Annotated in this window: 61 protein-coding genes; 18 read left to right on the top strand and 43 right to left on the bottom strand. The window is 49.7% G+C overall.

From position 1 onward, the window contains the following. Window positions 1–300: 300 nt before the first annotated feature. On the top strand, window positions 301–855 hold the full coding sequence (locus tag OGV69_RS11255; protein ID WP_038634622.1) for a gamma carbonic anhydrase family protein: 555 nt from the start codon (window positions 301–303) through the stop codon (window positions 853–855). Here the strand turns inward: OGV69_RS11255 and OGV69_RS11260 are convergent. From OGV69_RS11260 to dprA, 6 genes are read right to left on the bottom strand one after another with little or no spacing between them, the layout of a single operon-like run. Then, complete coding sequence (locus OGV69_RS11260; protein WP_038634625.1) at window positions 831–1088, bottom strand: DUF1488 family protein; 258 nt, start codon at window positions 1086–1088, stop codon at window positions 831–833. The two genes, OGV69_RS11255 and OGV69_RS11260, sit on opposite strands and share 25 nt — an antisense overlap. Beyond that, a complete protein-coding gene (gene aroE, locus OGV69_RS11265) occupies window positions 1085–1906 on the bottom strand; it encodes a shikimate dehydrogenase (RefSeq protein ID WP_069325292.1) in 822 nt (273 codons plus the stop codon). Before aroE ends, OGV69_RS11260 begins: the two co-directional genes overlap by 4 nt. Before the next feature lies 1 nt (window position 1907). Then, window positions 1908–2480 (bottom strand): L-threonylcarbamoyladenylate synthase type 1 TsaC, encoded by a 573-nt coding sequence (gene tsaC, locus OGV69_RS11270; RefSeq protein ID WP_069325293.1) that lies wholly within the window; start codon window positions 2478–2480, stop codon window positions 1908–1910. A 4-nt stretch (window positions 2481–2484) separates the two neighbouring features. Next, on the bottom strand, window positions 2485–3027 hold the full coding sequence (locus OGV69_RS11275; RefSeq protein ID WP_069325294.1) for a DNA topoisomerase family protein: 543 nt from the start codon (window positions 3025–3027) through the stop codon (window positions 2485–2487). Between the two features lie 26 nt (window positions 3028–3053). Continuing rightward, window positions 3054–3527, bottom strand: a complete 474-nt coding sequence (smg, locus tag OGV69_RS11280) for a DUF494 family protein Smg (RefSeq protein WP_038634635.1) — start codon at window positions 3525–3527, stop codon at window positions 3054–3056. Continuing rightward, a complete protein-coding gene (gene dprA, locus OGV69_RS11285) occupies window positions 3499–4623 on the bottom strand; it encodes a DNA-protecting protein DprA (protein WP_069325295.1) in 1125 nt (374 codons plus the stop codon). Before dprA ends, smg begins: the two co-directional genes overlap by 29 nt. Window positions 4624–4752: 129 nt before the next feature. On the opposite strand from dprA, the gene def reads away from it, so the two are divergent. From def to mscL, 5 genes are all read left to right on the top strand, one after another. Further along, window positions 4753–5262, top strand: coding sequence for a peptide deformylase (gene def, locus OGV69_RS11290; RefSeq protein ID WP_038634641.1), 510 nt, complete (start codon window positions 4753–4755; stop codon window positions 5260–5262). Between the two features lie 14 nt (window positions 5263–5276). Then, complete coding sequence (gene fmt / locus OGV69_RS11295) at window positions 5277–6224, top strand: methionyl-tRNA formyltransferase (protein WP_069325296.1); 948 nt, start codon at window positions 5277–5279, stop codon at window positions 6222–6224. A 51-nt stretch (window positions 6225–6275) separates the two neighbouring features. Further along, window positions 6276–7565, top strand: coding sequence for a 16S rRNA (cytosine(967)-C(5))-methyltransferase RsmB (rsmB, locus tag OGV69_RS11300; RefSeq protein WP_069325297.1), 1290 nt, complete (start codon window positions 6276–6278; stop codon window positions 7563–7565). Between the two features lie 21 nt (window positions 7566–7586). Further along, window positions 7587–8963: a Trk system potassium transporter TrkA gene (gene trkA, locus OGV69_RS11305; RefSeq protein WP_006687350.1), complete on the top strand. Its 1377-nt coding sequence runs from the start codon at window positions 7587–7589 to the stop codon at window positions 8961–8963. 141 nt (window positions 8964–9104) lie between these two features. Continuing rightward, window positions 9105–9518: a large-conductance mechanosensitive channel protein MscL gene (mscL, locus tag OGV69_RS11310; protein ID WP_003031152.1), complete on the top strand. Its 414-nt coding sequence runs from the start codon at window positions 9105–9107 to the stop codon at window positions 9516–9518. On the opposite strand, the gene arfA is transcribed toward mscL, so the two are convergent. The 33 genes from arfA to OGV69_RS11475 all read right to left on the bottom strand — a co-directional run bounded on the left by arfA (window position 9515) and on the right by OGV69_RS11475 (window position 26449). Then, window positions 9515–9733: an alternative ribosome-rescue factor ArfA gene (arfA, locus tag OGV69_RS11315; RefSeq protein WP_038634656.1), complete on the bottom strand. Its 219-nt coding sequence runs from the start codon at window positions 9731–9733 to the stop codon at window positions 9515–9517. The genes mscL and arfA overlap by 4 nt on opposite strands. 59 nt (window positions 9734–9792) lie before the next feature. Then, a complete protein-coding gene (gene zntR / locus OGV69_RS11320; RefSeq protein ID WP_038634659.1) occupies window positions 9793–10218 on the bottom strand; it encodes a Zn(2+)-responsive transcriptional regulator in 426 nt (141 codons plus the stop codon). 10 nt (window positions 10219–10228) lie between these two features. Next, window positions 10229–10597, bottom strand: a complete 369-nt coding sequence (locus tag OGV69_RS11325; protein WP_038634662.1) for a DnaJ family domain-containing protein — start codon at window positions 10595–10597, stop codon at window positions 10229–10231. Window positions 10598–10704: 107 nt separating this feature from the next. Further along, entirely contained in the window at window positions 10705–11088 is a 384-nt protein-coding gene (gene rplQ, locus OGV69_RS11330; RefSeq protein WP_001216370.1) for a 50S ribosomal protein L17, read from the bottom strand. A gap of 40 nt (window positions 11089–11128) precedes the next feature. Then, a complete protein-coding gene (locus OGV69_RS11335; protein ID WP_003031139.1) occupies window positions 11129–12118 on the bottom strand; it encodes a DNA-directed RNA polymerase subunit alpha in 990 nt (329 codons plus the stop codon). Between the two features lie 25 nt (window positions 12119–12143). After that, window positions 12144–12764: a 30S ribosomal protein S4 gene (gene rpsD / locus OGV69_RS11340; RefSeq protein WP_003031138.1), complete on the bottom strand. Its 621-nt coding sequence runs from the start codon at window positions 12762–12764 to the stop codon at window positions 12144–12146. A gap of 33 nt (window positions 12765–12797) precedes the next feature. Continuing rightward, window positions 12798–13187 (bottom strand): 30S ribosomal protein S11, encoded by a 390-nt coding sequence (rpsK, locus tag OGV69_RS11345; RefSeq protein ID WP_003031137.1) that lies wholly within the window; start codon window positions 13185–13187, stop codon window positions 12798–12800. Between the two features lie 16 nt (window positions 13188–13203). Then, a complete protein-coding gene (rpsM, locus tag OGV69_RS11350; protein ID WP_003031135.1) occupies window positions 13204–13560 on the bottom strand; it encodes a 30S ribosomal protein S13 in 357 nt (118 codons plus the stop codon). A 146-nt stretch (window positions 13561–13706) separates the two neighbouring features. Further along, complete coding sequence (gene rpmJ, locus OGV69_RS11355) at window positions 13707–13823, bottom strand: 50S ribosomal protein L36 (protein WP_000868187.1); 117 nt, start codon at window positions 13821–13823, stop codon at window positions 13707–13709. Window positions 13824–13853: 30 nt separating this feature from the next. Beyond that, on the bottom strand, window positions 13854–15185 hold the full coding sequence (gene secY, locus OGV69_RS11360) for a preprotein translocase subunit SecY (protein ID WP_001118864.1): 1332 nt from the start codon (window positions 15183–15185) through the stop codon (window positions 13854–13856). Window positions 15186–15192: 7 nt separating this feature from the next. Beyond that, window positions 15193–15627 (bottom strand): 50S ribosomal protein L15, encoded by a 435-nt coding sequence (gene rplO, locus OGV69_RS11365; RefSeq protein WP_001238917.1) that lies wholly within the window; start codon window positions 15625–15627, stop codon window positions 15193–15195. A 3-nt stretch (window positions 15628–15630) separates the two neighbouring features. Further along, complete coding sequence (gene rpmD / locus OGV69_RS11370) at window positions 15631–15810, bottom strand: 50S ribosomal protein L30 (RefSeq protein ID WP_001140434.1); 180 nt, start codon at window positions 15808–15810, stop codon at window positions 15631–15633. 3 nt (window positions 15811–15813) lie between these two features. After that, the gene (rpsE, locus tag OGV69_RS11375; RefSeq protein ID WP_003031131.1) at window positions 15814–16317 is read right to left on the bottom strand and encodes a 30S ribosomal protein S5; all 504 of its coding nucleotides are present in this window, start codon (window positions 16315–16317) and stop codon (window positions 15814–15816) included. Window positions 16318–16331: 14 nt separating this feature from the next. Then, a complete protein-coding gene (gene rplR, locus OGV69_RS11380) occupies window positions 16332–16685 on the bottom strand; it encodes a 50S ribosomal protein L18 (protein WP_000358956.1) in 354 nt (117 codons plus the stop codon). 9 nt (window positions 16686–16694) lie between these two features. Then, window positions 16695–17228, bottom strand: coding sequence for a 50S ribosomal protein L6 (gene rplF, locus OGV69_RS11385; protein WP_006687355.1), 534 nt, complete (start codon window positions 17226–17228; stop codon window positions 16695–16697). Window positions 17229–17240: 12 nt separating this feature from the next. Continuing rightward, complete coding sequence (rpsH, locus tag OGV69_RS11390) at window positions 17241–17633, bottom strand: 30S ribosomal protein S8 (protein WP_003031127.1); 393 nt, start codon at window positions 17631–17633, stop codon at window positions 17241–17243. A gap of 30 nt (window positions 17634–17663) precedes the next feature. Beyond that, window positions 17664–17969, bottom strand: a complete 306-nt coding sequence (rpsN, locus tag OGV69_RS11395; protein ID WP_003031125.1) for a 30S ribosomal protein S14 — start codon at window positions 17967–17969, stop codon at window positions 17664–17666. Between the two features lie 14 nt (window positions 17970–17983). Next, window positions 17984–18523, bottom strand: coding sequence for a 50S ribosomal protein L5 (rplE, locus tag OGV69_RS11400; protein WP_003031123.1), 540 nt, complete (start codon window positions 18521–18523; stop codon window positions 17984–17986). 14 nt (window positions 18524–18537) lie between these two features. Then, entirely contained in the window at window positions 18538–18852 is a 315-nt protein-coding gene (rplX, locus tag OGV69_RS11405) for a 50S ribosomal protein L24 (protein ID WP_004106345.1), read from the bottom strand. Window positions 18853–18862: 10 nt separating this feature from the next. Then, window positions 18863–19234, bottom strand: coding sequence for a 50S ribosomal protein L14 (gene rplN / locus OGV69_RS11410; protein ID WP_000613954.1), 372 nt, complete (start codon window positions 19232–19234; stop codon window positions 18863–18865). Between the two features lie 163 nt (window positions 19235–19397). After that, window positions 19398–19652 (bottom strand): 30S ribosomal protein S17, encoded by a 255-nt coding sequence (gene rpsQ, locus OGV69_RS11415; protein WP_003031120.1) that lies wholly within the window; start codon window positions 19650–19652, stop codon window positions 19398–19400. Continuing rightward, complete coding sequence (rpmC, locus tag OGV69_RS11420; RefSeq protein WP_000644742.1) at window positions 19652–19843, bottom strand: 50S ribosomal protein L29; 192 nt, start codon at window positions 19841–19843, stop codon at window positions 19652–19654. The genes rpsQ and rpmC overlap by 1 nt, the downstream gene beginning before the upstream one ends. Beyond that, window positions 19843–20253, bottom strand: a complete 411-nt coding sequence (rplP, locus tag OGV69_RS11425; protein WP_000941208.1) for a 50S ribosomal protein L16 — start codon at window positions 20251–20253, stop codon at window positions 19843–19845. The genes rpmC and rplP overlap by 1 nt, the downstream gene beginning before the upstream one ends. A 12-nt stretch (window positions 20254–20265) precedes the next feature. Continuing rightward, window positions 20266–20967 (bottom strand): 30S ribosomal protein S3, encoded by a 702-nt coding sequence (rpsC, locus tag OGV69_RS11430; RefSeq protein ID WP_000529945.1) that lies wholly within the window; start codon window positions 20965–20967, stop codon window positions 20266–20268. Between the two features lie 17 nt (window positions 20968–20984). Further along, window positions 20985–21317, bottom strand: coding sequence for a 50S ribosomal protein L22 (gene rplV, locus OGV69_RS11435; RefSeq protein WP_000448832.1), 333 nt, complete (start codon window positions 21315–21317; stop codon window positions 20985–20987). 14 nt (window positions 21318–21331) lie between these two features. Continuing rightward, window positions 21332–21610, bottom strand: a complete 279-nt coding sequence (rpsS, locus tag OGV69_RS11440) for a 30S ribosomal protein S19 (protein ID WP_001138115.1) — start codon at window positions 21608–21610, stop codon at window positions 21332–21334. A gap of 16 nt (window positions 21611–21626) precedes the next feature. Beyond that, on the bottom strand, window positions 21627–22448 hold the full coding sequence (gene rplB, locus OGV69_RS11445) for a 50S ribosomal protein L2 (protein WP_038634702.1): 822 nt from the start codon (window positions 22446–22448) through the stop codon (window positions 21627–21629). Between the two features lie 17 nt (window positions 22449–22465). Then, entirely contained in the window at window positions 22466–22768 is a 303-nt protein-coding gene (rplW, locus tag OGV69_RS11450) for a 50S ribosomal protein L23 (protein WP_000617546.1), read from the bottom strand. Further along, window positions 22765–23370, bottom strand: a complete 606-nt coding sequence (gene rplD / locus OGV69_RS11455) for a 50S ribosomal protein L4 (protein ID WP_000424395.1) — start codon at window positions 23368–23370, stop codon at window positions 22765–22767. The genes rplW and rplD overlap by 4 nt, the downstream gene beginning before the upstream one ends. Before the next feature lie 10 nt (window positions 23371–23380). Further along, a complete protein-coding gene (gene rplC / locus OGV69_RS11460; RefSeq protein WP_003031117.1) occupies window positions 23381–24010 on the bottom strand; it encodes a 50S ribosomal protein L3 in 630 nt (209 codons plus the stop codon). 32 nt (window positions 24011–24042) lie between these two features. Further along, complete coding sequence (rpsJ, locus tag OGV69_RS11465; protein WP_001181005.1) at window positions 24043–24354, bottom strand: 30S ribosomal protein S10; 312 nt, start codon at window positions 24352–24354, stop codon at window positions 24043–24045. 245 nt (window positions 24355–24599) lie between these two features. Further along, window positions 24600–24977, bottom strand: coding sequence for a type II secretion system protein GspB, cryptic system variant (locus tag OGV69_RS11470; RefSeq protein WP_069325298.1), 378 nt, complete (start codon window positions 24975–24977; stop codon window positions 24600–24602). After that, window positions 24974–26449 carry a peptidoglycan-binding domain-containing protein gene (locus OGV69_RS11475; RefSeq protein ID WP_069325299.1) on the bottom strand — a complete coding sequence of 492 codons (1476 nt, stop codon included), beginning with the start codon at window positions 26447–26449 and terminating at the stop codon, window positions 24974–24976. The genes OGV69_RS11470 and OGV69_RS11475 overlap by 4 nt, the downstream gene beginning before the upstream one ends. Window positions 26450–26496: 47 nt before the next feature. Here OGV69_RS11475 and gspC point away from each other — a divergent pair, with 47 nt between their 5' ends. From gspC to OGV69_RS11535, 12 genes are read left to right on the top strand one after another with little or no spacing between them, the layout of a single operon-like run. Further along, window positions 26497–27423, top strand: a complete 927-nt coding sequence (gene gspC / locus OGV69_RS11480; protein WP_069325300.1) for a type II secretion system protein GspC — start codon at window positions 26497–26499, stop codon at window positions 27421–27423. After that, window positions 27424–29418 (top strand): type II secretion system secretin GspD, encoded by a 1995-nt coding sequence (gspD, locus tag OGV69_RS11485; RefSeq protein WP_038634719.1) that lies wholly within the window; start codon window positions 27424–27426, stop codon window positions 29416–29418. After that, window positions 29415–30890 carry a type II secretion system ATPase GspE gene (gspE, locus tag OGV69_RS11490; protein ID WP_069325301.1) on the top strand — a complete coding sequence of 492 codons (1476 nt, stop codon included), beginning with the start codon at window positions 29415–29417 and terminating at the stop codon, window positions 30888–30890. Before gspD ends, gspE begins: the two co-directional genes overlap by 4 nt. Then, window positions 30887–32086: a type II secretion system inner membrane protein GspF gene (gene gspF / locus OGV69_RS11495; protein WP_069325302.1), complete on the top strand. Its 1200-nt coding sequence runs from the start codon at window positions 30887–30889 to the stop codon at window positions 32084–32086. The genes gspE and gspF overlap by 4 nt, the downstream gene beginning before the upstream one ends. A gap of 9 nt (window positions 32087–32095) precedes the next feature. Beyond that, window positions 32096–32539 (top strand): type II secretion system major pseudopilin GspG, encoded by a 444-nt coding sequence (gene gspG / locus OGV69_RS11500; RefSeq protein WP_038634727.1) that lies wholly within the window; start codon window positions 32096–32098, stop codon window positions 32537–32539. A 2-nt stretch (window positions 32540–32541) separates the two neighbouring features. Next, window positions 32542–33042, top strand: a complete 501-nt coding sequence (gene gspH, locus OGV69_RS11505) for a type II secretion system minor pseudopilin GspH (protein ID WP_038634730.1) — start codon at window positions 32542–32544, stop codon at window positions 33040–33042. Beyond that, on the top strand, window positions 33039–33395 hold the full coding sequence (gene gspI / locus OGV69_RS11510; RefSeq protein ID WP_038634734.1) for a type II secretion system minor pseudopilin GspI: 357 nt from the start codon (window positions 33039–33041) through the stop codon (window positions 33393–33395). The genes gspH and gspI overlap by 4 nt, the downstream gene beginning before the upstream one ends. After that, window positions 33392–33985, top strand: coding sequence for a PulJ/GspJ family protein (locus tag OGV69_RS11515; RefSeq protein ID WP_069325303.1), 594 nt, complete (start codon window positions 33392–33394; stop codon window positions 33983–33985). The genes gspI and OGV69_RS11515 overlap by 4 nt, the downstream gene beginning before the upstream one ends. Beyond that, window positions 33982–34959 carry a type II secretion system minor pseudopilin GspK gene (gene gspK / locus OGV69_RS11520; RefSeq protein WP_069325304.1) on the top strand — a complete coding sequence of 326 codons (978 nt, stop codon included), beginning with the start codon at window positions 33982–33984 and terminating at the stop codon, window positions 34957–34959. Before OGV69_RS11515 ends, gspK begins: the two co-directional genes overlap by 4 nt. 10 nt (window positions 34960–34969) lie before the next feature. Further along, window positions 34970–36100 (top strand): type II secretion system protein GspL, encoded by a 1131-nt coding sequence (gspL, locus tag OGV69_RS11525; protein ID WP_069325305.1) that lies wholly within the window; start codon window positions 34970–34972, stop codon window positions 36098–36100. Then, complete coding sequence (locus OGV69_RS11530) at window positions 36093–36575, top strand: type II secretion system protein M (protein ID WP_069325306.1); 483 nt, start codon at window positions 36093–36095, stop codon at window positions 36573–36575. Before gspL ends, OGV69_RS11530 begins: the two co-directional genes overlap by 8 nt. Further along, window positions 36568–37347 carry a prepilin peptidase gene (locus OGV69_RS11535; RefSeq protein ID WP_071888048.1) on the top strand — a complete coding sequence of 260 codons (780 nt, stop codon included), beginning with the start codon at window positions 36568–36570 and terminating at the stop codon, window positions 37345–37347. The genes OGV69_RS11530 and OGV69_RS11535 overlap by 8 nt, the downstream gene beginning before the upstream one ends. Window positions 37348–37393: 46 nt before the next feature. Here OGV69_RS11535 and bfr read toward each other — a convergent pair whose 3' ends face one another. The 4 genes from bfr to tuf all read right to left on the bottom strand — a co-directional run. Continuing rightward, a complete protein-coding gene (gene bfr, locus OGV69_RS11540; protein WP_038634748.1) occupies window positions 37394–37870 on the bottom strand; it encodes a bacterioferritin in 477 nt (158 codons plus the stop codon). 71 nt (window positions 37871–37941) lie between these two features. Continuing rightward, on the bottom strand, window positions 37942–38136 hold the full coding sequence (gene bfd, locus OGV69_RS11545) for a bacterioferritin-associated ferredoxin (RefSeq protein WP_038634750.1): 195 nt from the start codon (window positions 38134–38136) through the stop codon (window positions 37942–37944). An 892-nt stretch (window positions 38137–39028) separates the two neighbouring features. Beyond that, on the bottom strand, window positions 39029–41119 hold the full coding sequence (locus tag OGV69_RS11550) for a glycosyl hydrolase family 18 protein (RefSeq protein ID WP_312037060.1): 2091 nt from the start codon (window positions 41117–41119) through the stop codon (window positions 39029–39031). Window positions 41120–41382: 263 nt separating this feature from the next. After that, window positions 41383–42468 (bottom strand): elongation factor Tu (gene tuf / locus OGV69_RS11555; RefSeq protein WP_131348470.1); only part of this gene is annotated, 1086 nt, incomplete at its 5' end.

Here is a 42468-nt window from a genome sequence, read left to right on the forward strand (position 1 = left end):
AGGTGGCGTATATTACGCTTTCCTCTTTCAGAGTCAACCCTCATTTTCAGGTTTTTCTCTTCAACCGACCGGGCTGTTTGCGTGAAGTGATTCACATCCGCCGTGTCGATGGAGGCGCATTATAGGGATCCCATTTTTTAGCACAAGTGTTTTTTGGATCTTTTTTGCTGAATGCTTGTTTTTCACCCCTTTCGCTATATTCCTGCGCAATTTGGCTGATTTTTGATAGATAAATCACTTGCACAGTCTCGATAATCCAACCAAAGTCTTCATTACCGCTCTATTTTCGCTGAGGTAAACATGTCTGATGTACTGCGCCCTTATAAGGATCTTTTCCCACAGATCGGAAAACGCGTGATGATCGACACCAGTAGTGTCGTCATTGGCGATGCTCGTTTGGCTGATGATGTCGGAATTTGGCCACTGGTCGCGATCCGTGGCGACGTGAACTACGTGCAAATCGGTGCGCGTACAAACATTCAGGACGGCAGCGTTCTACATGTCACACATAAATCTACATCCAATCCGCAGGGTAATCCGCTGATCGTAGGTGAAGATGTCACAGTTGGTCATAAAGTCATGCTGCACGGTTGTACCATTGGTAACCGCGTATTAGTCGGCATGGGATCGATTCTGTTGGACGGTGTCGTTGTTGAAGACGACGTTATGATTGGGGCGGGAAGCCTGGTTCCGCAAAACAAACGCCTGGAGAGTGGATATCTGTACCTGGGAAGCCCGGTTAAGCAGATTCGTCCATTAAGCGATGAAGAGAAAGCAGGCTTGCAATACTCAGCTAACAACTATGTTAAGTGGAAAGATGAGTATTTAAGTCAGAGTAACCACACCCAACCCTGAGCGTCTTCCTGCTGGTCCTGGATCAATGCTTCGGCCTCTTCTTCCAGGTCCCAGCGATGTAATCGAAAGGTTTCCAGCCACTGTTCAGGCGTGTCGCCGCCAAAGCGGGACGCCAACATCTTTCCCGATATGGCACATGTTAACTGCATACCATGAACCATTGCAGGGAAAACAATGGCATTTACATCCGTCCGCCATTCTTCTCGATCGGGAAACTGGATCGCCTGATTCATGCCGACAATTCCTGTTGCATGCTTTTAATGACCGGCTCAATCTGGGGTAAAACACCATGCCAGAGTAAAACAGCATGTGCAGCTTGCCCCACCAGCATCCCCAGACCATCGGCATACTGTTTCGCCCCATGCTTTTCACACCAGGAAAGGAACGGCGTATTCCCTTTCTGATAAAACATGTCGTAGCAGTAGACGGAGGGATGGATAAGAGATGCAGGAATAGACGGGACCTCACCGCTAATACCGCTGGACGTCGCGTTAATAATCAGATCAAAGCTGCGATTATCAAGTTCGTCCATTCCCACCGCCTGCACGCTACCGGTATGAGAGAAGAGCTGTGCCAGTTCTTCAGCGCGGTAGGCCGTACGATTAACAATGGTTACCGCACAATCCATAGAAAGAAGAGGTAGCAATACCCCACGGGATGCACCGCCCGCACCAATCAGCAGAATTCGCGATCCGGGACGAATGAAAGATAAACGCTCAAGATCGCTTAATAAACCGATACCATCCGTGTTATCTCCCAGCAAACGTCCATCCTCCAGCCGTTTAAGGGTGTTAACTGCTCCAGCTAGCGATGCCCGCTCTGTTAATTCATCGGCACGCGCAAACGCCTCTTCTTTAAAAGGAACGGTGACATTTGCCCCCTTCCCCCCCTCAGCAAAAAAGGCGTTCAGCGAATTCACAAAGTCATTGATCGGCGCCAGTACGCGTCCATAGGAGTAATCAATCTTCAGCTGCTCTGCAAATTGCTGATGAATAAAAGGCGATTTACTGTGCGCTATCGGATTACCAAAAACAGCATAGGCTTCTTTCATATTACCCCTGTCGAAACTGTTCACCCGTCAGTGCATCACGGATCTCCGAAGGATTCAATCGCCCTCCGGTCTCTCCTTCAACAACGGGAAAGTCTATACCGAACTGCGCGCGGACTTCCTCTACCGTTCGGCAAGGCGGTAAGCCACTCAAATTAGCACTGGTGGAAACTATAGGTTTGCCATAAGCCTGGCACAGTGCAACCACCAGCGGATGATCGGTGACACGCACGGCCAGCGAATCAAAACGACCGGTCAACCAACGAGGTGTAGTCGCAAGCGCCGGGAAAACAAAGGTGACGGGACCAGGCCAGCGAGCGAAGATAGCCTCACGTTGAGTATCAGTAAGCGAGCTATCGTCAATATAGGGCTTAAGTTGCTCAAAGTTGGCCGCAATCAAAATTAAGCCTTTCTCGACCGGACGTTGTTTTAATTCCAACAAACGACTTACTGCCGTTTCGCTGTCGGGATCGCAGCCGACACCAAATACAGCTTCTGTTGGATAGGCGATGACTTTCTCTTGGTTCAGTACCTCTATTGCAGCAGCGATAGGGCCTGTGGGCAGGTTATTATTCACTTTTTTATTCCGCCGAAATCGGCTTTCCACATTGTTTACTGGCACAGAAATGCTTCACACCCTGCGCGGTTTTCTTTTCGATGAGTAGCGGATAATGACACTCTGGACATTCTCCAGCTAACGGTTTGAAGTTAATAACAAACTGGCACTCCGGATAGCGATCGCAGGAGTAAAAAGTTTTGCCATAACGGGAACGCCGCTGGACCAGGTGACCGGTCTGGCATTGAGGACAGACTATTGCTGTTTCATCAGGCTTGTCGATAAGCTCGGTGTGCTCGCATGCAGGATAGTCACTGCATCCGATAAACATACCGAATCGCCCCTGTCGCAATACCAACTCAGCGCCACATGCAGGGCAAAACTTACCCTCCAGAACTTTGACAATATGCCCGTCTGCAGATGATTTCAGCGGACGGATATAATCGCATTCTGGATAGTGTGAACAACCGAGAAACGGACCGTGTTTCCCGGAGCGAATAACCAGTTCAGCCCCGCATTGTGGGCAGGGCTCGTTTTTACGCACCGTAAACAGTGCTGATTTAGCCATAACAACTCATACTGAATGAAGATTGATTAATGCAGCATACCTTCATTCACTTCAAAGAGTAATTCTTCCATTTGCTGATAGGCATTTTCACAACCTGGAATGTTGAATAGCACCATCAGGATCACCCACTTCAGGTCTTCCAGATCAAACTCTGCCGTATCCAGCGCGAGTACGCGCTCAATTACCATTTCTCGCGTTTCGAGGTTTAGCACCTGAATCTGCTCCAGGAATAGCAAGAATCCGCGACAACTCGCATCCAGCCGTTCACATTCTTCTGCCGTATAAATACGCAGAGAAAGAGGATCAGATGCTAGCTGCATAGGTTCGGCAAGGCCATCCTGATAATCAGCAAGCTTTTCCAGCCACAGTAACGCGTTGTAGATGTCTTCACGATCAAAACCAGCGTCGGTAAGATCCCGTTCCAGTTTGTCCTGATCCACTCGCAGCTCAGCTTCGTTATGGATATATGTCTCAAACAAATACATTAGTACGTCGAACATGGCATGCCCTCCTCAATCGGACATAGCCGCCGGGTACAGCTGCGATCCATCCTGCTAACTCCAGTTCGAGTAGTTGAGCCACTACCTCTGGCACAGGTTGGCCGGCACGTTCAGCGACGACGTCAACAGGTGTTACCTCATCTCCTACGTTAGCCAGGAGCTCAGGAAATGGCAATGCCACCTCTTCGTGATCTGGCGAATAAATTGATTTTTCAGGTTCATCTGGCAACCATTGCAGCCCATATTGCAAATTTTCCAGAATTTCCTCTGGTGCGGTCACAAGCGTGGCTCCCTGCTGAATAAGCCAATGTGGGCCTTCACTTCCCGGACTCCCAATCGGCCCAGGCAAAGCAAAAACCTCCCGCCCCTGCTCCAGCGCACAGCGTGCCGTGACCAATGAACCGCTACGTTGCGCGGCCTCAACGACCAGGACACCTTTACTTAGACCACTGATAATGCGATTTCGTCGGGGAAAATTGCGCGGCAGCGGGATCGTATCTAATGGGAACTCAGACACCAATGCGCCTCCGGAATCGATCAGACGTTCGGCGAGACGGACATGCTGTCGTGGATGAATGGTCTCAAGCCCATTTCCCAGCACCGCAATACTCGTGCCTTGTCGGTTTATCGCCGCATGATGCGCCACGCCATCAATTCCCCGGGCCAGCCCACTGGTTATCGTCACCCCAAACGCGGCAAGCTTTTCGCAAAATAATCGCCCCCAACGTTCGCCATACCATGAATGCTGGCGACTACCGACGACGGCCACCTGAAATGAATGCAGGCATGCGGGAGTACCGGCAACGAAAAGTACCCCAGGATAATCTTCAATCGCGCGCAGCTGGGGCGGATAATGCTCGCTGTCGGCAACCACTAAATGGTGATTCGACTGCTCCAACCAGCGCAGCGTTTTTTCCAGTAACTGCTCTGAAAAGGTTAAAAAGCGCATTGCCTGGCGGGAAGATAATCCTGCGTGCTGGAGTATCGTGTTGTTAATACAAGGTTGGGCATTGAGCCAGTGGGCAAGACGCACCATCTCATCACCATACAGTTCATTCACTTGCGCTAAACGTAGCCAAATTTCAATTTGGGTCATCCCTGCTCCCCTGCCACAAGCAGTCCTGGCAATCTTTGCGATTGGTCACTGATGCTGTCAATCAGAGGGGGTTTTGTCTAGAATAGAGGTAATAATCTTTTCAACTCCTGAACACAACTCTGGATAACTATGTCAGTTTTGCAAGTGTTACATATTCCGGACGAGCGCCTTCGCAAAGTCGCAAAACCGGTTGAAGAAGTGAATGCAGAAATTCAGCGTATCGTTGATGATATGTTCGAAACGATGTACGCAGAAGAGGGTATCGGTCTGGCGGCAACACAGGTCGATATCCATCAGCGCATCATTGTTATTGATGTCTCTGAAAATCGCGACGAGCAGTTGGTTTTAATCAACCCAGAGCTGCTGGAGAAAGATGGCGAAACCGGCATTGAAGAAGGTTGCCTGTCTATCCCCGAACAGCGTGCGTTAGTACCACGCGCTGAGAAAGTAAAAATTCGTGCGCTCAATCGCGACGGTAAATCTTTTGAACTGGAAGCCGATGGCCTGCTCGCTATCTGCATTCAACATGAAATGGATCACCTGGTCGGTAAACTGTTTATCGATTATCTGTCTCCGTTGAAGCAACAACGTATTCGTCAGAAAGTTGAAAAACTCGACCGCCTGAACGCCCGAGCTTAAGGACAAGAATCAACGTGTCAGACTCACTACGTATTATTTTTGCGGGTACACCTGACTTTGCAGCGCGTCACCTTGACGCGCTGTTGTCTTCTGGACATAACGTCGTTGGCGTGTTTACCCAACCGGACCGCCCTGCGGGACGCGGTAAAAAGCTGATGCCCAGCCCGGTAAAAGTGTTGGCAGAAGAAAAAGGGATACCGGTATTCCAGCCCGTCTCTCTTCGCCCTCAGGAAAACCAACAATTGGTTGCTGATTTACACGCAGACGTGATGGTGGTAGTGGCATATGGACTGATTCTGCCAAAAGCCGTGCTGGAAATGCCGCGCCTGGGTTGTATCAACGTTCACGGTTCCCTGCTTCCACGCTGGCGTGGCGCAGCACCGATTCAACGTTCACTGTGGGCTGGCGATAGCGAAACGGGCGTTACCATCATGCAAATGGATGTTGGTCTCGACACCGGTGATATGTTGCTTAAGCTCTCCTGCCCGATTACGGCAGAAGATACCAGCGGTTCTTTATACGACAAGCTGGCGGACCTGGGGCCTCAGGGGCTGATTGAAACGCTAAAACAGTTGGCTGCTGGCACGATAAACCCCGTGGTACAAGATGAATCACTGGTTACGCATGCAGAGAAACTCAGTAAAGAAGAGGCCCGTATCGACTGGTCACTTTCGGCCGCTCAGTTGGAGCGCTGCATCCGCGCCTTTAACCCGTGGCCAATGAGCTATATCGTCATCGACGAGCAACCAGTAAAAATTTGGCAGGCGACGGTTATCGATACGCCCGTTAACGCTGAACCAGGCACAATTCTGGAAGCGAACCGTCAGGGTATCCAGGTTGCAACAGGCGACGGCATCCTGAATCTCGTCTCTTTGCAGCCTGCAGGCAAAAAAGCCATGAGTGCGCAGGATCTGCTTAATTCGCGCCGGGAGTGGTTTGTGCCCGGAAACCGTCTGGCCTGACGGTTCATCTCTTTAAGCCCGGTGTGACCGGGCATTTTTATTTTTGCACTTATGAAAAAACATCTTAATTTACGCAGTATGGCAGCCCAGGCCGTCGAGCAGGTTGTCGAAAAGGGGCAATCATTAAGCAACGTGCTGCCCGCCATGCAGCAAAAAGTTGCCGATAAAGATAAAGCGCTGTTGCAAGAGCTTTGCTTCGGCGTATTGCGCACACTCTCGCAACTGGAGTGGATGATCCAGCAACTGATGGAACGTCCGATGACGGGCAAACAGCGTACCGTTCACTACCTGATCATGGTGGGCTTCTACCAACTGCTGCATACCCGTATCCCACCCCATGCTGCGCTGGCCGAAACCGTAGAAGGCGCGGTAGTGATTAAGCGTCCGCAGTTGAAAGGGCTGATCAATGGTGTATTACGCCAGTTCCAGCGCCGTCAGGAAGAACTACTGACCGAGTTCGCACAAAGCGATCTACGTTTCTTACACCCCTCCTGGCTGGTAAAACGTATTAAAGCCGCTTATCCACAGCAATGGGAAGCCATCCTTGAGGCTAATAATCAACGCCCGCCAATGTGGCTCCGTGTTAATCGCAACCACCATACGCGCGACGCCTGGCTGGAACTACTCGCCGAAGCAGGATTGACCGGTTTCCCTCATCCGGATTACCCGGATGCGGTCCGTCTGGAAACACCAGCCCCCGTGCTCGCCCTGCCAGGTTTTGAGCAAGGTTGGGTCACCGTTCAGGATGCCTCTGCCCAGGGTTGCGTCAGCTATCTGCAGCCACAAAACGGAGAGCAGATCCTTGATTTATGTTGCGCTCCCGGCGGCAAGACCACCCATATTCTGGAGGTCGCGCCAAATGCGAACGTGATGGCAGTCGATGTCGACGATAAACGCCTGTCTCGCGTGTATGACAACCTGAAACGCCTGGGTATGAAAGCAACCGTGAAGCAGGGTGATGGTCGCTATCCGCAGCAGTGGTGCGGTAAGCAACAGTTTGACCGTATTTTGCTGGACGCTCCATGTTCTGCCACTGGTGTGATCCGTCGCCATCCGGATATCAAATGGCTGCGTCGCGATCGTGATATTGCCGAACTCGCTCAGTTGCAGGCCGAGATCCTCAACGCGACCTGGACACACCTTAAGCCGGGCGGCACGCTGGTCTATGCAACCTGTTCTATTCTGCCAGAAGAAAACCAACAGCAGATCGCCGCGTTCCTTGCACGCACACCGGATGCGGTGTTAAGCGAAACCGGTACGCCAGCGCAGCCGGGACGTCAGAATTTACCGGGTGCAGAAGATGGCGATGGCTTCTTTTACGCTAAGCTAATCAAAAAGTGATGAGATAACGGGTCGCGACTGATGAAAATTATCATTCTTGGCGCAGGGCAAGTTGGCGGTACGCTGGCTGAAAACCTGGTCGGAGAGAACAACGATATCACGGTAGTCGATACCAATGGTGAGCGCCTGCGCAGCTTGCAGGACAAGTTTGATCTCCGCGTCGTGCAAGGACATGGTTCACATCCCCGTGTATTGCGTGAAGCTGGTGCCGACGATGCCGATATGCTGGTTGCCGTAACCAGCTCAGATGAAACAAATATGGTTGCCTGCCAGGTAGCTTATTCCCTGTTTAATACTCCTAACCGTATCGCCCGTATTCGTTCACCGGATTACGTTCGCGATGCAGACAAGCTATTTCAATCCGATGCCGTCCCAATCGATCATCTGATTGCGCCTGAGCAACTGGTTATCGATAGCATTTATCGCCTGATTGAATATCCGGGCGCATTGCAGGTCGTGAATTTTGCCGAGGGCAAAGTCAGTCTGGCGGTCGTGAAAGCTTATTACGGCGGACCGCTAATCGGTAATGCGTTGTCGACCATGCGCGATCACATGCCGCATATCGATACCCGCGTTGCGGCGATATTCCGTCATGACAGGCCAATTCGCCCGCAGGGTTCTACCATCGTTGAAGCGGGTGATGAAGTCTTCTTTATCGCGGCATCACAGCACATTCGCGCCGTCATGAGCGAGCTACAGCGTCTGGAAAAGCCGTACAAACGCATTATGTTAGTCGGTGGCGGTAATATCGGTGCAGGGCTCGCGCGGCGTCTGGAAAAAGATTACAGCGTCAAACTGATCGAGCGTAATCAGCAGCGCGCATCGGAGCTTGCAGAGAAACTGCAAAATACGATCGTCTTTTTTGGCGATGCTTCGGATCAAGAGCTTCTGGCGGAAGAACACATCGATCAGGTTGATCTGTTCATCGCGGTGACCAATGACGATGAAGCTAACATCATGTCGGCGATGCTGGCTAAACGAATGGGCGCCAAGAAAGTGATGGTGCTGATCCAACGCAGAGCGTACGTCGATCTGGTGCAGGGCAGCGTGATCGATATTGCGATTTCACCGCAGCAGGCGACCATCTCCGCACTCCTGAGCCATGTTCGTAAAGCTGATATTGTTGGTGTTTCATCACTACGCCGCGGCGTAGCGGAAGCCATTGAAGCCGTCGCACACGGTGATGAGACAACATCACGGGTAGTAGGTCGCTCGATTGATGAAATTAAACTTCCGCCCGGCACCATTATTGGCGCTGTTGTACGGGGTAATGATGTGATGATTGCCAATGACAACCTGCGTATTGAACAAGGCGATCACGTTATTATGTTCCTGACAGATAAAAAGTTTATTACCGACGTCGAGCGCTTATTCCAGCCAAGCCCCTTCTTCCTGTAATAATTTAGGCGCTAATATAGCGCCTTTTTTATTTCCCTTTATTTATCAGGGCCTAATAATTTTTCCTTTCAGCAATACATAAATGGAAATTGCCTAAACATTTGTTAAACTTATAAACGTCAGCTGCATAGGGAGAATAAAATGAGCATTATTAAAGAGTTTCGCGAATTCGCGATGCGCGGGAATGTTGTCGATTTGGCAGTGGGTGTCATTATTGGTGCGGCATTCGGTAAGATCGTTTCATCACTGGTTGCCGATATCATCATGCCGCCACTGGGGTTGTTAATTGGTGGGATTGATTTTAAACAGTTTGCTTTAACGTTACGTGATGCGCAGGGAGACATCCCGGCGGTGGTCATGCATTACGGCGTATTCATTCAGAATGTCTTCGATTTCATTATTGTTGCGTTTGCTATCTTTATGGCAATCAAACTGATCAATAAATTGAATCGTAAAAAAGCTGAAGAGCCAGCGGCGCCCCCAGCACCATCTAAAGAAGAAGTATTACTAAGTGAAATTCGTGACCTGCTGAAAGAACAGAATAACCGCTCTTAAGCGTTCACTGAAACAAAAAGGCCAGTGGTAAAAAAGTGCTTCACTTTCTTGCCACTGGCCTCCCAGTTTCCCCGATTGCCATGTTTACCTTTACGTAGATAACTTCCTTTCCCTTTCTTATTTTTCTCAACGCGCTGCCTGAACAGTGGATCATGCAGAAGCGCCTCAATGGCGTTGTCCTTTATCTGTCCTTTGGTATGCTGATAACGGCTCATACTCTCTCCAGTTTGTGGGGTAATTTACGCCGGGAGTGTAGACCTGACCGTGCAAAAAATCAACGGTCTGATAGTGTCCCGCTGGCGCCTTGTTCAAGTGCTTCAAGAATAGAACAGTACACACTGCTGTGTGCTTTACCACAGCACGCATCATTTAATCGCTGTAACGATCGTTGCATCGCCTGAAGCTCCGCTATGCGCGCTTCGACCTCTTGTAATCTTTCCTGAACGATCCCTTTTGATTCCTGGCAGGTATGGTGCTCTGGATCTATGCGGATCGAAAGCAGTTCGCGAATCGACTCCAGTGTAAAACCAAGCTGACGGGCATAACGAATAAACTTAAGACGCTGAAGATCACTTTCCGTGTAGAGGCGAAACCCGCCTTCGGTACGTACTTCATGTTCCATCATCTGCTGCTTTTCATAGTAACGGATAGTATCCGGCGTCACGTCAGCCAGCTTCGCTAATTCACCAATTCGGTACATGCTCTCTCCGCTATTTGTCGTTGATCTTCTGTAGCAGCTTATCTGCGTATTCGCCGTGTAAAAATTCGGTGCTAAGTCCAGCCTGGCGAAGTTTTAGCTCCAGTAGCGACAACCTTCGACTGACTTCCTGATAACTGGGATCATCTTTGCGGATCCCCGCGAGTATTTCAAGCAGCTGGATCGCCTCTCTGCGCTGCTCAAGCTCAGGTGGAAGGCAGCCTGCATTTTTTAATAAACGGTATCCGGCCCGAAGTTCAGGCGGAATATGGGAATCATCGTCAAGAGTAAGCGGTTCGCCTGTACCAGGTAAATCATCAAACTCGCCTTTAGACTGTGCAGCAATAATATGGCGCTCCGCCCACTGGTCCAGTAACCACATATGACGCTCCAGGGGATGAACAAAAAGAGTACAGATATTGTAGATAAGTGGGGATATGGCGGATATAAAAAAACCCGCCGAGGCGGGTTTTTTTACGTTACTACAGATTACTCTGCAGCAGCTTCTGTTTTCTCTGAACGATCAACCAGCTCGATGTATGCCATCGGCGCGTTGTCGCCTGCACGGAAACCACACTTCAGAATGCGAGTGTAACCACCGGCGCGGCTCGCGAAACGCGGGCCCAGTTCGTTAAACAGTTTTGCCACGATCTCGTTATCACGAGTACGGGCGAATGCCAGACGACGATTAGCTACGCTATCAGTCTTGGCAAGAGTAATCAGCGGCTCAACTACGCGACGCAGCTCTTTCGCTTTCGGCAGAGTCGTCTTGATGATTTCATGACGAACCAGTGAACCTGCCATATTGCGGAACATAGCCTGGCGATGGCTGCTGTTGCGGTTCAGTTGACGACCACTCTTACGATGGCGCATGACCTTATCCTTCTCAGTAAAACCTTAACCTGTGATCCGGTTACTCGTCAGCGATGCTTGCCGGTGGCCAGTTTTCCAGGCGCATGCCCAGAGACAGTCCACGGGAAGCCAGCACGTCTTTAATCTCAGTAAGAGATTTTTTACCAAGGTTAGGCGTCTTAAGAAGCTCAACCTCAGTACGCTGTACCAGATCACCGATATAGTGGATAGCTTCTGCTTTGAGGCAGTTAGCAGAGCGGACAGTCAATTCCAGATCGTCAACAGGGCGCAGCAGGATCGGATCGAATTCTGGTTTCTCTTCTTTAACTTCCGGCTGACGTACATCACGTAAGTCAACAAAAGCTTCCAGTTGTTCAGCCAGAATGGTTGCCGCACGACGAATCGCCTCTTCAGGATCGATTGTGCCGTTGGTTTCCATTTCGATGACCAGCTTGTCCAGGTCGGTACGCTGTTCTACACGCGCTGCTTCAACATTGTAGGCAATACGCTCTACAGGGCTGTAGCATGCGTCGACCAGCAGACGGCCGATTGGGCGCTCATCTTCTTCCGAATGAATTCGGGTAGAAGCCGGCACATAACCACGACCGCGCTGAACTTTGATGCGCATACTAATAGATGCGTTCTCATCGGTCAGGTGGCAGATCACGTGCTGTGGCTTGACGATTTCGACATCACCATCATGGGTAATGTCGGCTGCAGTCACAGGGCCAATGCCAGATTTATTCAAGGTAAGAATAACGTCATCTTTACCCTGAACTCTCACCGCCAGCCCTTTCAGGTTGAGCAGGATTTCCAGGATATCTTCCTGAACGCCTTCTTTGGTGCTGTACTCATGTAGTACACCATCAATCTCAACCTCGGTCACCGCGCAACCCGGCATCGATGAGAGCAGAATACGGCGCAGTGCGTTACCCAAAGTATGGCCAAAGCCACGCTCTAAAGGCTCAAGGGTCACCTTGGCGTGCGTCGAACTCACTTGCTCGATATCTACCAGGCGCGGTTTTAGAAACTCTGTCACAGAACCCTGCATTGTGTCCTCTCTTTGGTACTAAGCTTTACTTGGAGTAAAGCTCGACGATCAGGTGTTCGTTAATGTCCGCAGACAGATCAGAACGCTCCGGCTTACGCTTGAACGTACCTTCCATCTTGCCAGCATCAACTTCCAGCCAGGTTGGCTTTTCACGCTGCTCAGCCAGCTCCAGAGCGGCTTTCACGCGAGACTGCTTCTTCGCTTTCTCACGAATGCTAACAACGTCATTCGGACTAACCTGATAAGAAGCGATGTTAACAACACGACCGTTTACCATAATTGCTTTATGGCTGACCAGCTGACGTGCTTCTGCACGAGTGGCACCGAAGCCCATACGGTATACAACGTTGTCCAGACGACCTTCCAGCAGACCCAACAGGTTTTCACCGGTGTTGCCTTTCAGACGTGCTGCTTCTTTGTAGTAGTTACGGAACTGACGCTCCAGCACACCATAGATACGGCGAACTTTTTGCTTTTCACGCAACTGCACACCATAGTCAGACAGACGCGGTTTACGCGCACCGTGCTGGCCAGGAGCTTGTTCAATTTTACACTTGGTATCGATCGCGCGAACGCCAGACTTAAGGAATAAGTCAGTGCCCTCACGACGGCTCAGCTTGAGCTTAGGACCCAAATATCTTGCCATTTTCTTTCTCCAACAATCCTAGAAACGACAGCGTTATACGCGACGTTTTTTCGGCGGACGACAACCGTTATGAGGGATCGGAGTCACATCAGTAATATTAGTGATGCGGAAACCAGCGGCGTTCAGAGCACGAACAGTAGATTCGCGACCTGGACCCGGTCCTTTGACCATAACTTCCAGATTCTTGATACCGTATTCTTTTACGGCTTCAGCGCAACGCTCTGCTGCAACCTGAGCTGCAAACGGAGTGGATTTGCGAGAACCACGGAAACCGGAACCACCGGCTGTTGCCCAACCCAGTGCGTTACCCTGACGATCAGTAATGGTAACGATGGTGTTGTTAAAAGAAGCATGGATATGAGCCACGCCGTCAGAGACTTGTTTTCTTACACGTTTACGTGCACGAATTGGTGCCTTTGCCATTATTCAATCACCCCGATTATTTCTTGATCGGTTTGCGCGGACCCTTACGGGTACGTGCGTTGGTCTTGGTACGCTGACCGCGAACCGGGAGACCACGACGATGACGCAAACCGCGATAGCAACCAAGGTCCATAAGGCGCTTGATGCTCATGCTAACTTCACGGCGCAGATCACCTTCAACGACAAATTTGGCAACTTCGTCACGCAGCGTGTCGATTTGTTCTTCAGACAGCTCACTGATCTTAACATCTTCAGCGATACCCGCTGCAGCCAGAATGGCTTTAGAACGGGTCTTGCCGACGCCGTAGATCGAAGTTAATGCGATCACAGCATGTTTCTGATCAGGAATGTTAATGCCTGCTATACGGGCCACTATGCACTCCTACTATTTAATATGTACGCACCATGCTGAAAAGCCCGTTTTCAGGATACTCAAATGGAAACGCACAGACATACAAAAGATTGGCTGGCTAATCTAGCCAGCTCAACCCAACTTTGCAAGAAAAATATGCGAATAAATCAGCCTTGGCGCTGTTTATGCTTCGGCTCGGCACTGCAAATCACACGGATGACACCATCACGCTTAACGATTTTGCAGTTACGGCATAATTTCTTGACGGAAGCACGAACTTTCATTTTTACTCTCCGTAACTTCTCGGGCGACTGTTAACGGCCGTAGCCTTTCAGATTCGCCTTCTTCAATGCAGACTCGTACTGACTTGACATCATCAGAGTTTGCACTTGAGCCATAAAGTCCATAATCACGACAACAACGATAAGCAGTGAGGTCCCACCAAAGTAGAACGGTACTTTCATTGCATCACGCATGAACTCCGGGATCAGGCAGATAAAGGTAATGTAGAGCGCACCAACCAAAGTCAGGCGGGTCATTACTTTATCGATATACTTCGCCGTTTGCTCTCCCGGACGAATTCCTGGTACAAATGCACCGGACTTCTTCAGGTTATCTGCTGTTTCACGCGGGTTGAAAACCAACGCCGTGTAGAAGAAACAGAAGAATATGATTGCAGACGCATAGAGTAACACATAAAGCGGTTGCCCAGGCTGCAAATACAGCGAAATTGTTGTCAGCCAGTTCCAACCAGTCCCGCCCCCGAACCATGACGCGATGGTCGCCGGGAACAGAATAATACTGGAAGCGAAGATTGCCGGGATTACCCCCGCCATATTCACTTTCAGCGGTAAATGTGTGCTCTGTGCAGCATAGACACGACGACCTTGCTGACGTTTCGCGTAGTTTACCACAATACGGCGTTGACCACGCTCAACAAATACAACAAAGAACGTCACTGCAAATACTAATACTGCAACCAACAGCAACACGAGGAAGTGCAGGTCGCCTTGACGCGCTTGCTCGATAGTATGGGCAATGGCTGGCGGGAGTCCCGCAACAATACCGGCGAAGATAATGATTGAGATACCGTTGCCGATACCACGTTCAGTAATCTGTTCGCCCAACCACATCAGGAACATAGTCCCTGTAACCAGACTTACAACAGCGGTGAAATAGAATGCAAAGCCTGGATTCATTACCAGGCCCTGCATACCAGGCATATTCGGCAGACCGGTAGCAATACCGATCGACTGGAATATCGCCAGCACCAGAGTACCGTAGCGGGTGTACTGGCTGATCTTACGACGACCAGACTCCCCTTCTTTCTTAATTTCTGCCAACGTTGGATGAACCACCGTCAGCAGCTGGATAATGATCGACGCCGAAATATACGGCATGATCCCCAGAGCAAAGATAGAAGCACGGCTGAGAGCACCACCAGAGAACATGTTAAACATTTCAATGATGGTGCCTCGCTGTTGCTCAAGCAGTTTGGCAAGTACAGCGGCATCAATACCAGGGATCGGAATGAAAGAGCCAATACGGAACACAATAAGCGCACCGATTACAAACAGCAGTCTGCGTTTCAGCTCGCCTAAGCCACCTTTGGCACTTTGAAAATCTAATCCCGGTTGTTTAGCCATCTGCTACTTATTCCTCGATTTTACCGCCAGCAGCTTCGATAGCAGCACGAGCGCCTTTAGTAACACGCAGGCCACGAACAGTTACCGGAGTAGTGACTTCACCAGCCAGGATCACTTTCGCGAACTCGATCTGGATACCGATAATGTTAGCTGCTTTCAGCGTGTTCAGGTCTACAACACCGCCTTCAACTTTAGCCAGGTCAGACAGACGAACTTCGGCTGTAATCGCTGCTTTACGTGAAGTGAAGCCGAATTTCGGCAGACGACGGTACAGAGGCATCTGACCACCCTCGAAACCGCGACGTACGCCACCGCCAGAACGAGACTTCTGACCTTTGTGACCACGACCACCGGTTTTACCGAGGCCAGAACCGATACCACGACCCAGGCGTTTACCCGCCTTTTTGGAGCCTTCGGCCGGAGACAGAGTATTTAAACGCATCTCTTACTCCTCAACTTTAACCATGAAGGAAACCGCGTTGACCATACCACGAACTGCAGGAGTATCCTCGCGTTCTACGGTGTGACCAATACGACGCAGACCCAGGCCAAGCAGCGTTGCCTTGTGTTTCGGCAGACGACCGATTGCACTGCGGGTTTGAGTAATTTTAATAGTCTTTGCCATGGTTTATTTCCCCAGAATTTCTTCAACGGATTTACCACGCTTGGCAGCGACCATTTCCGGAGATTTCATATTTTCCAGACCGTCGATAGTTGCACGAACCACGTTAATCGGGTTGGTGGAACCATACGCTTTAGCCAGAACGTTACGAACTCCAGCGACTTCCAGAACGGCGCGCATTGCACCACCGGCGATGATACCGGTACCTTCGGAAGCCGGCTGCATGAATACACGAGAACCCGTGTGAGTACCCTTAACCGGGTGCTGCAGGGTGCCGTGGTTCAGCGCGACGTTAATCATATTGCGACGGGCTTTTTCCATCGCTTTCTGGATCGCTGCTGGAACTTCACGCGCTTTACCGTAACCAAAACCAACGCGACCGTTACCATCGCCAACTACAGTCAGAGCTGTGAAGGAGAAAATACGACCACCTTTAACGGTTTTAGATACGCGGTTTACCGCGATCAGCTTTTCCTGCAGTTCGCCAGCTTGTTTTTCGATGTGAGCCATCTTACACCTCTACCTTAGAACTGAAGGCCAGCTTCACGGGCAGCATCTGCCAGTGCCTGGACACGACCATGATATTGGAACCCGGAACGGTCAAAGGACACATCTTTGATGCCTTTTTCCAGAGCGCGTTCGGCGACAGCTTTACCCACAGCTGCTGCAGCGTCTTTGTTACCGGTGTACTTCAGTTGTTCAGCGATAGCTTTTTCTACAGTAGAAGCAGCTACCAGAACTTCAGAACCGTTCGGTGCAATTACCTGTGCGTAAATATGACGCGGGGTACGATGTACCACCAGGCGAGTTGCGCCCAGCTCTTTGAGCTTGCGGCGTGCGCGGGTCGCACGACGGATACGAGCAGATTTCTTATCCATAGTGTTACCTTACTTCTTCTTAGCCTCTTTGGTACGCACGACTTCGTCGGCGTAACGAACACCCTTGCCTTTGTAAGGCTCAGGACGACGGTAGGCGCGCAGATCTGCCGCAACCTGACCGATCAGCTGTTTATCAGCGCCTTTCAGCACGATTTCAGTCTGAGTCGGACATTCTGCAGTGATACCTGCCGGCAGCTGATGATCAACTGGATGAGAGAAACCTAAAGCCAGGTTTACTACATTCCCTTTGACCGCTGCACGATAACCTACACCAACCAGCTGCAGCTTCTTAGTGAAGCCTTCGGTAACACCGACAACCATTGCATTCAGCAGGGCACGCGCGGTACCAGCCTGAGCCCATCCATCTGCGTAACCATCACGCGGACCGAAGGTCAGTGCATTATCTGCATGATTTACTGCAACAGCATCGTTGAGAGTACGAGTCAGCTCGCCGTTTTTACCTTTGATCGTAATAACCTGACCGTTGATTTTTACATCAACGCCGGCAGGAATAACGACCGGTGCTTTAGCAACACGAGACATTTTTTCCTCCGATTAGGCTACGTAGCAGATAATTTCGCCACCAAGACCAGCCTGGCGCGCTGCACGATCAGTCATAACACCTTTAGAGGTAGAAACAACTGCGATACCCATGCCAGCCATAACCTTCGGCAGCTCGTCTTTACGCTTATAAATGCGCAGACCTGGGCGACTGACACGCTGAATGCTTTCTACAACAGCTTTACCCTGGAAATACTTAAGAGTAAGTTCCAGTTCCGGCTTGGTGTCGCCTTCAACTTTAAAATCTTCAATAAAACCTTCTTCCTTCAGCACGTTGGCAATTGCCACTTTCAGCTTGGAGGAAGGCATGGTGACCGCAGCTTTATTCGCGGCCTGACCGTTACGGATACGGGTCAGCATATCCGCGATCGGATCTTGCATGCTCATCTGTCTTTACTCCCGTGATTCAATTGGTAATTACCAGCTAGCCTTTTTCAAGCCTGGTACTTCACCGCGCATAGCGGCTTCACGCAGTTTGATACGGCTCAACCCGAACTTGCCCACATAGCCATGCGGACGACCTGTTTGACGGCAGCGGTTACGCTGACGGGACGGGCTGGAATCACGCGGCAGAGACTGCAGCTTCAGAACTGCGTTCCAACGATCTTCGTCGGTCGCGTTCACATCAGAGATAATAGCTTTCAGTTCAGCGCGTTTTGCGAAGTACTTATCAGCTAAAGCTACGCGCTTTACTTCGCGTGCTTTCATTGATTGCTTAGCCATTCAGTAACCCTACCTTACTTGCGGAACGGGAAGTCAAAGGCAGCCAGCAGAGCACGGCCTTCTTCGTCAGATTTCGCAGTAGTGGTAATGGTAATATCCAAACCACGCACGCGGTCGACTTTATCGTAGTCGATTTCTGGGAAGATGATCTGCTCACGGACACCCATGCTGTAGTTACCACGACCATCGAATGACTTAGCGGACAGGCCACGGAAGTCACGGATACGTGGAACAGCAATAGTGATCAGACGCTCAAAGAACTCCCACATGCGTTCGCCACGCAGAGTTACTTTACAGCCGATCGGATAGCCCTGACGGATTTTGAAGCCTGCAACTGATTTGCGTGCTTTGGTGATCAGCGGTTTTTGACCGGAGATTGCTGTCAGGTCAGCTGCTGCGTTATCCAGCAGTTTCTTGTCAGCGATCGCTTCACCAACACCCATGTTCAGGGTGATCTTCTCGACCCGAGGGACTTGCATGACAGAATTGTAGTTAAACTCAGTCATGAGTTTAGCGACTACTTCGTCTTTGTAGTAATCATGCAGTTTCGCCATCGTACTACTCCAAATTACTTGATAGTTTCGCTGTTAGATTTGAAGAAACGGACTTTTTTGCCGTCTTCGAATCTAAAGCCTACACGGTCAGCCTTGCCGGTTGCCGCGTTGAAGATTGCAACGTTAGAAACCTGAATAGCAGCTTCTTTTTCAACGATGCCGCCTGGTTGGTTCAGAGCCGGAACCGGCTTCTGGTGTTTCTTAACCAGGTTGATACCTTCAACAATGAGCTTGCCGGAAGACAAGACATTCTTAACTTTACCGCGTTTACCTTTATCTTTACCGGTTAACACGATAACTTCGTCATCACGACGGATCTTCGCTGCCATGATTCGCTCCTTAGAGTACTTCTGGTGCCAGAGAGATAATTTTCATGAACTTCTCGTTACGAAGTTCACGAGTTACCGGCCCAAAAATACGCGTACCGATAGGTTGCTCGCTGTTATTGTTTAAAATAACGCATGCATTACCATCGAAGCGAATGACAGAACCGTCCGGGCGACGAACACCCTTCTTGGTGCGCACCACTACCGCCTTCAGCACATCACCTTTTTTGACCTTACCACGCGGAATTGCTTCCTTGATGGTGATCTTGATGATATCGCCGACGCCTGCGTAGCGACGGTGCGAGCCACCCAGAACCTTGATACACATTACGCGACGTGCACCGGAGTTGTCGGCGACGTTCAGCATAGTCTGTTCTTGGATCATTTTAGTGCTCCGCTAATGTCAACTACTACTGAGACCCGAAAATCAGGTCGTTAAAAAAGCCCCATATCGGGGGCGCGGCATTATAACACCGCTCAAACGATATGGGTAGAAAAAATAAACGGCTCATCGCTGAGCCGTTTATTCGTTGAGAATGCCTACTGTATTACAGAACAGCTTTCTCTACAACGCGAACCAGCGTCCAGGACTTGGTCTTGGACAGCGGACGGCATTCGCGGATTTCAACCACGTCACCAGTACCGCATTCGTTGTTCTCGTCATGTACGTGCAGTTTGGTCGTACGCTTAATGAATTTACCGTAGATCGGGTGTTTCACAAAACGTTCGATAGCAACAACGATGGATTTCTCCATTTTATCGCTAACAACGCGACCTTGCAGAGTACGGATTTTATCGGTCATTACGCACCCGCCTTCTCAGTCAGTAAAGTCTTAACGCGTGCGACATCACGACGCACTTGCTTCAACAGGTGAGACTGTTGCAGCTGGCCACTTGCAGCCTGCATACGCAGGTTGAACTGCTCACGCAGCAGATTCAGCAGCTCGGTGTTCAGCTCTTCAACACTCTTCTCACGCAGCTCTTTTGCTTTCATTACATCACCGTCTTAGTTACAAAGGTGGTTTTAATCGGCAGTTTCGCTGCTGCCAGCTTGAATGCTTCACGGGCCAGCTCTTCCGGTACGCCGTCCATTTCATACAGGACTTTACCCGGCTGAATCAAGGCAACCCAATACTCCACGTTACCTTTACCTTTACCCATACGCACTGCCAGCGGCTTTTCAGTGATCGGTTTGTCCGGGAATACACGGATCCAGATCTTACCTTGACGCTTAACTGCACGGGTCATAGCACGACGTGCTGCTTCGATCTGACGGGCAGTCAGACGACCACGGCCAACAGCTTTCAGACCGAAGCTGCCGAAGCTAACATCCGCGCCAGCAGCCAGACCGCGGTTACGGCCTTTGTGCATTTTACGGAATTTTGTACGCTTTGGTTGTAACATCAGCGACGCTCCTTATTTACGGCCTTTACGCTGCTGCTTTTTAGGTTGCGCAGCCGGTTTTTCCGGTTGTTCAACAGCAGCCATACCACCCAGGATCTCGCCTTTGAAGATCCACACTTTAACGCCGATTACACCGTAAGTGGTGTGCGCTTCAGAGGTGTTGTAGTCGATGTCAGCACGCAGAGTGTGCAGCGGTACGCGACCTTCGCGGTACCATTCGGTACGTGCGATTTCCGCGCCGCCCAGACGGCCGCTAACTTCAACTTTAATACCTTTAGCGCCCAGACGCATTGCGTTCTGTACAGCACGCTTCATAGCACGACGGAACATAACGCGACGTTCCAGCTGAGAAGTGATGCTGTCAGCAACCAATTTTGCGTCCAGTTCAGGTTTACGCACTTCGGCGATATTGATCTGGGCAGGAACGCCAGCAATATCAGCTACGACTTTGCGCAGTTTTTCTACGTCTTCGCCTTTCTTACCGATAACGATACCCGGGCGAGCGGTGTGAATGGTCACACGGATGCTCTTAGCCGGACGCTCGATAACGATACGAGATACAGACGCTTTAGCCAGTTCCTTAGTCAGGTACTGACGTACTTTAAAATCGCTGTCCAGGTTGTCAGCGAATTCTTTGGTGTTCGCAAACCAGGTTGAGTTCCATGGTTTTACAATACCCAGGCGAATACCATTAGGATGTACTTTCTGACCCATTGCTAGTCTCCAGAGTCTCAGCGATCGGACACAACCACAGTAATGTGGCTGGTGCGCTTCAGGATGCGATCTGCACGACCTTTTGCACGCGGCATAATGCGCTTCATGCTCGGGCCTTCGTCTACGAAAATTTTCGTAACTTTCAGATCGTCAATGTCAGCGCCATCGTTGTGTTCAGCGTTAGCAATGGCAGATTCCAGGACTTTCTTAACCAGTACAGCCGCTTTCTTATTGGTGTAGGTCAGAATATCCAGAGCCTGCGACACTTTCTTACCGCGAATCAGGTCTGCAACAAGGCGAACCTTCTGAGCAGAAGAACGAGCATGGCGATGTTGAGCTAAAGTTTCCATCTCTTCCTCCTACCTTATTTCTTCTTCGCTTTTTTATCAGCAGCGTGGCCGCGATAAGTACGAGTCGGTGCGAATTCACCCAGTTTGTGACCGACCATTTCGTCGGAAACAAATACCGGAACGTGCTGACGACCATTATGGACAGCGATGGTCAAACCGATCATGTTAGGAAAGATCGTTGAACGACGGGACCAAGTGCGCAGGGGCTTCTTGTCTCCGCTTTCCACCGCTTTCTCTACCTTCTTCAGCAAGTGCAGGTCAATAAAAGGACCTTTCTTGAGAGAACGTGGCATGGCTTATCCTCTAAAATTATTTGCTACGGCGACGTACGATGAATTTATCAGTACGCTTGTTGCTGCGGGTCTTCTTACCTTTGGTCTGAACGCCCCACGGAGTTACCGGGTGCTTACCAAAGTTACGACCTTCACCACCACCATGTGGGTGATCGACTGGGTTCATCGCAGTACCGCGAACGGTAGGACGAACACCACGCCAGCGTGCAGCACCTGCTTTACCCAGAACGCGCAGCATATGCTCAGCATTGCCAACTTCGCCCAGAGTTGCACGGCAGTCTGCTTCGACTTTACGCATTTCACCAGAACGCAGACGCAGGGTGACATAAGCACCATCACGAGCAACGATCTGAACGTAAGTACCAGCGGAACGTGCCAGCTGACCGCCTTTACCTGGTTTCATTTCTACGTTATGAACGGTAGAACCAACCGGGATATTGCGCATCGGCAGGGTGTTACCTGCTTTGATTGCAGCATCAACGCCAGATTGAACCTGGTCGCCAGCTTTCAGGCCTTTAGGGGCCAGAATGTAACGGCGTTCACCGTCTTTGTACAGAACCAGCGCGATGTTCGCGGAGCGGTTCGGATCGTACTCAAGACGTTCAACAATTGCTGGGATACCGTCTTTGTTGCGTTTGAAGTCAACAATACGATAAGCCTGCTTGTGACCACCACCGATGTGACGAGTGGTGATACGGCCATTGTTGTTACGACCACCGGATTTGCTGTTTTTTTCAACCAGCGGAGCAAAAGGTTTGCCCTTGTGCAGCTCTGGGTTGACCACTTTAACAACGTGGCGACGACCCGGAGATGTCGGTTTACATTTAACAACTGCCATTGTATTACTCCTCCGACTTACTCAGCGCCGCCGACGAAGTCCAGATTCTGGCCTTCCTTCAGGGTGACGTAAGCTTTTTTCCAGTCGCTACGACGACCGATACGCTGTCCGTGACGTTTAACTTTCCCTTTAACTACCAGGGTGTTAACGACTTCGACTTCGACTTCAAACAGTTTCTGCACAGCAGCTTTGATCTCTGCTTTGGTCGCGTCTTTAGCAACTTTGAGAACGATGGTGTTAGTTTTTTCCATCGCAGTAGACGCTTTTTCAGAAACGTGCGGTGCACGCAGCACCTTCAGCAGACGTTCTTCACGAATCATGCCAGCATCTCCTCAACTTGCTTAACAGCATCAGCAGTCATTACGACTTTGTCGAAGGCGATCAGGCTAACCGGGTCGATACCAGTTGCATCGCGTACGTCAACCTTGTGCAGGTTGCGCGCAGCCAGGAACAGGTTTTCGTCCAGCTCACCGGTGATGATCAGCACATCTTCCAGAGCCATGTCTTTCAGTTTCTGTGCCAGCAGCTTAGTTTTAGGCGCTTCTACAGAGAACTTCTCGACAACGATCAGACGATCCTGACGTACCAGTTCGGACAGGATGCTTTTCAGCGCGCCGCGGTACATCTTTTTGTTAACTTTTTGACTGTGGTCCTGCGGGCGAGCAGCGAAGGTCACGCCACCTGAACGCCAGATCGGGCTCTTGATAGAACCTGAACGCGCACGGCCGGTACCTTTCTGGCGCCACGGCTTTTTGCCTGAACCAGTTACTTCAGCACGAGTCTTCTGAGCACGAGTACCCTGACGAGCACCAGCTGCATAAGCAACAACAACCTGGTGAACCAGCGCTTCGTTGAAATCACGACCGAAGGTAGTTTCGGAAACAGTCAGCGCGCTCTGCGCGTCTTTCAATACTAATTCCATTGCTATCCCCTTACGCCTTCACAGCTGGTTTAACGATCAGGTCGCAACCGGTCGCACCCGGAACACCACCTTTAACCAGCAGCAGGTTGCGCTCAGCGTCAACACGTACTACGTCCAGGCTCTGAACGGTTACACGTTCGTTGCCCAGCTGACCTGCCATTTTCTTGCCTTTGAACACTTTGCCCGGAGTCTGGTTCTGACCGATAGAACCCGGAACGCGGTGAGACAAGGAGTTACCGTGAGTAGCGTCCTGGGTACGGAAGTTCCAGCGCTTAACGGTACCAGCGAAACCTTTACCTTTAGAGGTACCGGTTACGTCAACTTTTTTAACGTCAGCAAACAGTTCAACGCTAATGTTCTGACCAACGGTGTATTCTTCACCATCTGCCAGACGGAACTCCCACAGGCCGCGGCCAGCTTCTACGCCAGCTTTAGCAAAGTGGCCAGCTTCCGGCTTAGTTACACGGTTAGCTTTTTTAGCACCGGTGGTAACCTGAACAGCGCGGTAGCCGTCGTTAGCCAGATCTTTAACCTGAGTAACGCGGTTTGCTTCAACTTCGATAACGGTTACTGGGATAGAGACGCCATCTTCAGTGAAGATGCGGGTCATACCCACTTTTTTACCGACTAAACCAATCATTGTATCAACCTCTCAATCGCTCGATGACCTGATTAACCCAGGCTGATCTGCACGTCTACACCGGCAGCCAGGTCCAGACGCATCAGAGCATCAACGGTTTTTTCAGTTGGCTCAACGATGTCAACCAGACGCTTGTGAGTACGGATCTCGTACTGATCACGCGCGTCTTTGTTAACGTGCGGAGAGATCAGAACGGTGAAACGCTCTTTGCGGGTCGGCAGCGGGATCGGACCACGAACCTGCGCACCAGTGCGCTTGGCAGTCTCGACGATTTCCGCGGTTGATTGATCGATCAGACGATGATCAAACGCTTTCAAACGGATACGGATTCTTTGGTTCTGCATGAGACCAGAGCTCCAATTATTTTATAGACGAAATAGTTACTCCTCAAACCCATTACGATTGATGGGAGAGTGTAACCGTTCTTACAGAGTTCCCCGATTGGGAACATTGTCAGATAGTCAAATCGACTATCAGTGGCTCATATCGAACCAGCCGTCAATTAAGACAAGCCCGCGCATTATACGTATCTGCGGGCTTAATGCAAGTGAAGTTGTATCGATAATAACCAACCTTTCGCAGAACGACGTTATTGCTGGTCAATTTCCGCTATGGCCTGCTTCACTCGCGCTTTGAGATCCCCGTTTTGAACAGGCTCGTCAGGCGCTGACGGTTCTTCGCTGCGCATATCATCCGCGCCTTCTTCTTCAACGGTCTCTTCCGGTTCCGGCAGCGGCTGCTGCTTATATATATAGTGCGCGTCAGACAGACGAAAGCTCGGCGGCACGGCCGGCGTCGCGGTATGCTGAATAAACGCGCTATGCGTATAGTAGCCTATGATTACCATGCCAATGCTCAACCCCAGCCATGAAAGCGCGATACGCGCGCACCGCCATAACGTAAGCGGCATATCTGGACGGTCAAAACGCAGGTTTTCGCTAAAATAATATTCATGATCCGTTTTCATACTTTCCCTCCGTCATGCATCAGTTTTGGGCTTTCATCCAGCGCCTGCCATAGACGAATAAGAGTAAGCCGCCCTACCATACCGTCAGCCTTAATCTTATTTTGCATTTGAAACTGGCGGACTTTTTCCGATAAAAGAGGGCTCCACTCTCCCGTGCTCTCAGCCTCAACATTCAACACGCGACTCAGCATCATATCCAGCCAGAGAATGTCGTCGACGCTGCTTTTCTTCATGATGCTCACATTACCGTCTGGTGAAGGTTTCCACATTAGCGTGTAATTCCCTTGCCACACTTCACTGAACCAGGCTTTATCCATAATCCATGTACCAGCACCCGACTGGGCGGTGATGGTCTGGTTGCTTTCTCCAATCACGACAACAGGTATAAGGCTATTATCTACCTTTAGCGTTGCTATCCAGGGGAGTTGCTGGGCCAGAAGCGATTCCAGCGTATCAGTGCCCGACAGGCAAACCAAACCCGCCCGGTACGCCTGATCGCACCATGCTTCCCCTTTATTGACCTCATATCCCCAGACGCTGTAAAGCCGCGCGAGCGACTCATTAGTTGACATAATCGTTGACGTCAGCGTTGTGGAAGAAAGTGATGCAGCCGATGGCTGTCCTGCAGGCCATATGCTGGCTATGGGCGGCAACCATCTGTCAAGCAATGGACTGAAGTGCCAGCCAGCGCTACCACATAGCGCCGCGACGACAACCACTGCCAGACACGTCCCCCCGGTTCGACGAGGCGCAGGCAGACAACGCAGCGCTTCACGTTGCTGAAGCGGCGTGATGATGGTTTGTTGTTCACCCTGTTTCGTTTTATTACGCGTAAGATTCCACCCGACACGCGCCGCCAGATGCAGATTACCGCGGCAACGTTTCATGATATGTCGGATAAATGTCTCAGGAAGAGCATCTTGGCCCTCCTGTTCCGTTTCGATACAGGGTGCGATTACCCTACGGTAATCCTCAATATCCGGGATGGGTACGTCGAACCAGAGCGGATGCATCGTACGTAACTGGCGCTGCTGTCTCAGACTGTATCTACCGGTTACTAACAGCCGGGCCTTCGGCATTATGGCGATAAACGCCTTAACCGTTGCAGTAATACCGGTGGTGACCTGATGTCCGTCTTCCAAAATAAACAGAGGCTTATCGCATGCCTTAACGGTTATCAGACCAAGTAATTCGCTCCAGATCGTCTCGCCAGAAAATGACCGTCCGGTTAAACATCCCACCTTTTGCGTATCTGCGATAACCTGCCATTCCCACCTATAACCTTTTCTATTTACAGGTGCCAGAGTTAGCACCCGATGTGGCCATAACGCTTCTACACTGCGTGCAAGCGTGCTTTTTCCGGTGCCTTTTGCCCCATGTAATACCAGCCATTGTTCGTTCAAAAACGCGGAAAGGATATTATCCCGCAACAGTTGCTGGCGGGAGGTCAAAACAGAAATGAACTCATCCATGAATATTCATATTTTCCATAAAATTTATTATTTCCTAAAGTAGGAACGTGGGAGCCAAAACGCTTGTCGCCTGGCAGCAGGATAAATATATTATCGTTATCATTAACAAGAAACAGATTAACTTGTTAGTTATTCTTAATCATAATTTTATGAAAACTATCCGCCACGTATTCAAAAGCACGCTATTTTATCATGGCGCCTACCTCATAGTGATATTTGCAAGCGTTATATGTATTTTTGCTTGTATACATAAAGGATATGAACAGTGGTTTGAAAACAAAACATTGCGGACAGCATCAAGTCAAATTCATCAGGAGAATATCTCAAACAGAAAACAAAAATGGCATTTATCATCCGTGCCCTTAGATACAGATATGAATGTTTCCCCCCATCAACAATCGCATGCGCAAGAGGCATTGCTGTCCGGGGTCGTTGTCAGCGGAATTATTCATAGTTCAAATAAATCCATTTCCCGCGCAATCTTGCAGGAAAATGGTGAGCAAAATGTTTATGCCATTAATGATTATCTGAAGTCCTCCAGCAAAATACGTGTTACGGGTATTACAAAGAATCAGATAATGTTTTCTTCTGGTGAGCAAACACTGCAACTGACATTGCTTGCTGAACTGGCACAACCGTCCAGGCCTCAGGGGGCGGTAGCATCCCAGCAAGAGCAACAAGCGGTAACGCTGGCTGATTTCATTGATGCCCGTCCTGTAGTGGATAAGAACACTTTACGTGGTTTACGCCTTCTGCCACGAAAGCAGGTTCAGTTTTTTAAGCATTCTTCCCTCGAACCTGGGGATATAGCCATTCAGCTAAATAATATCAAGTTGACTCAACAGGCAAATTTAGGCAAAGCACAAAATGCGCTTAAGCACCTTAAAATGGCTCAGTTCACCGTCTTACGTAATGCTTCGCCACGGTTAATTAATGTTTCAGTTCAACAATTCCAGGATGGAAAGGAAGACTAAATGGAGAGAACTGTTTTACATCGGCGACTGAAAAGTTGGTCGTTGATACTTTTACTCGCAGCCTCCTGCCGCACTGCATTCGCAGTCGATTATACCGCTAACTTTGACAATGCGGACATTCAGACATTTGTCAATATTGTCGGCCAAAATATGGGTAAAACCATTCTGATTGATCCCGATGTTAAGGCTTCAATATCCGTCAGAAGCAATGATACCTTCAATGAGGATGAATATTATCAGTTTTTCCTGAGCGTACTGGATCTCTACGGTTTCTCAATTATTACTCTTGATAATGGGTTACTTAAGGTAGTGCGTTCAGAGCAAGTCAAAACAATGCCAGGAAGACTCATTAGCGGGACGAAACCCGGCAAAGGAGATGAACTGGTGACGCGTATTGTGTCACTGGAAAACGTTCCTGCCCGCGTATTGTCCCCCTTGCTTCGACAAATGCTTGATGGCGGTAAGGTCGGTAATGTTGTGCATTACGAACCATCAAATGCATTGATCATCACCGGCAAAGCCTCAACCGTCAATCGTCTGTTGGAGGTGGTTAAACGTGTCGATGTGATGGGTGATGCCAAAGAACAGGTTTTCACACTGAAGTATGCCTCAGCGACCGACCTGGCCGACGTCCTCAATGACCTGGCGCGAGAAAATGGCAAAGAGGCTAAACCGGCCACACTTCAGACGCGCATCGTTGCAGATAAACGTAGTAATGCGTTAATTGTCAGCGGTTCCGATCGTGCCCGGGCGCGCATGGCACAACTTATTTCCCGGCTGGATACGCAAGATCAAGGTGAGGGCAACACCCGTGTCTGGTATTTGAAATATGCCAAAGCAGATAAACTGGTTGAAGTTTTAACCGGCGTCACGCAAAAGATGAAGGATGAAAAAAGCAGTGCTTCAAAATCATCTGCCAGCAGCAATAACGATATATCCATCACGGCAGATGAACAAACCAACTCGCTGGTTATTACCGCAGACCAAAGTATTCTCCAGCAGTTAGAAGATGTCATCGCCAAACTGGACATTCGCCGCGCCCAGGTTCTGGTCGAAGCTATCATCGTGGAAGTTCAGGATGGTAAAGGCATTAATCTTGGAGTCCAGTGGGCCAATAAAAACGTCGGCGTGCAGCAGTTTACCAAGACCAATCTTCCCATTTTCAATGCCGCACAAGGGGTTCAAGAATTCAAGAGACAGGGCGGTACCACCAGCGATAACCCTGCATATGATTTGTTCAGTAACTTCAACGGTCTTGCCGCAGGATTCTTCAACGGCGACTGGGGGGTTCTCCTTACCGCGCTGAGTAGCAATAGCAAGAATGATATTCTTTCTACTCCGAGTATCGTGACACTCGATAACAAAGAGGCATCTTTCAACGCCGGGCAAGACGTTCCGGTGCTTTCCGGGTCGCAAACCACCTCGGGCGATAATATTTACAGCACCGTCGAACGTAAGACAGTCGGCACTAAGCTAAAAGTTACGCCGCAAATCAATGAAGGCGATTCCGTATTAATGGAAATTGAGCAAGAGGTGTCCAGTGTCGATTCTACGGCAACCTCATCCACTCTCGGCCCTACATTTAATACCCGTACTATTCAAAACGCCGTCCTGGTAAAAAGCGGTGAAACCGTGGTATTGGGCGGATTGATGGATGACTCAAGTAAACAAGAGGTTTCGAAAGTTCCCTTACTGGGTGATATCCCCCTCATTGGGCAACTTTTTCGCTATACCTCAAATGAAAAAAATAAACGCAACTTGATGGTGTTCATCCGACCAACCATCATCAGAGATGATGAAGTCTACCATTCGCTTTCGAGGGATAAATATACTGGCTTCAAGGAGATGCAACAAAACAGGAGTAGCAAGCAAAACGGTAGCCTGATTGATGTCGATGCCATTGAATCATTAGATGACCACGCATTTGACTCCTCTGTGGCCACACCAGCTAAGTCAAACAGCAAAAATCCGTTCCATAACGGCAGTGCAAAATGACAGCCTTTACGTGGAAAAAAGCACAGCGGTACGGTATTGCCGTACAGCAGGAAGAGCTGATTTATGCTGAAAATACCTCGCTTGAATCTATGCTGGACGTAGCCGCAACAGCGCCTGAATGTAGCCGGTTTACCCGGCTCTCTGCGCAACAGTTTGAGGAAAAACTCGAGCACCTGTATCAACAGAACAGCGGCACTGCCCAGTTGATCGCAGAAGATATGAATAACCTTGATGATCTCAACATTCTTTCTGAGGAGATCCAGTCCAATGAAGATCTGCTTAACGAACAATCCGATGCGCCGGTCATACGACTAATTAATGCCGTACTCAGTGAAGCAATCAAGGAACATGCATCCGATATTCATATCGAAGTATTTGAGAAAACGATGGGGATCCGCTTTCGCGTCGATGGCGTTCTGCGTCCAGTGGTTCAGCCTAATAAAAAGCTGGCGGCCCTGCTGATCTCACGTATCAAAGTGATGGCCAAGCTGGATATTGCCGAAAAGCGCCTCCCACAGGATGGCCGCATAACGTTAAAAATAGGCCAGCGGAATGTGGATGTGCGTGTCTCTACGCTCCCCTCACAGCATGGCGAACGTGTCGTTTTGCGTCTGCTGGATAAAACCAGCCTGCGGTTATCAATCGATAAGCTGGATATGTCAGCAGAAGACACACACAGCCTGAAAGATCTGATTGCCCTCCCCCACGGCATTATTCTGGTCACCGGCCCAACGGGTTCAGGAAAAAGTACCACGCTATACGCCATCCTTTCCGCACTGAATAGCCCGGAGCGTAACGTCCTCACCGTTGAAGATCCGATTGAATATGAACTGGAAGGGATAGGTCAAACGCAGGTCAATAGTCGCGTAGATATGTCTTTTGCCCGTGGGCTACGCGCCATTTTACGTCAGGATCCTGATGTCGTGATGGTAGGTGAAATTCGCGACGCCGAAACAGCGCAGATTGCTGTTCAGGCGTCGTTGACCGGACATCTGGTTCTTTCGACTCTCCATACAAACAGCGCCAGCGGAGCCGTAACACGATTGCGGGATATGGGGGTGGAATCTTTTCTGCTTTCTTCATCACTTGTCGGGGTTATTGCCCAGCGTCTGGTAAGACGACTGTGTAACCACTGCAAAATACCGCGCCCTGCCACCCACCAGCAACAGCAACTCCTGCTGGCTCAAGGGATCAATACCTCTCAGGTCTGGCATGCCGGGGGCTGCGAGGCATGCAGGCATAGCGGCTATCAGGGGCGACTGGCAATTCACGAGCTGTTACTTGTTACGCCTGAACTGCGCGAAGCCATTCACACAGAGACCAACGAACAGCATCTGGAGCAAATTCAGCGTCGTCACCATCGTAGTTTGCTGGCAAACGGTCTCCGCGTCGCCGCAGAAGGCATTACATCGCTGGAGGAAGTGCTAAGAGTGACATCGGAAGGGCAAACACCGACGGAGCAGCCTGAATGAAATATTGCTGGACCGCAACAGATGTGAAGGGAAATCGTATTACGGGCGTTAGCGAAGCCGCAAGCGAACGGGACATGGTGGCGCAACTGCGTAGCCAGGCCCTATTGCCGCAAACGATAAAACCCCAACGACGCGCGATCCCCCTGAAGACCCTCCCTGCACGAGTCAGTCACAGTGAATTAACGCTTTTTACGCGTCAGATTGCAACGCTAATCGCCGCAGCATTACCGCTGGATGAAGCCCTCGACGTGGTTCGGCAACAAAAAGAAAATAAGAAACTTGCCGATGTGATTACGACTCTTCGGCAGTCCATTCTTGAAGGACAATCACTGTCAACTGCGATGCAGGCATATCCCCGCCTGTTTGATGCCGTCTTTTGCACGCTCGTTAAAGCGGGCGAAACGGTGGGTCAGTTAGGCGCAGTTCTGGAAAGACTGGCGGATTTTAACGAAGCGCGCCAGCGAATGCGCAGCAAGCTTACGCAGGCTTTAATCTATCCTTCCCTGCTCACTACGGTCGCTATTCTGGTGGTTATTATTTTGCTCACCACCGTGGTGCCTAAGGTCGCAGCGCAGTTTATCCACCTCAAACACGCATTGCCGCTCACCACTCGGATCCTGCTCGCGATCAGCAATTTTTTGTCGGCATATGGCCCTTGGATCCTGCTCACCCTCATTGGCGGTGGATGCCTGTTTTCTTTCTGGCTTAAACAAAAGGGAAACCGGCATCGATTTCACCGTTGGTTAATTCAATTTCGCTTAACGTCGCCTTTAGTATGCGCCATCAATAGCGCTCGCTACTTACGCGCCCTGAGCATTCTTAACAGCAGCGGCGTTCCTCTTTTACAAGCTATGTCGCTTTCCGCTGAGGGGGTGAGTAATCAGGAAATACGCCAGCGTCTGGGTGAAGCGGCTGAGAGCGTTCGCCAGGGCAACAGCGTTAGCCAGTCGCTGGAGAAGACGAAGATTTTTCCCGCGATGATGCTCTACATGATCGCCTCCGGGGAAAAAAGCGGTCAGCTTGGAGAACTCATGCAGCGGGCAACAGAAAATCAGGAAATCCAGCTACAAAACCGCATCGCACTGACGCTGGCAATTTTTGAACCTGCGTTGATCGTTGTGATGGCGATGATCGTTTTGTTCATTGTCGTCTCGGTTATGCAGCCAATTTTACAACTTAACTCATTAATGAACTAAGGAAAGGTTATGGAACAACAGACACGGGCCACAGAGCGTGGCTTTACCCTCATGGAATTGATGGTGGTCATTGTGATTTTGGGGGTTCTGGCAAGCCTGGTCGTGCCGAATCTGATGGGCAACAAAGATCGCGCGGACAGACAAAAGGCGGTCAGCGACATTGTCGCGCTCGAAAATGCGCTGGACATGTACAAGCTGGACAACCATCGCTACCCCACAACGGAACAAGGTCTGGAAGCACTCATCACCGCGCCGGAGCTCTCTCCCAAGGCCGAGAATTACAATACTGACGGTTATATCCGACGTCTGCCTGCAGACCCCTGGGGGAACGACTATATCCTGATAAGCCCCGGCGAACATGGCGCTATTGATATCAGCTCCGTAGGGCCAGATGGAGAAGCTGGAACGGCGGATGACATTAACAACTGGGATAATAACAAAAAATCGCAATAAACATGACGCATCAGAAAGGATTCACGTTGCTGGAAGTGATGCTGGTTGTGGTCATTATCGCCATCTCAGCTACGGGCATTATCGCCATGCAAAGTGACCGGCTGGGATCAGGCGGAAAGCTACTACAGCGGATCGACACCTTCAGGCAGACGGTGAAATACGCGTCAGACCTGGCGTTGCTGGAAAAGCATGTGGTCGGTTTGCGGTTGACCACTGAAGGCTGGACTTTTTACCTGCCGCAAAAGGATTCAACCCACAAATGGAACTGGCAAGAACTGGCCGACAGCGACAGTTTACCGCTTTACGGTGACTGGGCTGCGCCAGCGAAACCTGAAGTAACGCCTTCAGCAGAAAATGCAAATCCACAAATTATGATCTTACCCGATGGTCAACTGACGCCTTTTACCGTGATGTTCAGAGATGAAGACGGTGCAAAATTCGTGACTCTGCGGTGTGACGGATCGCTACCGCTGGATATCACTCGCCTTGAGGATGCGCAATGAAGCAACAAAGCGGAATGCTCCTGCTTGAGGTATTGCTGGCGATGGCAATCTTTGCGACCGCTGTCATAGGGTTGATTAGCAGTATGCAATGGCAACTCTCTGCTCTCGACACGCTGAAGCAAGAAACTCTGGCACTCTGGGCTGCGGACAACGCCTTGATTGGAACCATTAACGACCAGACCACCTCGGGAAAAGGTCAGACAATACTGCTGAACGAGACTTTCTCCTGGCAGTTGTCGGGTAGCCTGCAAAACCAATCAGCCATTAATCAAAAGCAAGCCAGCGTAACCTCCGCCAGCGGACGGACGCTTAATCTGTACTCCTGGACGCCAGAAAACGGAGACAAAAAATGAGTAAGATGCCGCGGGGCTTCACGTTACTGGAAGTGATGCTGGCAATTGCCATTTTCTCGACGCTCAGTTTTTTGGCCTCAATGGTTTTTTCCCAGGCCTCAGAGCAGCATCAGCGTGCGAAAAAGACAGCCGATAATTTTGATGCTATTCAGCATACGATGCTGCTGTTTGAAAACGATTTGATGCAGTACGTTCCGCGAAAAAACCGTCAGACGAATCAGCCTTTTTTCAGCGAAAAAGATGGCGCGATTTTCACTACCCAGACACGAGACCCAGCCATGCCTTTCGAGGCCGCTTTCATTCTCACTACCGTCCACTGGTATGTGGACAACGGCACGTTATACCGCGCGATGAGACGCTCGCCCGATGGCAAAAAGGAGGCACCGCCACAAGCGTTACTCTCCGACATCGCTCATCTGTCCGCAACAATGGCTCTCGCTGAGGGCGACAGTACATCTACAACGGCTAAAATAACGCTGGAGCGTGAAAACGGAGAGATTCTTACTCGTCTTTTTATTCTGCCCGGCTGGTTCCCGGAGAAACAGAAATCCAGCCCGACTACAGGGGCGGCTACAGGGACAGCTAAATGAGTAATCAAAGGGGATCGGCGTTACTGATCGTGTTGATGATTCTGGCGCTGATGGCCGCGCTGGCATCAGAAATGACGATCAGCTTTCAGACTCAGTTGCAGCGCAGCCGACGCACAAATGACAGTATCCAGGGGAAATATGCGCTGCTGTATGCCGAAGCGCAAGCCACTGCACAAACGTTGCAGAATGCCAAGGATAAGCTTAGCCAATTTGATGAGCTCCCCCAGTTTGCAGAACTTCGCGACAACACAACGGTAAGCTGGCAAACCAGCGATCTACAACATTGCTTCAATCTGAACGCATTAGCAGATGTGCCGACGGACCCGATGACCACTCTGCCCTATAAAATCGAGGTGTTCGCAGCCCTGTTGGAAAAAATCGGCGTGGAAAAGTATCGCGCAGACGAGATCGCTCAATCCGGCGCAGATTACATTGATGCTGACGTGACGCCCCGTGTCAAAGGCGCTGAAGATGAGTATTACAAGTCCAGCCAACCGGGTTTTCTTACAGCAGGACAGATGATCTTTTTACCTGCCGAAATACGCAAGCTCAAAGGAATGACCGACGCTATTTATCAAAAATTATCCCCTTTTATCTGCGCGACATTCAGCAATGAACTCGCCATAAATATTAATACTCTTACTGAGCAGCAGGCCCCTCTATTAGCTGCGCTATTTCTCAATAACCTCAGTGACTCAGATGCAAAAACACTACTGAAGAAACGCCCTGAGGGTGGCTGGAAAACGGTAGATGCCTTTCTCTATCAGGCACAACAAGATTACAGCGCCGCCAAACCCCTGACGGATTCGCTTAAAAAACAGTTAACCGCCAATAGCACCTTTTTTTTGACCACATCTACAGCCCACGAGGGTGACCTTACTTCCGGTATGCGCACATTTTTCTTTTATGATGAAAAAAATAAAACAATTAAAATCTATTTACGCCAACTTACGGATGGCAGTAGCGAAGAGTAAAGCAGTTTCAGTGTCCTCACCAAAACTGCTTATCCGCCTGCAAAAACAGCCGTCAGCCCCCGTGGAATGGGTGGAATATACTGAAGGTGGAGGAGGTGAAATCCAGCATCTGTCCATGGAACAGTTAGCGGAGCTTGGTACACTTCCAGCGGCGCAGTCCGCACATCTGCTTCTTTCCGCCAGTATGGCGACATGTAAAACAATCGTCATACCGGATGAAGAGTATGAACTGACTGACCAAAAGCTTCACTGGCTCGCTGATGAAACGCTCGACGAAGGGGCGCCCTCATTGCACTGGACATTACTGTCCCGTCAGGGGTCTCGTCTCACTGTTGCAGGCATTGATGCCGACTGGCTTGAGTCTCAGCTCCGAACCCTTGCCGATGCAGGTATTAACACTACATGTGTCACGTTTGACGCCTGTTGCCTGCCGGCATGCGACAATGGCTGGACGGTATTAAGAGAGGGCGATCGGTGGTTGCTCAGAACACAGGAAAATTATCTCTCCTGCCTGACGGAGGCGTGGCTTACCCACCTGCTTACGCATTTCGGCCCTCCGCAGTTGGTAAACTACGGTTCGTTACCAGTGGCCTGTTCCAGTACAGAGAGTCAACCTGAACGCCATATTCTGACTCTCTACCCAAACGGCAATGTACCTAATCTTCTACACGATAAGATTCGCGCCCCTTCTCCACGCTCGCCCAGGACCGCGCTCCTGAAGCGCGTCGCGCTATTCAGCATCATGCTGGCTGCGGGTGTCGCACTGCTTACCCGCTCTATTACCTACTGGCAACTCCATAGCCTGGAGAAGCAGCTCAGTCAGGATCTGGTACAGCAGTGGCAGCGATACATTCCTGAGAACAGACACAGTAGCAATTTGCGAACCTATCTGCCGAAACAGTTACAACAACATATCCCTGCCCCCTATTTGTTCTTGCAGCAGTTGCAGTCAAAGCTGTCAGCATTCCCGGGATTGGCGCTGGAAGGACTTAACTATGATCCGGCGAGTAAATCTTTGCAGCTTTTCATCTACGCCAGTGATGAAAGCCAGGTACAGGCATTCATCAAAGCGCGCATCTATGGCTTGCCATTAAAAGTCGAAAAACATGAACAGGGAATGTGGACACTTCGAAATGATTAAACGTGCTCAGATCTGGTTTCATCATAAAAATACGCATGAGCAACGCATCTTTATAACGTTGTTCGGATGCTGCCTGTTGGCCATTTTTTGGTTTGGCGCCTGGCAGCCTTTAGGTCAGGCTATCGATACAATGCAATCCCGGGACGAAAAGTTACAGCTCGACATACAGTGGCTTCACAAACAGGCTTCAGCAGCCGGTCTTCTTCCACAGCGGACGCAATCGGACTCCCTGGAAACGCTAGTGAAGCGCAGTCTTAAAAAATCGGGACTTAACGCAACACTCCAGCCGGCTCACGGTGGTGGACTCAATATCAGCGCCGCCACCATCAAGATGGACACCTTCGTACGCTGGTTGGCAGTGTTACAGTGCGAATATGGTCTGCACATCGTGGCGCTTGAGTTTCACGCCAGTAAAGACGATGCCGACAGTATTACGCTGACACGACTGACGATTGGAGCGAAAAAAAATGGATAACGGATTAGCAATATTGTTCCTTGTCGTTGGACTACTGGCGGGCAGCACCATGGGAATGCTCACCTGGCGCCTGCCTCTGATGGTGCTCCCCCCCACCCCCGCAGACGGAGCGCTCTCCCCTTTTAATTTATGGCTGCCTGGTTCGCATTGCTGCCACTGCCAAACCCCGCTGGCGTGGTATGACAACATTCCCCTACTGAGTTGGCTATGTCTGAAGGGGAAGTGTCGTCATTGTGGTCTTCCTGTCTCGAAACGCTATCCTTTGCTCGAAGCGCTCTGTGCTGTTATGGCCGTTTTCTGTTACGCCCTGCACCCCAACGAAATCCTGCTGGCGCTGGCGCTCTTTATCTATTTTTGGTTTGCGCTCGCACTCAGCGTAATCGACCTGCAGCATTATCTTCTGCCTGACAAACTCACGCTGCCATTGCTGTGGCTCGGGCTGTTATTCAACGCCAGTTTCGGTGTTATACCCGGCAAAGACGCCATCATTGGAGCCGTTGCGGGATATATGATTTTGTGGTTGATCTACTGGTTAGTCAGGTTGTTATGGCATAAAGAGGGGATCGGCTACGGGGACTTCAAAATGCTGGCCGCTGCCGGGGCCTGGAGCGGTTGGCAAAGTATACCAATGATCCTTTACGCAGCTTCAATCACAGGGATTATGTATGGTCTTCTGTTATGGGCAAAAAAAGGACGTCGCGGTGCGCTGATTCCTTTCGGCCCGGCACTGGCCGTAAGTGGGTGGGGTTACTTTTGTTGGATAAGTTGGTGAACTCAACAGGAAGGATTAACTCCTTCCTGTATTAACGACTCTGCTTCTACTCTTCTTCGCGAATTTGCGCCTGCAGATAATTCTGGATCCCCAGTTTATCGATAAGATCCAGCTCGGTCTCCAGCCAGTCGATATGGCCTTCCTCATCCGCCAGAATTTCAATCATCATGTCACGGCTGACGTAATCAAATACGCTGTCGGCATAGGCGATTGCTTCACGCAGGTCCTTTGCACCTTCCAGCTCAAGAGCCAGATCCGAACGCAGCATCTCTTCAACATCTTCACCGATGCCAAGTTTGCCCAGATCCTGGAGATTGGGAATACCTTCAAGAAAGAGAATACGCTCAATGTACTTATCGGCGTGTTTCATCTCGTCGATAGATTCATGATATTCAACGTCATTCAGACGTTTGAAACCCCAGTTTTTGAACATTCTCGCATGAAGAAAATACTGGTTGATGGCGACAAGCTCGTTTCCCAATAATTTATTGAGATAATTTATTACCTTAACATCACCTTTCATTATATAGTCCCTCTGCTTCCACTCTTAGAGAGTAGATGGGGCTAGCGGGATGTCAAAAAAAAGAGTGTGACTCAGGCGATCTCTTTAAATTCTGGCATTTGCATTAATTCTTCCTGCATCACTTCGCGCGCGGCCCGAATACATTTACCACATTGATTTCCAACAGGAATAAACTTGCGTAACTGCTGAAATGACTGTGGGTGAAACTGGCGTACCGCCTGACGAATTTTTTTATCACTGATGCCGTTACATAAACAAATGTACATATATGCTCCCAACCATGAACACCATTATGATAAATGATTATTGTTCTCAAAACAAATCAAACCTTAAAAATGCCGCCGACACATCCGTAAAGAAATGACAGTATTAATTTCAACATGTTAGATCAGAATATATGCTTATTCCTGTTGATTACTTCATAACGGCGGTACGACAAAGCCAGACAGTGCAGAACCTCGGTATTTGGGCTATATCCCAGTATATTCGATTCAGCCGGCTATAGACTAAGCGTTGCCGTTCTCCAATAAGTAGAATCGGGCAGCCCGTTGTTACTACACTATTTTTGATAGATTTATTGCTATAACAGACAGAACCTTTCACAGGTTTTGTGGAAGCAGGAGGCAATTACTCCTCTAAACAACCAATTCGACCAGAATCGGACCGACGGTATTGGTAGAAAGAGCGAGACTTCCTGACTCAACACTAACGATAATCTTATCACCCACTACCAGATTCGTTGAAAACCCCATCGTTGTGTTGAATAGGACCAAAGTTCAACCATACCAAATCACTGCTTGTGATCATGCCGGGCTAAACCCACCATTGGCTTTTCCAGTAGAACAATTGTCCCTGTCATAAATGACAGTAGAATCATAATCGACAGAATTAAGGCATTAGCATCCTTTTACGCTACTCAGATATTCGGTCTTCGGGCGTTATTCTTCTTGATATGTCACCACAACAAGCAGATCTAAAAGTTATTAATATTTGATTCGTTCAGTAAGAGTTACTCAAATATTATGGCTATTGTCCCTACAAAACTGGCGACAAAAAATCGATAACTTTGTATTTTTAGAGGATCTGTAAAAAAGGGATGATAAAATCATCCCTTTGCGGTAACAACATCTGAACATATATTAAAATATCTATTCAGACTTACTTCAGCATATCGCTGCTAATTGTAACTTCTTGTAATACCGTTTCTTTACTATAGTCATCTTCAACTAATGTTACGGTATCACCCGCTTTCGGCGTAGAGTAGTAATAGAATTCGGCAACGGTATTTTCACCATTATCTGCAGACCAGTTGTGCCCATAATAGCTGAGGCCTTTTTCTGAATGCCCCATATACTTTTTGTTTGTTTTATAGTTTTGATATACAACAAACTTGCGGGTATTAAACGCTTCTTTCGTCAGTTTAATTTGTGCATGTCTGTTACCTGGCGCAGCTGTGTCGGTGAAAGAAATCACACCGTCTGGCAATTCGCTTCCTGCTTTCGTAAACGGTGCAAAAACTTCGCTAAAGGCGTATTTCGCAGCCTGCTGTTCGGTCAGACCGCTGTGCTCAGGGGAAACCTGCCTGGCGACGCCAGGCTGATCGCGCATCATAGACCATATGCCAATCATGCCCAGACCACGATCAGTGGCATCCTGCATCACCAGTTTCGCATCAGACATATAAAACACTTCGCCCTGAACGTCGTTGTAACCGATCATCGGCGTCGTGCCCATCATGGCGTTGATTTCCGCATCGCTCTTGTCAGTGAAAATCTGCTTCATCTGGCTATGGAGGTTTTCAATGGCGGATGTCGCACACTTGCCATGAATGTTTTGGCCTTCAGTACCATCAGACTGGCAAATGCTGTTACCGTAATCCATCGCCATGACGTTGACACCAGCCAGTTCAACGCCCTTGGCTTTCGCATCTTCAAGTACATAAAGACCTTCAGCCGTCAGGCCCGTCGGCAGAATAGGCAAGGTGTACCAAATTCCGACGCTACGACCTTCTGCTTTCCAGGTGTCCTGAACAGCCTTCACCGCTTCATTACGACGGTTTATGGATTCATGATCCGCAACCCAGGTGCCTTCAATATCGAAGTCCAGCACGTTAAGATTCAGGTTGTCTACGATATCGTAATAATGCTGCTTCAGGTCATTCACATTCTTACAAGACGCTGCCAGTGGGGAGTTATTCGCTCCGCCAATGGAAACCATGATGTCGCCACCTGCTTCACGCAGCGCTTTAATTTTGCTGTACTGAGCGTAGTCGTTAACGTTATATGCGATACCCCATGTCGGCAGGCAGGTATCAGCATCTTTACTGACCACGAAAGCCATGGTGAAGTGGGTGACATTCTGGTTCTGCGCAAGGCTTGCCAGATCCGGCTGTGAGTTGAGGGTAAAATCGACATATGGGGCATAGACATGCGCAGGCCATGGTGACTTCGGCGTGCCTACTTTTTCTTTGGTGCCGGTCCAGTCGATAAACACGCGCCATGGATTGGTATCAGATGGGGAGACTTTCTGTACTTTGGACTGCGAAACGTAATTACCACCGTTATAGCGGATCAGCGTGCCGCTTTCATATACAGTGGAGGAATTATATTCTGGAGCTTTATTCAACTGGTCCTGAGTATAAGAGACAACAGCGCCCAGTGGTTTCCATGGACGACCATTTGTGCCAGTTGGGTTTTGATTAGCTGGAAGAGAAGGATCATCCCCTACGGTATAAAACAGGGCTTCATATTCCTGGCCATTTTTCTGAACTTTATCGCCTTTATTATAGACGGTCGAGGACGCCCATTGCGTGACAACGGCATAAGCCTCCCATGGATTTTCCTGACCAGGAGCAAAACCATAAGCGCTTTGCGCGACAGACGTTTTATACGTCGCATTATTATAAATAACAATATCACCAGCATTATAAGCGATACTATTGTCATATGCTGGGTAAGTTACCGTACCGCCACCCGTATCGCAGGTTGTTGGATTACCATATTTCGTTATTTCATCAGCGGTCGCTGCTCGCTCGTAGCGCCATGGGTTATTCGCTTCGTCGCCCGCGGCGTTTCCCGGACAATCCGATGCACCTACCCACCACGCATTGCTATACACGCCGCTGTCGAAAATCACTTCATACGTACTGCCGCCTTCCTGACCGCTCCATGCTTCCAGGGCAAATGCTGGCAAGGCAGCACATGTCAGCCCCATACAAAATAAGGCTTTTGTTGCGAGATTTAATTGCATTATTAAACATTCCTGTTGTTATAAATCCATCAATTTATTACATATGTATGTAATAACGCATAAGGTAGATATAACAACAAACAAGTTCAATTAATAAAATACAAATCGCAATGCTTTAAGAAATGAACAAACTTATCCTACCAGATAAATTATTTATATATTGAGATTAACTAATATTTCTGAAATCTTTAAATAAACACAAATAAAAAAGCCCCGAAATATATTCGGGGCTTTTAAACTAACTACGTTAAATAAACGTAATATTAGCTCATTACTTTAGCAACAACGCCCGCACCTACAGTACGGCCGCCTTCACGGATTGCGAAACGCAGACCGTCGTCCATCGCGATCGGGTGGATCAGGGTAACAACCATTTTGATGTTGTCGCCCGGCATTACCATCTCTACGCCTTCCGGCAGTTCGATGGTGCCAGTCACGTCAGTAGTACGGAAGTAGAACTGCGGACGGTAGCCTTTGAAGAACGGAGTATGACGGCCGCCTTCGTCTTTGGACAGGATGTACACTTCAGATTCGAACTTGGTGTGCGGCTTGATAGAGCCCGGCTTAGCCAGTACCTGACCACGTTCGATTTCTTCACGTTTGATACCACGCAGCAGAACACCAACGTTCTCACCAGCACGGCCTTCGTCCAGCAGTTTGCGGAACATTTCAACGCCAGTACAGGTAGACTTAGCAGTCTCTTTGATACCAACGATTTCAACTTCTTCACCAACTTTGATGATACCGCGTTCTACACGACCGGTAACAACGGTACCACGACCGGAGATGGAGAATACGTCTTCGATAGGCAGCAGGAACGGCTTGTCAATCGCACGCTCTGGTTCCGGGATGTAAGAGTCCAGGAAGCCAGCCAGTTCGATGATTTTCGCTTCCCACTCTGCTTCGCCTTCCAGCGCTTTCAGAGCAGAACCACGAACGATCGGAGTGTCGTCGCCCGGGAAATCGTACTGAGACAGAAGTTCACGAACTTCCATTTCTACCAGTTCCAGCAGCTCTTCGTCATCAACCATGTCGCATTTGTTCAGGAACACGATGATGTACGGAACGCCTACCTGACGACCCAGCAGGATGTGCTCACGAGTCTGCGGCATCGGGCCGTCAGTCGCAGCAACAACCAGGATCGCGCCGTCCATCTGCGCAGCACCGGTGATCATGTTTTTAACATAGTCGGCGTGGCCCGGGCAGTCTACGTGTGCGTAGTGGCGAGTCGGGGTGTCATATTCAACGTGAGAAGTGTTGATGGTGATACCACGAGCTTTTTCTTCCGGCGCGTTATCGATCTGGTCGAATGCACGAGCAGCACCGCCGTAGGTTTTAGCCAGTACGGT

This window comes from Citrobacter sp. Cc139, from assembly GCF_030334645.1.
Lineage (GTDB): Bacteria > Pseudomonadota > Gammaproteobacteria > Enterobacterales > Enterobacteriaceae > Citrobacter > Citrobacter werkmanii.

What these genes read in the sequence shown, in the direction of transcription:
- rplW (WP_000617546.1), bottom strand. Translation starts at nt 22,768, where the DNA reads ATGATTCGTGAAGAACGTCTGCTGAAGGTGCTGCGTGCACCGCACGTT.
- gspF (WP_069325302.1), top strand. Translation starts at nt 30,887, where the DNA reads ATGAAATATTGCTGGACCGCAACAGATGTGAAGGGAAATCGTATTACG.
- rpmC (WP_000644742.1), bottom strand. Translation starts at nt 19,843, where the DNA reads ATGAAAGCAAAAGAGCTGCGTGAGAAGAGTGTTGAAGAGCTGAACACC.
- rpsK (WP_003031137.1), bottom strand. Translation starts at nt 13,187, where the DNA reads ATGGCAAAGGCACCAATTCGTGCACGTAAACGTGTAAGAAAACAAGTC.
- gspK (WP_069325304.1), top strand. Translation starts at nt 33,982, where the DNA reads ATGAGTAATCAAAGGGGATCGGCGTTACTGATCGTGTTGATGATTCTG.
- rplX (WP_004106345.1), bottom strand. Translation starts at nt 18,852, where the DNA reads ATGGCAGCGAAGATCCGTCGTGATGACGAAGTTATCGTGTTAACCGGT.
- bfr (WP_038634748.1), bottom strand. Translation starts at nt 37,870, where the DNA reads ATGAAAGGTGATGTTAAGGTAATAAATTATCTCAATAAATTATTGGGA.
- gspG (WP_038634727.1), top strand. Translation starts at nt 32,096, where the DNA reads ATGGAACAACAGACACGGGCCACAGAGCGTGGCTTTACCCTCATGGAA.
- rplE (WP_003031123.1), bottom strand. Translation starts at nt 18,523, where the DNA reads ATGGCGAAACTGCATGATTACTACAAAGACGAAGTAGTCGCTAAACTC.
- OGV69_RS11255 (WP_038634622.1), top strand. Translation starts at nt 301, where the DNA reads ATGTCTGATGTACTGCGCCCTTATAAGGATCTTTTCCCACAGATCGGA.
- rplV (WP_000448832.1), bottom strand. Translation starts at nt 21,317, where the DNA reads ATGGAAACTTTAGCTCAACATCGCCATGCTCGTTCTTCTGCTCAGAAG.
- rplF (WP_006687355.1), bottom strand. Translation starts at nt 17,228, where the DNA reads ATGTCTCGTGTTGCTAAAGCACCGGTCGTTATTCCTGCCGGCGTTGAT.
- OGV69_RS11335 (WP_003031139.1), bottom strand. Translation starts at nt 12,118, where the DNA reads ATGCAGGGTTCTGTGACAGAGTTTCTAAAACCGCGCCTGGTAGATATC.
- rpsD (WP_003031138.1), bottom strand. Translation starts at nt 12,764, where the DNA reads ATGGCAAGATATTTGGGTCCTAAGCTCAAGCTGAGCCGTCGTGAGGGC.
- gspD (WP_038634719.1), top strand. Translation starts at nt 27,424, where the DNA reads ATGGAGAGAACTGTTTTACATCGGCGACTGAAAAGTTGGTCGTTGATA.
- rsmB (WP_069325297.1), top strand. Translation starts at nt 6,276, where the DNA reads ATGAAAAAACATCTTAATTTACGCAGTATGGCAGCCCAGGCCGTCGAG.
- OGV69_RS11470 (WP_069325298.1), bottom strand. Translation starts at nt 24,977, where the DNA reads ATGAAAACGGATCATGAATATTATTTTAGCGAAAACCTGCGTTTTGAC.
- rplB (WP_038634702.1), bottom strand. Translation starts at nt 22,448, where the DNA reads ATGGCAGTTGTTAAATGTAAACCGACATCTCCGGGTCGTCGCCACGTT.
- OGV69_RS11475 (WP_069325299.1), bottom strand. Translation starts at nt 26,449, where the DNA reads ATGGATGAGTTCATTTCTGTTTTGACCTCCCGCCAGCAACTGTTGCGG.
- rpsE (WP_003031131.1), bottom strand. Translation starts at nt 16,317, where the DNA reads ATGGCTCACATCGAAAAACAAGCTGGCGAACTGCAGGAAAAGCTGATC.
- OGV69_RS11530 (WP_069325306.1), top strand. Translation starts at nt 36,093, where the DNA reads ATGATTAAACGTGCTCAGATCTGGTTTCATCATAAAAATACGCATGAG.
- rpsJ (WP_001181005.1), bottom strand. Translation starts at nt 24,354, where the DNA reads ATGCAGAACCAAAGAATCCGTATCCGTTTGAAAGCGTTTGATCATCGT.
- rplO (WP_001238917.1), bottom strand. Translation starts at nt 15,627, where the DNA reads ATGCGTTTAAATACTCTGTCTCCGGCCGAAGGCTCCAAAAAGGCGGGT.
- rpsS (WP_001138115.1), bottom strand. Translation starts at nt 21,610, where the DNA reads ATGCCACGTTCTCTCAAGAAAGGTCCTTTTATTGACCTGCACTTGCTG.
- OGV69_RS11550 (WP_312037060.1), bottom strand. Translation starts at nt 41,119, where the DNA reads ATGCAATTAAATCTCGCAACAAAAGCCTTATTTTGTATGGGGCTGACA.
- rpsQ (WP_003031120.1), bottom strand. Translation starts at nt 19,652, where the DNA reads ATGACCGATAAAATCCGTACTCTGCAAGGTCGCGTTGTTAGCGATAAA.
- zntR (WP_038634659.1), bottom strand. Translation starts at nt 10,218, where the DNA reads ATGTACCGAATTGGTGAATTAGCGAAGCTGGCTGACGTGACGCCGGAT.
- dprA (WP_069325295.1), bottom strand. Translation starts at nt 4,623, where the DNA reads ATGACCCAAATTGAAATTTGGCTACGTTTAGCGCAAGTGAATGAACTG.
- gspI (WP_038634734.1), top strand. Translation starts at nt 33,039, where the DNA reads ATGAAGCAACAAAGCGGAATGCTCCTGCTTGAGGTATTGCTGGCGATG.
- bfd (WP_038634750.1), bottom strand. Translation starts at nt 38,136, where the DNA reads ATGTACATTTGTTTATGTAACGGCATCAGTGATAAAAAAATTCGTCAG.
- rplD (WP_000424395.1), bottom strand. Translation starts at nt 23,370, where the DNA reads ATGGAATTAGTATTGAAAGACGCGCAGAGCGCGCTGACTGTTTCCGAA.
- smg (WP_038634635.1), bottom strand. Translation starts at nt 3,527, where the DNA reads ATGTTCGACGTACTAATGTATTTGTTTGAGACATATATCCATAACGAA.
- mscL (WP_003031152.1), top strand. Translation starts at nt 9,105, where the DNA reads ATGAGCATTATTAAAGAGTTTCGCGAATTCGCGATGCGCGGGAATGTT.
- OGV69_RS11275 (WP_069325294.1), bottom strand. Translation starts at nt 3,027, where the DNA reads ATGGCTAAATCAGCACTGTTTACGGTGCGTAAAAACGAGCCCTGCCCA.
- rpsN (WP_003031125.1), bottom strand. Translation starts at nt 17,969, where the DNA reads ATGGCTAAGCAATCAATGAAAGCACGCGAAGTAAAGCGCGTAGCTTTA.
- rplN (WP_000613954.1), bottom strand. Translation starts at nt 19,234, where the DNA reads ATGATCCAAGAACAGACTATGCTGAACGTCGCCGACAACTCCGGTGCA.
- rplP (WP_000941208.1), bottom strand. Translation starts at nt 20,253, where the DNA reads ATGTTACAACCAAAGCGTACAAAATTCCGTAAAATGCACAAAGGCCGT.
- trkA (WP_006687350.1), top strand. Translation starts at nt 7,587, where the DNA reads ATGAAAATTATCATTCTTGGCGCAGGGCAAGTTGGCGGTACGCTGGCT.
- gspH (WP_038634730.1), top strand. Translation starts at nt 32,542, where the DNA reads ATGACGCATCAGAAAGGATTCACGTTGCTGGAAGTGATGCTGGTTGTG.
- OGV69_RS11260 (WP_038634625.1), bottom strand. Translation starts at nt 1,088, where the DNA reads ATGAATCAGGCGATCCAGTTTCCCGATCGAGAAGAATGGCGGACGGAT.
- rplR (WP_000358956.1), bottom strand. Translation starts at nt 16,685, where the DNA reads ATGGATAAGAAATCTGCTCGTATCCGTCGTGCGACCCGCGCACGCCGC.
- rplC (WP_003031117.1), bottom strand. Translation starts at nt 24,010, where the DNA reads ATGATTGGTTTAGTCGGTAAAAAAGTGGGTATGACCCGCATCTTCACT.
- secY (WP_001118864.1), bottom strand. Translation starts at nt 15,185, where the DNA reads ATGGCTAAACAACCGGGATTAGATTTTCAAAGTGCCAAAGGTGGCTTA.
- OGV69_RS11535 (WP_071888048.1), top strand. Translation starts at nt 36,568, where the DNA reads ATGGATAACGGATTAGCAATATTGTTCCTTGTCGTTGGACTACTGGCG.
- rplQ (WP_001216370.1), bottom strand. Translation starts at nt 11,088, where the DNA reads ATGCGCCATCGTAAGAGTGGTCGTCAACTGAACCGCAACAGCAGCCAT.
- rpmD (WP_001140434.1), bottom strand. Translation starts at nt 15,810, where the DNA reads ATGGCAAAGACTATTAAAATTACTCAAACCCGCAGTGCAATCGGTCGT.
- def (WP_038634641.1), top strand. Translation starts at nt 4,753, where the DNA reads ATGTCAGTTTTGCAAGTGTTACATATTCCGGACGAGCGCCTTCGCAAA.
- OGV69_RS11515 (WP_069325303.1), top strand. Translation starts at nt 33,392, where the DNA reads ATGAGTAAGATGCCGCGGGGCTTCACGTTACTGGAAGTGATGCTGGCA.
- gspE (WP_069325301.1), top strand. Translation starts at nt 29,415, where the DNA reads ATGACAGCCTTTACGTGGAAAAAAGCACAGCGGTACGGTATTGCCGTA.
- rpsC (WP_000529945.1), bottom strand. Translation starts at nt 20,967, where the DNA reads ATGGGTCAGAAAGTACATCCTAATGGTATTCGCCTGGGTATTGTAAAA.
- arfA (WP_038634656.1), bottom strand. Translation starts at nt 9,733, where the DNA reads ATGAGCCGTTATCAGCATACCAAAGGACAGATAAAGGACAACGCCATT.
- rpmJ (WP_000868187.1), bottom strand. Translation starts at nt 13,823, where the DNA reads ATGAAAGTTCGTGCTTCCGTCAAGAAATTATGCCGTAACTGCAAAATC.
- aroE (WP_069325292.1), bottom strand. Translation starts at nt 1,906, where the DNA reads ATGAAAGAAGCCTATGCTGTTTTTGGTAATCCGATAGCGCACAGTAAA.
- rpsH (WP_003031127.1), bottom strand. Translation starts at nt 17,633, where the DNA reads ATGAGCATGCAAGATCCGATCGCGGATATGCTGACCCGTATCCGTAAC.
- OGV69_RS11325 (WP_038634662.1), bottom strand. Translation starts at nt 10,597, where the DNA reads ATGTGGTTACTGGACCAGTGGGCGGAGCGCCATATTATTGCTGCACAG.